The sequence below is a fragment of the Bradyrhizobium sp. 2TAF36 genome, assembly GCF_052114925.1.
GTDB classification, from domain to species: Bacteria; Pseudomonadota; Alphaproteobacteria; order Rhizobiales; family Xanthobacteraceae; genus Bradyrhizobium; species Bradyrhizobium barranii.
In genome coordinates this window covers 1-55,508 of sequence record NZ_JBFRFR010000015.1, presented here as the reverse complement: position 1 = coordinate 55,508, position 55,508 = coordinate 1, and the positions used below count along the sequence as shown (strand labels likewise).

At 64.2% G+C, this 55,508-nt stretch carries 59 protein-coding genes (1 of these 59 running past the window's edge); 45 read left to right on the top strand and 14 right to left on the bottom strand.

Translation table 11 applies throughout. From position 1 onward, the window contains the following. The 6 genes from AB4Z51_RS11080 to AB4Z51_RS11055 form a co-directional block, all read left to right on the top strand. On the top strand, nt 1-588 hold the 3' portion of the coding sequence (locus tag AB4Z51_RS11080) for an ABC transporter substrate-binding protein (protein ID WP_166094556.1). The gene continues 615 nt to the left of window position 1, outside the view; the window shows 588 of its 1,203 coding nt (coding positions 616-1,203); its start codon lies beyond the left edge, outside the window; its stop codon occupies nt 586-588. A 152-nt stretch (nt 589-740) separates the two neighbouring features. Beyond that, a complete protein-coding gene (locus tag AB4Z51_RS11075) occupies nt 741-2,630 on the top strand; it encodes an ABC transporter permease (RefSeq protein WP_441268336.1) in 1,890 nt (629 codons plus the stop codon). After that, on the top strand, nt 2,627-3,412 hold the full coding sequence (locus AB4Z51_RS11070; protein ID WP_063983951.1) for an ABC transporter ATP-binding protein: 786 nt from the start codon (nt 2,627-2,629) through the stop codon (nt 3,410-3,412). The genes AB4Z51_RS11075 and AB4Z51_RS11070 overlap by 4 nt, the downstream gene beginning before the upstream one ends. Further along, the gene (locus AB4Z51_RS11065) at nt 3,409-4,113 is read left to right on the top strand and encodes an ABC transporter ATP-binding protein (protein WP_085404805.1); all 705 of its coding nucleotides are present in this window, start codon (nt 3,409-3,411) and stop codon (nt 4,111-4,113) included. The genes AB4Z51_RS11070 and AB4Z51_RS11065 overlap by 4 nt, the downstream gene beginning before the upstream one ends. A gap of 14 nt (nt 4,114-4,127) precedes the next feature. Next, complete coding sequence (locus AB4Z51_RS11060; protein ID WP_063983949.1) at nt 4,128-4,583, top strand: MarR family winged helix-turn-helix transcriptional regulator; 456 nt, start codon at nt 4,128-4,130, stop codon at nt 4,581-4,583. 167 nt (nt 4,584-4,750) lie between these two features. Continuing rightward, nucleotides 4,751-5,140: a hypothetical protein gene (locus tag AB4Z51_RS11055; protein ID WP_441268335.1), complete on the top strand. Its 390-nt coding sequence runs from the start codon at nt 4,751-4,753 to the stop codon at nt 5,138-5,140. Between the two features lie 4 nt (nt 5,141-5,144). Here AB4Z51_RS11055 and AB4Z51_RS11050 read toward each other — a convergent pair whose 3' ends face one another. Then, on the bottom strand, nt 5,145-5,828 hold the full coding sequence (locus tag AB4Z51_RS11050) for a hypothetical protein (protein ID WP_441268334.1): 684 nt from the start codon (nt 5,826-5,828) through the stop codon (nt 5,145-5,147). Nucleotides 5,829-5,953: 125 nt separating this feature from the next. Further along, the gene (locus AB4Z51_RS11045; RefSeq protein ID WP_441497404.1) at nt 5,954-7,150 is read right to left on the bottom strand and encodes an amidohydrolase family protein; all 1,197 of its coding nucleotides are present in this window, start codon (nt 7,148-7,150) and stop codon (nt 5,954-5,956) included. A gap of 157 nt (nt 7,151-7,307) precedes the next feature. Between AB4Z51_RS11045 and AB4Z51_RS11040 the strand changes: the two genes are divergently transcribed. From AB4Z51_RS11040 to AB4Z51_RS11030, 3 genes are all read left to right on the top strand, one after another. Beyond that, nucleotides 7,308-8,081 carry a ferredoxin--NADP reductase gene (locus AB4Z51_RS11040; RefSeq protein ID WP_063983946.1) on the top strand — a complete coding sequence of 258 codons (774 nt, stop codon included), beginning with the start codon at nt 7,308-7,310 and terminating at the stop codon, nt 8,079-8,081. Between the two features lie 106 nt (nt 8,082-8,187). Further along, the gene (locus tag AB4Z51_RS11035; RefSeq protein ID WP_166352348.1) at nt 8,188-8,511 is read left to right on the top strand and encodes a hypothetical protein; all 324 of its coding nucleotides are present in this window, start codon (nt 8,188-8,190) and stop codon (nt 8,509-8,511) included. An 89-nt stretch (nt 8,512-8,600) separates the two neighbouring features. Next, nucleotides 8,601-9,908 (top strand): cytochrome P450 family protein, encoded by a 1,308-nt coding sequence (locus tag AB4Z51_RS11030; RefSeq protein ID WP_441268332.1) that lies wholly within the window; start codon nt 8,601-8,603, stop codon nt 9,906-9,908. Here the strand turns inward: AB4Z51_RS11030 and AB4Z51_RS11025 are convergent. From AB4Z51_RS11025 to AB4Z51_RS11015, 3 genes are all read right to left on the bottom strand, one after another. Then, on the bottom strand, nt 9,809-11,059 hold the full coding sequence (locus tag AB4Z51_RS11025; RefSeq protein WP_441268331.1) for a DUF763 domain-containing protein: 1,251 nt from the start codon (nt 11,057-11,059) through the stop codon (nt 9,809-9,811). The genes AB4Z51_RS11030 and AB4Z51_RS11025 overlap by 100 nt on opposite strands. 92 nt (nt 11,060-11,151) lie before the next feature. Beyond that, nucleotides 11,152-11,952: an ABC transporter substrate-binding protein gene (locus AB4Z51_RS11020; protein WP_441268330.1), complete on the bottom strand. Its 801-nt coding sequence runs from the start codon at nt 11,950-11,952 to the stop codon at nt 11,152-11,154. A gap of 10 nt (nt 11,953-11,962) precedes the next feature. Continuing rightward, nucleotides 11,963-12,940, bottom strand: coding sequence for a tripartite tricarboxylate transporter substrate binding protein (locus AB4Z51_RS11015; protein ID WP_441497403.1), 978 nt, complete (start codon nt 12,938-12,940; stop codon nt 11,963-11,965). A 110-nt stretch (nt 12,941-13,050) separates the two neighbouring features. On the opposite strand from AB4Z51_RS11015, the gene AB4Z51_RS11010 reads away from it, so the two are divergent. The 6 genes from AB4Z51_RS11010 to AB4Z51_RS10985 are packed head-to-tail and all read left to right on the top strand — an operon-like array spanning nt 13,051 to nt 17,936. After that, a complete protein-coding gene (locus AB4Z51_RS11010) occupies nt 13,051-13,761 on the top strand; it encodes a TetR/AcrR family transcriptional regulator (protein WP_166094647.1) in 711 nt (236 codons plus the stop codon). A gap of 30 nt (nt 13,762-13,791) precedes the next feature. Further along, nucleotides 13,792-14,676 (top strand): amidohydrolase family protein, encoded by an 885-nt coding sequence (locus AB4Z51_RS11005; RefSeq protein WP_441268328.1) that lies wholly within the window; start codon nt 13,792-13,794, stop codon nt 14,674-14,676. Between the two features lie 52 nt (nt 14,677-14,728). Then, on the top strand, nt 14,729-15,442 hold the full coding sequence (locus tag AB4Z51_RS11000) for a PIG-L deacetylase family protein (RefSeq protein WP_439034608.1): 714 nt from the start codon (nt 14,729-14,731) through the stop codon (nt 15,440-15,442). Then, nucleotides 15,439-16,122: a 4-carboxy-4-hydroxy-2-oxoadipate aldolase/oxaloacetate decarboxylase gene (locus AB4Z51_RS10995; RefSeq protein WP_441268327.1), complete on the top strand. Its 684-nt coding sequence runs from the start codon at nt 15,439-15,441 to the stop codon at nt 16,120-16,122. Before AB4Z51_RS11000 ends, AB4Z51_RS10995 begins: the two co-directional genes overlap by 4 nt. Before the next feature lie 27 nt (nt 16,123-16,149). Further along, nucleotides 16,150-17,019 carry a hypothetical protein gene (locus AB4Z51_RS10990; RefSeq protein ID WP_441497402.1) on the top strand — a complete coding sequence of 290 codons (870 nt, stop codon included), beginning with the start codon at nt 16,150-16,152 and terminating at the stop codon, nt 17,017-17,019. Beyond that, entirely contained in the window at nt 17,019-17,936 is a 918-nt protein-coding gene (locus AB4Z51_RS10985) for a DUF1932 domain-containing protein (protein WP_439034611.1), read from the top strand. The genes AB4Z51_RS10990 and AB4Z51_RS10985 overlap by 1 nt, the downstream gene beginning before the upstream one ends. Before the next feature lie 19 nt (nt 17,937-17,955). Here AB4Z51_RS10985 and AB4Z51_RS10980 read toward each other — a convergent pair whose 3' ends face one another. From AB4Z51_RS10980 to AB4Z51_RS10970, 3 genes are all read right to left on the bottom strand, one after another. Next, complete coding sequence (locus tag AB4Z51_RS10980) at nt 17,956-18,267, bottom strand: hypothetical protein (RefSeq protein ID WP_247307230.1); 312 nt, start codon at nt 18,265-18,267, stop codon at nt 17,956-17,958. A gap of 153 nt (nt 18,268-18,420) precedes the next feature. Then, nucleotides 18,421-19,626, bottom strand: a complete 1,206-nt coding sequence (locus AB4Z51_RS10975) for an amidohydrolase family protein (protein ID WP_441497401.1) — start codon at nt 19,624-19,626, stop codon at nt 18,421-18,423. A 73-nt stretch (nt 19,627-19,699) separates the two neighbouring features. Next, entirely contained in the window at nt 19,700-20,938 is a 1,239-nt protein-coding gene (locus AB4Z51_RS10970; protein WP_439034613.1) for an amidohydrolase family protein, read from the bottom strand. Between the two features lie 148 nt (nt 20,939-21,086). Between AB4Z51_RS10970 and AB4Z51_RS10965 the strand changes: the two genes are divergently transcribed. Next, nucleotides 21,087-21,503 carry a nuclear transport factor 2 family protein gene (locus tag AB4Z51_RS10965; RefSeq protein WP_439034614.1) on the top strand — a complete coding sequence of 139 codons (417 nt, stop codon included), beginning with the start codon at nt 21,087-21,089 and terminating at the stop codon, nt 21,501-21,503. Here AB4Z51_RS10965 and AB4Z51_RS10960 read toward each other — a convergent pair. Further along, a complete protein-coding gene (locus AB4Z51_RS10960; protein WP_354237887.1) occupies nt 21,500-22,258 on the bottom strand; it encodes a GntR family transcriptional regulator in 759 nt (252 codons plus the stop codon). The genes AB4Z51_RS10965 and AB4Z51_RS10960 overlap by 4 nt on opposite strands. A 198-nt stretch (nt 22,259-22,456) precedes the next feature. Here AB4Z51_RS10960 and AB4Z51_RS10955 point away from each other — a divergent pair, with 198 nt between their 5' ends. The 5 genes from AB4Z51_RS10955 (at nt 22,457) to AB4Z51_RS10935 (ending at nt 27,670) form a co-directional block, all read left to right on the top strand. Continuing rightward, on the top strand, nt 22,457-23,314 hold the full coding sequence (locus tag AB4Z51_RS10955; protein WP_039157079.1) for an ABC transporter ATP-binding protein: 858 nt from the start codon (nt 22,457-22,459) through the stop codon (nt 23,312-23,314). Further along, on the top strand, nt 23,314-24,090 hold the full coding sequence (locus tag AB4Z51_RS10950) for an ABC transporter permease (RefSeq protein WP_441497400.1): 777 nt from the start codon (nt 23,314-23,316) through the stop codon (nt 24,088-24,090). The genes AB4Z51_RS10955 and AB4Z51_RS10950 overlap by 1 nt, the downstream gene beginning before the upstream one ends. Nucleotides 24,091-24,130: 40 nt before the next feature. Beyond that, nucleotides 24,131-25,156 (top strand): ABC transporter substrate-binding protein, encoded by a 1,026-nt coding sequence (locus AB4Z51_RS10945; protein WP_441497399.1) that lies wholly within the window; start codon nt 24,131-24,133, stop codon nt 25,154-25,156. Between the two features lie 16 nt (nt 25,157-25,172). Further along, nucleotides 25,173-26,612, top strand: coding sequence for an amidohydrolase family protein (locus AB4Z51_RS10940; RefSeq protein ID WP_441497398.1), 1,440 nt, complete (start codon nt 25,173-25,175; stop codon nt 26,610-26,612). Nucleotides 26,613-26,761: 149 nt separating this feature from the next. After that, nucleotides 26,762-27,670 (top strand): amino acid ABC transporter substrate-binding protein, encoded by a 909-nt coding sequence (locus AB4Z51_RS10935; protein ID WP_439034618.1) that lies wholly within the window; start codon nt 26,762-26,764, stop codon nt 27,668-27,670. Nucleotides 27,671-27,680: 10 nt separating this feature from the next. On the opposite strand, the gene AB4Z51_RS10930 is transcribed toward AB4Z51_RS10935, so the two are convergent. After that, the gene (locus AB4Z51_RS10930; RefSeq protein WP_439034619.1) at nt 27,681-28,907 is read right to left on the bottom strand and encodes an MFS transporter; all 1,227 of its coding nucleotides are present in this window, start codon (nt 28,905-28,907) and stop codon (nt 27,681-27,683) included. 91 nt (nt 28,908-28,998) lie between these two features. On the opposite strand from AB4Z51_RS10930, the gene AB4Z51_RS10925 reads away from it, so the two are divergent. The 4 genes from AB4Z51_RS10925 to AB4Z51_RS10910 are packed head-to-tail and all read left to right on the top strand — an operon-like array spanning nt 28,999 to nt 32,591. Next, nucleotides 28,999-29,472: a MarR family winged helix-turn-helix transcriptional regulator gene (locus AB4Z51_RS10925; RefSeq protein WP_028146632.1), complete on the top strand. Its 474-nt coding sequence runs from the start codon at nt 28,999-29,001 to the stop codon at nt 29,470-29,472. 1 nt (nt 29,473) lies between these two features. Then, nucleotides 29,474-31,525: an FUSC family protein gene (locus AB4Z51_RS10920; protein ID WP_441497397.1), complete on the top strand. Its 2,052-nt coding sequence runs from the start codon at nt 29,474-29,476 to the stop codon at nt 31,523-31,525. After that, nucleotides 31,522-31,728: a DUF1656 domain-containing protein gene (locus AB4Z51_RS10915; RefSeq protein ID WP_028146630.1), complete on the top strand. Its 207-nt coding sequence runs from the start codon at nt 31,522-31,524 to the stop codon at nt 31,726-31,728. The genes AB4Z51_RS10920 and AB4Z51_RS10915 overlap by 4 nt, the downstream gene beginning before the upstream one ends. Beyond that, nucleotides 31,725-32,591 carry an efflux RND transporter periplasmic adaptor subunit gene (locus AB4Z51_RS10910; protein ID WP_439034622.1) on the top strand — a complete coding sequence of 289 codons (867 nt, stop codon included), beginning with the start codon at nt 31,725-31,727 and terminating at the stop codon, nt 32,589-32,591. The genes AB4Z51_RS10915 and AB4Z51_RS10910 overlap by 4 nt, the downstream gene beginning before the upstream one ends. Nucleotides 32,592-33,251: 660 nt before the next feature. On the opposite strand, the gene AB4Z51_RS10905 is transcribed toward AB4Z51_RS10910, so the two are convergent. Then, entirely contained in the window at nt 33,252-34,463 is a 1,212-nt protein-coding gene (locus tag AB4Z51_RS10905) for an acyl-CoA dehydrogenase family protein (protein ID WP_441268321.1), read from the bottom strand. A 568-nt stretch (nt 34,464-35,031) separates the two neighbouring features. Here AB4Z51_RS10905 and AB4Z51_RS10900 point away from each other — a divergent pair. The 4 genes from AB4Z51_RS10900 to AB4Z51_RS10885 are packed head-to-tail and all read left to right on the top strand — an operon-like array spanning nt 35,032 to nt 37,697. Next, a complete protein-coding gene (locus tag AB4Z51_RS10900; protein ID WP_441268320.1) occupies nt 35,032-35,760 on the top strand; it encodes an outer membrane protein in 729 nt (242 codons plus the stop codon). A gap of 51 nt (nt 35,761-35,811) precedes the next feature. Then, a complete protein-coding gene (locus tag AB4Z51_RS10895; protein WP_441497396.1) occupies nt 35,812-36,321 on the top strand; it encodes a porin in 510 nt (169 codons plus the stop codon). 52 nt (nt 36,322-36,373) lie between these two features. Further along, nucleotides 36,374-37,132, top strand: a complete 759-nt coding sequence (locus tag AB4Z51_RS10890; RefSeq protein ID WP_071915031.1) for an outer membrane protein — start codon at nt 36,374-36,376, stop codon at nt 37,130-37,132. A gap of 31 nt (nt 37,133-37,163) precedes the next feature. Beyond that, nucleotides 37,164-37,697 (top strand): porin, encoded by a 534-nt coding sequence (locus AB4Z51_RS10885; protein WP_063983914.1) that lies wholly within the window; start codon nt 37,164-37,166, stop codon nt 37,695-37,697. Nucleotides 37,698-37,779: 82 nt separating this feature from the next. Here the strand turns inward: AB4Z51_RS10885 and AB4Z51_RS10880 are convergent, their stop codons facing one another. After that, nucleotides 37,780-38,898, bottom strand: a complete 1,119-nt coding sequence (locus AB4Z51_RS10880; RefSeq protein WP_441268319.1) for a glycoside hydrolase family 172 protein — start codon at nt 38,896-38,898, stop codon at nt 37,780-37,782. A gap of 92 nt (nt 38,899-38,990) precedes the next feature. Next, nucleotides 38,991-40,580 carry a long-chain fatty acid--CoA ligase gene (locus AB4Z51_RS10875; protein WP_441497395.1) on the bottom strand — a complete coding sequence of 530 codons (1,590 nt, stop codon included), beginning with the start codon at nt 40,578-40,580 and terminating at the stop codon, nt 38,991-38,993. Nucleotides 40,581-40,743: 163 nt separating this feature from the next. Here AB4Z51_RS10875 and AB4Z51_RS10870 point away from each other — a divergent pair, with 163 nt between their 5' ends. The 16 genes from AB4Z51_RS10870 to AB4Z51_RS10795 all read left to right on the top strand — a co-directional run bounded on the left by AB4Z51_RS10870 (nt 40,744) and on the right by AB4Z51_RS10795 (nt 53,708). Further along, a complete protein-coding gene (locus tag AB4Z51_RS10870; protein ID WP_441268317.1) occupies nt 40,744-42,606 on the top strand; it encodes a flavin-containing monooxygenase in 1,863 nt (620 codons plus the stop codon). After that, complete coding sequence (locus AB4Z51_RS10865; protein ID WP_441497394.1) at nt 42,603-43,409, top strand: shikimate dehydrogenase family protein; 807 nt, start codon at nt 42,603-42,605, stop codon at nt 43,407-43,409. The genes AB4Z51_RS10870 and AB4Z51_RS10865 overlap by 4 nt, the downstream gene beginning before the upstream one ends. Nucleotides 43,410-43,528: 119 nt before the next feature. Then, nucleotides 43,529-44,362, top strand: a complete 834-nt coding sequence (locus AB4Z51_RS10860) for a lytic murein transglycosylase (protein WP_063983910.1) — start codon at nt 43,529-43,531, stop codon at nt 44,360-44,362. Nucleotides 44,363-44,467: 105 nt separating this feature from the next. After that, nucleotides 44,468-44,689, top strand: coding sequence for a hypothetical protein (locus AB4Z51_RS10855; protein ID WP_028146622.1), 222 nt, complete (start codon nt 44,468-44,470; stop codon nt 44,687-44,689). Between the two features lie 12 nt (nt 44,690-44,701). Then, nucleotides 44,702-45,124: a hypothetical protein gene (locus AB4Z51_RS10850; protein WP_063983909.1), complete on the top strand. Its 423-nt coding sequence runs from the start codon at nt 44,702-44,704 to the stop codon at nt 45,122-45,124. 387 nt (nt 45,125-45,511) lie between these two features. After that, the gene (locus tag AB4Z51_RS10845; RefSeq protein WP_014496047.1) at nt 45,512-45,958 is read left to right on the top strand and encodes a MaoC family dehydratase; all 447 of its coding nucleotides are present in this window, start codon (nt 45,512-45,514) and stop codon (nt 45,956-45,958) included. Between the two features lie 100 nt (nt 45,959-46,058). Continuing rightward, on the top strand, nt 46,059-46,571 hold the full coding sequence (locus tag AB4Z51_RS10840; RefSeq protein WP_354237903.1) for a hypothetical protein: 513 nt from the start codon (nt 46,059-46,061) through the stop codon (nt 46,569-46,571). A 289-nt stretch (nt 46,572-46,860) separates the two neighbouring features. After that, a complete protein-coding gene (locus AB4Z51_RS10835; protein ID WP_441268846.1) occupies nt 46,861-48,018 on the top strand; it encodes a helix-turn-helix transcriptional regulator in 1,158 nt (385 codons plus the stop codon). Between the two features lie 228 nt (nt 48,019-48,246). Continuing rightward, nucleotides 48,247-49,221, top strand: a complete 975-nt coding sequence (locus AB4Z51_RS10830; protein ID WP_441268315.1) for an AraC family transcriptional regulator — start codon at nt 48,247-48,249, stop codon at nt 49,219-49,221. A gap of 135 nt (nt 49,222-49,356) precedes the next feature. Next, nucleotides 49,357-49,605 carry a DUF6894 family protein gene (locus AB4Z51_RS10825; RefSeq protein WP_441268314.1) on the top strand — a complete coding sequence of 83 codons (249 nt, stop codon included), beginning with the start codon at nt 49,357-49,359 and terminating at the stop codon, nt 49,603-49,605. A 73-nt stretch (nt 49,606-49,678) separates the two neighbouring features. Beyond that, nucleotides 49,679-49,807: a hypothetical protein gene (locus AB4Z51_RS10820; RefSeq protein ID WP_441268313.1), complete on the top strand. Its 129-nt coding sequence runs from the start codon at nt 49,679-49,681 to the stop codon at nt 49,805-49,807. Nucleotides 49,808-49,951: 144 nt separating this feature from the next. Then, a complete protein-coding gene (locus tag AB4Z51_RS10815; RefSeq protein WP_441268312.1) occupies nt 49,952-51,070 on the top strand; it encodes a helix-turn-helix transcriptional regulator in 1,119 nt (372 codons plus the stop codon). 108 nt (nt 51,071-51,178) lie between these two features. Next, the gene (locus AB4Z51_RS10810; protein ID WP_247307270.1) at nt 51,179-52,297 is read left to right on the top strand and encodes a helix-turn-helix transcriptional regulator; all 1,119 of its coding nucleotides are present in this window, start codon (nt 51,179-51,181) and stop codon (nt 52,295-52,297) included. Nucleotides 52,298-52,528: 231 nt separating this feature from the next. After that, the gene (locus AB4Z51_RS10805; protein ID WP_441268310.1) at nt 52,529-52,786 is read left to right on the top strand and encodes a hypothetical protein; all 258 of its coding nucleotides are present in this window, start codon (nt 52,529-52,531) and stop codon (nt 52,784-52,786) included. Then, nucleotides 52,725-52,964, top strand: a complete 240-nt coding sequence (locus tag AB4Z51_RS10800; RefSeq protein WP_441497393.1) for a hypothetical protein — start codon at nt 52,725-52,727, stop codon at nt 52,962-52,964. Before AB4Z51_RS10805 ends, AB4Z51_RS10800 begins: the two co-directional genes overlap by 62 nt. Before the next feature lie 15 nt (nt 52,965-52,979). After that, nucleotides 52,980-53,708 (top strand): sulfite exporter TauE/SafE family protein, encoded by a 729-nt coding sequence (locus tag AB4Z51_RS10795; RefSeq protein ID WP_063983902.1) that lies wholly within the window; start codon nt 52,980-52,982, stop codon nt 53,706-53,708. Here AB4Z51_RS10795 and AB4Z51_RS10790 read toward each other — a convergent pair. Then, on the bottom strand, nt 53,705-55,508 hold a 1,804-nt coding region (locus tag AB4Z51_RS10790), incomplete at its 5' end, for an efflux RND transporter permease subunit (RefSeq protein WP_441497392.1). The two genes, AB4Z51_RS10795 and AB4Z51_RS10790, sit on opposite strands and share 4 nt — an antisense overlap.

Sequence of the window (55,508 nt, the reverse complement as noted above, 5' to 3'; positions counted from 1 at the left end):
AAGATCGACGCGGGTCCGGTGGTGCAGGCGGTTGCCGCAGCCAATCCCGAAGCGATCCTCAACGTCACCTTCGGCGCCGACCTCGTGAAGCTCGTGCGTGAAGGCAACACCCGCGGCCTGTTCAAGGGGCGCGAGGTCGTCTCGTTCCTGACCGGCGAGCCCGAATATCTCGATCCGCTCAAGGACGAGACGCCGGAGGGCTGGATCGTCACCGGCTATCCCTGGTACTCGATCAAGACGCCCGAGCATGACGCGTTCCTGAAGGCCTACCAGGCCAAGTACAACGATTATCCGCGCCTGGGCTCGATCGTCGGTTACCAGACCATCAAGGCGGCCGCTGCGATCCTTGCGAAGGCCGGCTCGACCGATCCGGAGAAACTGATCGCCGCGGCGGAGGGGCTGTCGATGCCGTCGCCGTTCGGCGAGATCACCTTCCGCAAGATCGATCACCAGTCGACGCTCGGGGCCTATGTCGGCAAGACCGCGCTGAAGGACGGCAAGGGCGTGATGGTGGATTCTTCTTACAAGAAGGGCTCGGACTATCTGCCGAGCGACGCCGAAGTCGATAAGCTGCGTCCGAAGGATTGATGCGAAGAGAGACCGGGGCCTCATGGTTCGAGACGCGCGGCGTTGCCGCGCTCCTCACCATGAGGGTCCCGGACCTCATCCTGAGGAGGCGCGTAGCACCGTCTCGAAGGATGAAGCCCCATACTGAGACTTATTCTTAACCCGGACCGCCGATGGCCTTTTATGTCGTACAGTTTCTGACCGGTCTCGCCAGCGCAGCGTCGCTGTTTCTGGTGGCCTCGGGCCTGTCGATCATCTTCGGCGTGACGCGGATCGTGAATTTCGCGCATGGCGCCTTCTACATGATCGGCGCCTACATCGCCTTCACGCTCACCGAGCGGCTTTCGGGAGCGTTCGGCTTCTGGGGCGCGATCGTCATCGCCGCGTTTGCCGTGGCCTTGATCGGCGTCATCGTCGAGATGGTGCTGCTGCGCCGCATCTATCATGCCCCCGAGCTGTTCCAGCTGCTTGCGACCTTCGGCCTGACCTTGATGGTCGAGGATCTCGTCGTGCTGATCTGGGGCCCCGACGATCTCGTCGGCCGCCGCGCGCCGGGCTTCAAGGGCGCCATCGATTTCTTCGGCCAGAACATCCCGAGCTACGATTTGTTCCTGATCGTGCTCAGCCCGGTCGTACTCGGCATTCTCTGGCTGCTGTTCCAGCGCACGCGCTGGGGCGTGCTGGTGCGCGCGGCGACGCAGGACCGCGACATGGTCGCAGCGCTCGGCGTCAACCAGAAATGGCTGTTCACATCCGTGTTTGCGGTCGGCGTCTTCCTCGCCGCACTCGGCGGCGCGCTCCAGATCCCGCGCGATGCCGTGCATCACGCCATGGATCTGCGTATCATCGTCGAGGTCTTCGTCGTGGTCGTGATCGGCGGCCTCGGCAGCATCGTCGGCGCCTTCGTTGCGGCGGTGCTGGTTTCCGAGCTCAACGCCTTCGGCATCCTGATCTTCCCGAAGATCTCCATCATCCTGGTCTTCCTGGTGATGGCGGTGGTGCTGATCGTCCGGCCTTGGGGCCTGTTCGGCAAGCCCGAGGCGGCCGCGCGCAAGACACCGGGCCTCACCGTCAATCCCTGGCGGCCGCTGACGTCGAACGAGCGGCTCGCGGCGCTCGCCGCGCTCGTCATCGCGGCGACGTTGCCGCTGTTCGCCGGCAATTATGTTCTCACAGTCGGTTCGGAGATTGCGATCTTCGTGATCTTCGCCGTCAGCCTGCATTTCCTGATGTCGGTCGGTGGGCTCGCGTCCTTCGGGCATGCCGCTTATTTTGGTCTCGGCGCCTACGGCGTCGCCTTCCTCGCCAAGATGGCCGGGCTGCCGATGGTCGTGTGCCTGCTGCTCGGGCCGCTGCTGGGCTGCATGGGCGCTGCCGTGTTCGGTTTCTTCGCGGTGCAGCTTTCCGGCGTCTATTTCGCGATGCTGACGCTTGCGTTTGCGCAGATCGTCTGGTCGATCGCGTTCCAGTGGGTGAGTGTAACGGGCGGCGACAACGGCATACTCGGCGTCTGGCCGTCAAGCTGGGCGGCGAGCCCGGGGCATTTCTATTGGTTGGCGCTCGGCGTTGCGGCACTCGTGACGGTCGCGCTTCGGGCCATGGTATTCTCGCCGTTCGGCTACGCACTCAGGGCCACGCGCGACTCGCCTCTGCGCAGCGAGGCGGTCGGCATTAATGCCAAGCGCATCCAGTGGACGGCGTTCGTGATCGCAGGCACGACCGCCGGCATCGGTGGCGCGCTGTTTGCCTACCTCAAGGGCAGCGTCTTCCCCGACAATCTCGGGATCTCGCTGTCGGTCGACGCACTCGTCATGGTGCTGCTCGGCGGCGTCGAGACGGTGTCGGGCGCGGTGATCGGCGCTATCGTCTACAAGGCGCTCAACATCTGGCTGGTCAGCCAGACCGACCTGTCAAAACTTGTGCTCGGTGGCTTCATCGTGCTGATCGTCGTCGTCTTCCCCAAGGGCATCGTCGGCACGCTGGAGATGCTGGCGCAGCGGCGCAGGAAGACATCGCCGCCGGGATCTCCCTTGCTTGCCAAGCCGATCGAGTCCGTCGAATGAGCGTCGCACCCCCACTTCTCGCGGTTGAAGGCCTGTCCAAATCCTATGGCGGCATCCACGCCGTGCGCGGCGTCTCGTTCTCGCTGCGATCAGGCGAAATTTTGGCCCTGATCGGTCCGAACGGCGCCGGCAAGAGCACCTGCTTCGACATGCTCAACGGCCAGAACAAGCCTGATACCGGCCATGTCCGTCTGCTCGGCGAGGAGACCACCGGCAAGAAGCCGCGCGAGATCTGGCGGCTCGGTGTCGGGCGCACCTTCCAGATCACCGCGACCTTCGCGACGATGACCGTGCGCGAGAACGTGCAGGTCGCGCTGATCTCGCACGGCAAGCAGCTGTTCAATCTCTTCGGCTCGGCCCCGAATTTCGACCGCGGAGAGGCGGGCCGGCTGCTCGAGCTCGTCGGCATGGGCGGCTACGCCGATCGTCCTTGCGGCGAGCTCGCCTATGGCGACCTCAAGCGGCTCGAGCTTGCGGTGGCGCTTGCCAACGAGCCCAAGCTGCTGCTGATGGACGAGCCGACCGCCGGCATGGCGCCGCGCGAGCGCGTCGACCTGATGCGGCTGACCGCGCAGATCGCGCGGGAAAAATCGATCGGCGTGCTCTTCACCGAGCACGACATGGACGTGGTGTTCGAACATGCCGACCGCATTATCGTACTCAACCGCGGCACGCTGATCGCCGAAGGCTCGCCGGCCGAGGTGCGCGGCAATCCGCAGGTGCAGGCCGTCTATCTCGGCGAGGGCCTGCTTTACGATGCCGGGCATGGAGCCTCCGCATGAAGCTCACGGTGCAAGACCTCAACAGCCATTACGGCCCGGCGCATATCCTGTTCGACATCGGTTTCGAGGTCGGCGAGGGCGAGGTGGTGGCGTTGCTCGGCCGCAACGGCGCCGGCAAGTCGACGACCTTCCGTTCGATCGTCGGGCTCGTTGCCCAGCGCTCGGGGCGCATCATGTTCGAGGGCAAGGATGTCTCGGCGCGCCCGACGCATGAGATCGTGCGCGACGGGCTTGGTTACGTGCCCGAGGAGCGGCGCATCTTCACTGATTTGACGGTGGAGGAGAATCTCGAGGTCGGCCGGCAGCCGAAGCGTCCGAACGCCCCGCACTGGACCCGCGAAAAGCTGTTCGCGCTGTTTCCAAATTTGGGTGAGATGAAGAACCGACCGGGCGGCCGCATGAGCGGTGGCGAGCAGCAGATGCTCACCATCGCGCGCACGCTGATGGGCAATCCGTCGCTGGTGCTGCTGGACGAGCCCTCGGAAGGCCTGTCGCCGAAGATCGTGGAGCAGATGGTCGATGCCATCCTGACCATGAAGAAGGAAGGCGTCAGCATCGTCGTGTCCGAGCAGAATTTGCACTTTGCGCGGCTGATCTCCGATCGCGCCTATATCATCGAGCGTGGCCGCATCTGCTTCGGCGGCACCATGGCCGAGCTCGACGCGCGTCCGGATGTCCGCGACGCGCATCTGTCGTTGTGAGGGGCGGGGAGCGGATGGCGAGAAGCGTTGCGGCGAAGAAAAGCGTCAAACCGGCAAAATCATCTTACGTGCTCGACGAGCAGGTCGGCTTCATCCTGCGTCAGGTCTGGCAGCGCCACAGCTCGATCTTTTCGCGCGACATCGGCACCAATCTCACGCCCACGCAGTGGGCGGCATTATCGAAGCTGGCCGAGACCGGGCCATGCTCGCAGAACCAGCTCGGGCGGCTGACGGCGATGGATGTCGCGACCATCAAGGGCGTGATCGATCGCCTGACCGCACGAGGCCTGACCGAGACCAGCCAGGATCCCGAGGACGGACGGCGGCTTCTGGTCAGCCTGACGCGCGCCGGTCAGCAGCTTGCGGAGAAGGTCGCGCCGAGTGCGCTCGCGATCACCAGGGAAACGCTTGCGCCGCTCGACGCCAGGGAGCGCGAGATGCTGATGGCGCTGTTGAACAAGCTGCGGTGAGCAAGGTGCCGTAGGGTGGGCAAAGGCGTGTAAGCGCCGTGCCCACCATCTCTGTGGCTTGGCGAAGAACGGTGGGCACGCTTACGCTTTGCCCACCCTACGGCAGTTGAACAAGCTGCGGGGACTGGCGACTAACCTCGATGAAGGGTTTGTCGAGGTCTTCCGATATGAGAGCGGCGACGCGGTTTGCAATGGTTTTGAGCCTTGGTGCGGCGCTGGCGGGCGAATGCGCCCCTGCCTGGGCGTCGCAGCCCTATGAGGGCTTCTGGGCGTCGACCAAAAAGGATTGCCGCGATCAGGACAGCGCCAACCGGATGAGCATCGAAGGCGGCAACCGCCTCTATTGGTACGAGACGCGCTGCCGCGCCAGCGAGATCACCGCAGACGGCAAGCAAAGCTGGAAGATGCGGCTTGCCTGCGAAGGCGAGGGCGAAAAGTTTCGCTCCAATCCCCGGGTTTCGGTTGCGGCGGATGGCCGGCTGGTGATCGAGAATGGCCCGGTCGGCCAGGCCAAGCGCCAGACCTACGTGCGCTGTGAGATCGCAAAGAAGCGCTGATCCCTTACGTCTTCCCCGGCCATTTGGCGCGGTAGCGGATTTCGCTGCCATCGGCGAGCCGCCGCCACGTGCCGAATTCCGGCGTATGCGGCGCCCGGGCCGTCAAGTCGATCGGATAGATCCGGCTCGGCTGGCCCTGGATGTTGACGGCGAGCTGCCGGTGCGAGGTTCTAAAGGCAAGCTCGACTTCGCCTGCGATGACGGGTTGGTCGCCATCACGATAGAAGGCGGAGGGGGTCACTTCACCCGGCATGGTGTTGAGGTCGGTCTGCAATTCGATTGCGATGCCCTGCGGTGACGCCGGCACCACGACGCCGGCCGGAAAGCGAACCTCGAACACGAGCAGTGGATTGCTGGCGTTCGGATTGAGCCAGGGCGTGGCGGTCGTATACGCGTAGACGGCGTAAGTGACACCGGCGGCGAGGCAGAGCAGGACGACGACGCCGAGTGACTTCAGGCTGTTGCGTGCGAGGCCGCCGCTATTGTCGTCCTTGGGTGTCGCCAGCTTGGTGGCGAGCACCAGGCCGATCACTGCGCCGATGGGGGCGATGGCGAACAGGGCGACCAGCCCCGTCGTGATCGGGTCTGCACGATCGCCGAAGCCGGTCAGCTCGAGCAGCCCGATCGTGGCGATGAAGCCTGCCGCCGCACCGGCGATGCCGGCGGCAATCCGCAGCGAACTTTTCATGTCTCCCTCGATGGTCCAGCAATGAACTGCCGCCGCCGAGGGCTGCCTGCGTTAGACGCGGCAGGCAGCAGACTTGTTCAATGCCTTCGAGGGGCGATGCCGAGCGGCGAGCTGCTCCGGCTGCGTCACTTCGCCACCACGTCCGGCACCCGGCCGGCCGGCGGCGTGTTACGGCTGCGCTGGGTGCGCACGATGCCGTCGATGATGGTCATGCCGATGMCGGGGAGGTCGCCGAGCTGGACGCTCTCCAGGATGGTCTTGCCGGGCGAGTGCTGGGCCTTGTCCATGATGACGAAATCGGCGGAGCGGCCGACCTCGATCAGGCCGCAATCGAGCTGACGCATTCGCGCGGTGTTGCCGGTCGCAAGGCAGAACGCGATCTCGGCCGGGAGGTCACCGAGCGAGGACAGCATCGAGACCATGCGCAGAATGCCGAGCGGCTGCACGCCGGAGCCGGCCGGCGCGTCGGTGCCGAGGATCACCCTGTGCAGATCGTTCATTTCGCGCGCGATGCGCAGCGTGAACAGGGCCGAGCGCTCATTGCCGTTGTGAACGATCTCGAGGCCGCGCTTGCAGCCCTCGCAGATGCAGCGGATCTGGTCGTCGGGAAGCGCGGTGTGGCCGCCATTGATGTGGCCGACCACGTCGGTGTCGGCCTCCAGCACCACGTCCTTGTCGATCAGGCCGGAGCCTGGGATCGAGGGGCCGCCGGTGTGGATCGTGCTCTGGATACCGTATTTGCGGGCCCAGCCGACCATCTTGCGCGCCGTTGGGCCGTCCTTGACGCCGCCGAGGCCGACCTCGCCGAGCAGCTTGACGCCGGCGGCGGCCAACTCCTTGAAATCCTCCTCGACCATCTCGCATTCGATCACCGGCGCGCCGGCGTGAACCTTCACGCCGCCCGGGCGCAGATTCCAGAATGCGCGCTGCGCGAAGATCGCCATCGCCTTCAGCCCGACGACGTCGCGCGGGCGGCCGGGCATGTGAACCTCGCCGGCGGAGATCATCGTGGTGACGCCGCCATGCAAATTGCTGTCGATCCAGCCGATCTGGTTCTGGCGCGGCGTCCAGTCGCCCGCCACAGGGTGGACGTGGCTGTCGATCAGGCCGGGCGCGACCGTGGTGCCGTTGGCCTCGACGATGGTGGTCGCGCCTTCGGTGTTGAGGTCCTTGAAGCGGCCGATCGCAGTGATCTTGCCGTTCTCGGCGATGATGGTGTCGCCGTCCAGGATCGGCTTTTCCAGGGCGCCGGACAGGATCAGGCCGATATTCCGGATCACGAGCTTCGAGGGTCCGGTGGCCTGGGGTGCGTCATGCGCCATGGAAGGGGCTCCTTGTTCCTAACTGCAACGCTCGCGATCTTGGGCAGCCTTGACCCCGGGAGCAAGCAGGATTATTCATTAGTACACGAATGATCGTGTACAAACGACGCATAGCTGCCCGCCTCGGAACCGCATTGGAAGCGACAGGGAAGGTGAGATGAGCAATTTCAATCAGGAAAGCGTTTTGAGCGTCCACCACTGGACCGACACGCTGTTCTCTTTCAAGACCACCCGCAGCCCGACCTTCCGTTTCCGCAACGGCGAATTCACCATGATCGGGCTCAAGGTCGGCGAGAAGCCGCTGTTGCGGGCCTACAGCGTCGCCAGCGCCAATTACGAGGACACGCTGGAGTTCTTCTCGATCAAGGTGCCGGACGGTCCGCTGACCTCGCGCCTCCAGCATCTGAAGGAAGGCGACGAGATCATCGTCAGCCGCAAGGCCACCGGCACGCTGGTGATCGACAATCTCGAAGAGGGCCGCAACCTCTACCTCATCGGCACCGGCACGGGCCTCGCGCCGTTCCTGAGCGTGATCAAGGACCCCGAGACCTATGAGCGGTTCGAGAAGGTCGTGCTGCTGCACGGCTGCCGGCATGTGAAGGAGCTCGCCTATGGCGAGATGATCACCGAGACGCTGCCAAAGGACGAACTGATCGGCGAGTACATCCGCGATCAGCTGATCTATTATCCGACCGTGACCCGCGATCCCTTCCGCAACCGCGGCCGCATCACCGACCTCATCACGTCCGGCAAGCTGTTCGCCGATATCGGCCTGCCGCCGCTGGAAGCCGCCCATGACCGGGTCATGATCTGCGGCAGCCCGGCATTGGTCGCTGATACCCGCGTGCTGCTGGGCGAGCGTGGCCTCATTGAGGGCAATCACGGCGAGCCGGCCCAATTCGTGGTCGAAAAGGCCTTTGCCGAGCGCTGATCGCGGATTTTTCGCGCAATAAGACCGTATTTTCGCCGTTCGGCGGGCGTTGCGGCGCCGATTCCGTGCGCGATACACTGTGGGAGCGAATCAGCGGAGTTCCCACATGGTTGCGGACAGCGACAGCAACATCGCCTGGCACCGGGTCCAGTTGAAGAAGAACCGCGCCGAGTTGAAGGCGCTGGAGACCGCGCGCTTCACGATGGGCGAGATCGCGTCTTCGAAACGGAATGGGGAGACCCAGAAGACGATTGCGGAACTCAAGCGCAAGATCTCGCTATCCGAGCGCGTCATCGCCGATCACGACAAGCGCACGCGCCGCCCCCTCGGCACCGATCTGCAAAGCCTCGCCAACGGTAGCTGGAGCCATTGGGACGCCTACACCAATCAGCAGCGCAAGACCGGCCAACGCTCGCCGGGGCGCGGATAGGCTCGCTTCTTCTCGCGCGGTTCCGGCCCTTGCGCGTCGCCGCGTACACACCATCTGGTTGAGGCGCCACCAACCAATACGGTGATCCCATGACACCGCGCCTCGATTTCACCAGCGAGGCCTTTTTCCGCGATCCGCCCAAGGCGATCGCGGCGCTGCGCGCGTCCGGCCCCGTGATCGCGACGCGATTTCCTCTGGTCGGCGATGTCTGGGTCACCACGACCCATGACGCCACGGCGCAGGTCCTGAAGGACGGCACCACCTTCACGCTGCGCAAGGGGGACGGCAAAGTCGCTGGCCTGCGCTGGTGGATGCCAAAACTGGTCACCACCATCGCCAACAACATGCTGACGATGGACGAGCCTGATCACACGAGGCTGCGCGGCATCGTGGACGAGGCTTTTCGCCGCCGCGCGATCGTGGCGATGGAGCCACGCATTCGCGCCATCGCCGACGGCCTGGCGAACGACCTGTTTGCCGATGGCGGCCCCGCCGACCTCGTCCAGCGTTACGCCCGCATCCTGCCGGTGTCGGTGATCTGCGAATTGCTGGGCCTGCCTGCGGCCGATCGTCCGCGATTCATCGCCTGGGCCAACAAGATGTCGTCGCTGACGAATGTCGTCAGCTTCTTCCGCCTGCTGCTCGCGTTTCGCAAGATGCGCGCCTATCTCGAACGGCAGTTGCAGGTCGCGCGCGTGCAGGGCGGCGAGGGCCTGATTGCCGAGCTGGTTCAGGTCGAGCGTGAGGGCGGCCAGATCACGCCGGACGAAATGGTGTCGATGGTGTTCCTGCTGCTTGCGGCAGGATCGGAGACCACGACGCATCTGATCAGCGGCTCGGTCTACGAGCTCCTCAGAAATCCGGGCTTGCGCGATTGGCTGGAGCAAGACCGGAGCCGCGTCGGGCTCGCTGTCGAGGAGTTTTTGCGCTTCGTGTCACCGGTGCAGTTTTCCAAGCCGCGCTATGTGCGGCGGGATATCGAGCTTGCGGGCGTGCCGCTGAAAAAGGGCGATCGCGTCATGGTCATGCTCGCCGCGGCGAACATGGATCCGGCGGTGCATGACCAGCCCGAGCGGCCCGACCTCGCGCGCAAGCCGAACCGCCACATCTCGTTCGGAACGGGAATTCACTTCTGTCTCGGCCATCAGCTCGCACGGATCGAGGCGGCCTGTGCGCTGGAGGCGCTGTTTGCGCGATGGCCGAAGCTCGGTCTCGCCGTCGATCCCGCGCAGATTCACTGGCGCAAGCGGCCGGGCATGCGTGCCATCGCGGAGTTGCCGGTCGTCGCGGTGGACAGTCAGCCCGTCGATTTCCGTGACGCCACGACATCGCGCTCCCAGCCGAACACGGATCGGCCGTCGAGATCGGGCGAGGCTTCACGCTCTCCGGCGATGTAGGCCTCGACCGACGGACCGCTGGCAGTCCGCTCCAGCCGCCGCGCCTGGTCGTCGAGCCGCCTGATCGCCTGCATCTCCTCTTCGCGTCCGAGCTTGGCGTTCTGGATCGCGCCCTTCAGCACGCGGATGGTCTCGTCATAGACCTTGATCGGGACGGGGTAGGGATGCCGGTCCTTGCCGCCATGGGCGAGCGAGAAGCGCGCGGGATCGTTGAAGCGATAAGGCGCGCCATGCACGACCTCGGCGACCATCGCCAGCGAGCGCACGGTGCGCGCGCCGACGCCGGGCGTCAGCAGCAATTCCGGAAAATCGACCGGGCCGCGTTCGGCCGCGGCGGCCAGCGTGCCGTGCAGGCGGCGTGCGAACACGTCCTTGGGCCTGACATCATGATGCGCGGGCATGATCAGATGCGGCAGCATCGCCTGCGCCGGCTCGGGCGCAGTGCCGGTGAGCCGCTCGAATTCAGTGAGGATGCGATCGGGGCCGAGGCCGCTCAACAGTTCGAGCTGCGCGGCGCGCGAGACATCGGCGCGGTGATCGGTGAGATTGACGATCTCGCCCTGCTGCGGGCCGTCGATCGCGCTGTGCGGCGTGTCGACAAAACTCTTCAGCGCCTCGGAATGCCAGTGATAGCGGCGGGCCTGGCGCTTGTCGCCATTCATGCCCTGCTGCACCACGGTCCACTTGCCGTCGGCGGTGACGAAGAAGCCGTGGAGATAGAGATCAAAACCATCCTGCACAGCCGCGCTGTCGACTTTTGCCACCAGGCGGCTGGCGCGCGTGAGTTTTGCGCCGTCGAAGCCGACGCGATCGCCCAGCTGCAACAGCTCGTCAGGCGTCTTGCGCGAATGCTGGCCGCGGCCGCCGCAGACATAGATGCCGAGCTCATCCTGGAGCGGTCCGAGCCCGCGCTTCAGGGCGCCGATCACGGAGGTGGTTATGCCGGAGGAGTGCCAGTCCATTCCCATCACGGCGCCGAACGACTGGAACCAGAACGGATGCGAGAGCCGCTGGAGGAAGGCGTCGCGGCCGTAGTGAAGTACGATCGCCTGCGTGACGATCGCGCCCAGCGACGACATGCGGGTGGCGAGCCAGGGTGGAACCCGGCCGGTGTGAAGGGGAAGATCGGCGCTGCCGGTTCGGCGAGTCATGATCGACGCAAATTAGCGCAATCCGGGGACGGTTGCATTGAGGGAATACTGTATTGGGCAGGGCGGGAGGACACCTCACCCCAGTCCGCGAGCTACTCGCGCGTCGCCTTGGACGCGCCGCGCAGGCCAGCCTGCTGCTGGATCGTGTCCAGCGCGCCGGACGACTGCTCGTCCGTCACGAAGCGGTTGAGCAGGGGAAGGGCGTCCTCGCGCCCCTTGGGGATCGCGATGGCCATATGCTCGGCGCCCCAATTGCCGTCGAGGATTTTCGCGCCCGGCATCTGGTCGGACATCTCGAACAGCGTCGGTTTGTTGGTGGCGTAGAGGTCGATCTCGCCGCGGCCGAACATCGCGATGGCGACCTTGACGCTTTCGGCGGGAACGATGGTCGCGCTCCTGAACTTCGCCGGCAATGTCCGTTCCGAGGTCGAGCCCTTGGTGACGCCGATCTTCACACCCGGTCTGTCGATGTCCTCGATCCTGCCGATCGGCGAGTTCGCCGGGACGAGATAGCCGAGCTCGATTGCCAGCACGGGCTGGCTGAAGCTGACCTCGTTGGCGCGGGCCGGCGTGGCGTTGGTCACGGTGAAGTCGACCTGGCCGTCACGGATCGCGGTGACGATGTCGGCGACGCGCTGAAACCTGACATAGTCGACGGCAACGCCGAGCCGTTTGGCCAGCTCGCCGCCGAGATCGTAGGCGAGGCCATGCGGCTTGCCGGCTGCATCCGTCACCATCGAGGTCGGGCTGCCCGGATAGATGCCGACACGCAACGTGCCGCTCGGCGCCAGCAGCCTGGCTTCGCCATCGGCGCGCGCGGGCGCGCCGAGCAGGCCGGTCATTGCAAATGCGAGCAGGGCGGTGCGCGCAAATCGCCGGGAAGAGGTCCTCATGTGGCGAGCCTCACTGCGCGCGGATGTCGGCGGCCTTCAGCACCGGCTCCCATTTGGTCGCCTCGGCGTGCATGTAGGCGTCAAAGTCCTTGGCGGAGGAGCCGACCGGCGCCGCGCCGATCTTGCCCAGCGTCGACAGCACGTTCGCGTCCTGCAGCGCCGCCTTCAGATCGGTCTCGAGCTTCGCCACGATCTCCGGCGGCATCTTGGCAGGTCCAAGAACGCCCCACCAGACCGAGACGTCGTAGCCGGGGACGCCTGATTCCGCGATAGTCGGCACATTCGGCAGCGCCTTGGAGCGTTCGGCCGAGGTCACCGCGAGCGTGCGCACCGGGCCGCCTTCGAGCTGGYCGATCGCTTCCGCCAGCGGATTGATGCTGAGCGGAATCTCGCCAGCGATCACGGCGGTCAGCGCCGGTGCACCGCCTTTGTAGGGGATCGCGACGATCTTGCTGCCGGACATGTATTTGAGCAGCTCGCCGGCGAGATGCGCGGAGGTGCCGTTGCCGGACATGCCGTAGGAGAGCTTGTCGGGTTCCTTCTTTGCGGCGGCGAGGAGATCGCCGAGCGTCTTGTAAGGGCTGTCCTTGGCGACGACGATCGCAAGCGGCGAGGAGGCGACCTCGGTGATCGCGGTGAAGTCCCTGAACGTGTCGTAGGGCACGCTCGGATAGATGAACTGGTTGAGCGGATGGCCGCTCGCGACCAGGATCAGCGTGTAGCCGTCGGGGGCGGCCTGCGTCAGCGCCTGCGAGGCGACGATGCCGCCGGCGCCGGGGCGGTTGTCGATCACCGGCTGCTGGCCCCAGGTCTTCGCCAGCGCCTGGCCGAGCGTACGCGCAAGCACGTCGACGGCGCCGCCCGCCGCATAGGGCACAAGGATATGGACCGGCTTGCTCGRGTAATTGTCGGCGGCCTGCGCGGTGCCGCCCAGCAGCAGGCCGGCACCCAGCATCAAACCGCCGATTGTCTTGTTCAAACCCAGCATTTTCCAGCACTCCTTGCGGGCTTTCGCATCCTGCCTCGGTGTTCCCGTCCGGACGCCGCCCATGGTTCTTGTTGACGAGACCTGATCTTTTGTACGATAGTACAAATCACATGGTACGCAAGCCCACCAGCAAGGAAACGGCCCGCAAGCCGAACATGCGCGAGGCGATCCTCGCCGCGGCCGAGGAGCTGTTCGCCACCAACGGCTTCAATGCCGTCTCGGTGCGCGACATCGCGCAGGCCGCCGGCGCCAATCCCGGCAGCGTCACCTATCATTTCAAGACCAAGGACGGCCTGCTGCTGGAGATCTACCAGCGCCATTGCGGGCCGATGAATTTGCGCCGTTCCGAGCTGCTCGCCGCAGCCAAGCGCGTGCGCGACCTCCAGGACCGGCTGGAGGCGATCGTGCGCGCCTATGTGGTGCCGGCCTTCACCTCGGGCAGCGATCTCGCCGGGGGCGGGGCGCGCTTCACGCGGCTGCGCGCCGTGATGTCCGCCGAAGGCAACGAGGTCGTGCGAAAAATCATCGCGCAGACCTTTGACGACACCAGCCATGCCTTCATCGACGCAGTCCACGAGAGCCTGCCGCATATTCCGCGCACCGACATCGTCTGGCGCAGCCACTTCCTGCTCGGCGCACTCTATTACTCGCTGGTGACGCCGGATCGCGTCTCGCGCCTGTCGCGCGGCGAGGCCGACGGCAGCGATGCCGCCAGCGCCATCGAGCAGTTGGTGCAGGCCACCGTCGCCGCCTTCCAGGCGCCGGCGCTCGATCAGGCCGCGCCGGTACGGCGGCGGCCGGTCGTCAGCAGCAAGACTTGAAAGAAGCGATCTCGCTCGGCGGTTCACCTGATGACAACGATTTACACGCCGACCATTCCGCCGCCAGATCCGAACACGCGCACGCCGAAGTTCAAGCTGCCAAAGCTGTCCTGTGACGCGCATTGCCACATCTTCGGGCCCGGCGCGAAATACCCTTACGCGCCTGACCGTTCCTACACGCCGCCGGATGCGCCGCTCGAGGACTTTCGTGCGCTGCATGCCAAGCTCGGCGTCGAGCGGGCCGTCATCGTCAATGCCAGCGTGCACGGCACCGACAACACGGTCGCGCTCGATGCGATCGCGCAGAGCAATGGCGCCTATCGCGCGGTCGCCAATATCGACGACACCATCACCGAGCGTGGCCTCCAGGTGCTGCACGAGGGCGGCTTCCGCGGCTGCCGCTTCAATTTCGTGCGCCATCTCGGCGGCGTCCCAGACAAGGGCGTATTCAACCGCGTCATCGCGATGGTCGCGCCGCTCGGCTGGCACATCGATCTGCATTTCGATGCGATCGATCTGCCCGAATATGCCGACATGCTGGCCAAGCTGCCGCTGAGCTACACCATCGACCATATGGGACGGGTGAAGGCGTCCGAGGGGCTCGACCAGCTTCCGTTCAAGATCCTGATCGAGATGATGCAGCGCGACGAGAAATGCTGGGTGAAGATCTGCGGCTCGGAGCGGGTGTCCTCGGCCGGACCGCCGTTCACGGACGCGGTGCCGTTCGCGCGCAAGATCGTCGAGACCGCGCCCGACCGTGTCATCTGGGGCACCGACTGGCCGCATCCCAACGTCAAGGTGATGCCGAATGACGGCGACCTCGTCGACCTGATCCCGCTGTTCGCGCCGGAGCTGGAATTCCAGCAGAAGATCCTGGTCGACAATCCCGCGCGTCTGTTTGGGTTCGACACATGACGGTGCTCGCGATCGATACGTTGCTTATCAAGGAAAGAGGGGAGTTCGTCCCATGAAAACAGGTCTCGTGATCACCGCCCATCCCGGCGATTTCGTCTGGCGCGCCGGCGGCGCCATCGCGCTGCATGCGAAGAAGGGTTATCGCATGAAGATCGTCTGCATGTCCTTTGGCGAGCGCGGCGAGAGCCAGTTCGCCTGGAAGGAAAAAGGCGCGACGCTGGAATCGGTCAAGGCCGGCCGCAAGGACGAGGCGGAGCGGGCGGCGAATCTACTCGGCGCCGAGATCGAGTTCTTCGACTGCGGCGACTATCCGCTGAAGCTCACCGAGGCGCATTTCGACCGCATGGTCGACATCTACCGCGAGCTCAATCCGAGCTTCGTGCTGACGCACGCGCTGGAAGACCCCTACAATTTCGACCATCCCAACGCGGCGCATTTCGCGCAGGAGACTCGTGTCGTGGCGCAGGCGATGGGCCACAAGCCCGGCGCGCAGTACAAATACTCGGCGCCCCCGGTGTTCCTGTTCGAGCCGCACCAGCCTGAGCAGTGCAACTACAAGCCGGACCTGCTCCTCAAGATCGACGAGGTCTGGAAGGAGAAGTACGAGGCGTTCCAGATCCTCGCCGCGCAAAAACATCTCTGGGGCTATTACGAGCGCGTTGCGCTCAACCGCGGCATCCAGGGCAGCCGCAACGCCGGCGTGCCCATGACCTATGGCGAGGCCTATCAGCGCCTGTTCCCGACGGTCGCGGAGGAGCTGGCATGAAGCCCGTCGTCGTTCGCAACATTGAGCGCGCCGATCCCGCAGGGATGGCAGAGTACGGCGTTTCGACCGTGCACGAGGCGTACGGCCGCATCGGGCTGATGAAGCCTTACTTGCGGCCCGTCTGGGCAGGGGCGTCGATTGCTGGCCCCGCCGTCACCGTGCTGGCACAACCCGGCGACAACTGGATGATCCATGTCGCCGTCGAGCAGTGCAGGAAGGGTGACATCCTCGTCGTCGGCTGCACCACTGATAACACCGACGGCATGTTCGGCGAGCTGCTCGCGACGTCGCTGCAGGCGCGCGGCGTGCAGGGGCTGATCATCGACGCCGGCTGCCGCGACGTCAAAGCGCTGCACGAGATGAATTTTCCGGTGTGGTCGCGCGCCGTCTCGGCCAAGGGCACGGTCAAGGCGACGCTCGGCTCGGTCAACATTCCAGTGGTCTGTGCCGGGGTCAACGTCGATCCCGGCGACATCATCGTGGCCGATGACGACGGGGTCGTGGTGGTGCCCAAGCGCTATGCCGCTGAAGTCGCCGAAAAGGCGAAGAAGCGCAACGCGGACGAGGGCGGCAAGCGCAAGCGGCTGACCTCGGGTGAGCTCGGCCTCGACATGTACAACATGCGCGAGGCGCTGGCGAAAGCCGGGCTCGTCTATGTCGACAATCCCGAGGACGTCTAAGCGGGACCAGAGAAGCGGAGCGGGCGGATGGATCGTCTCAAGTTGAAGGCCGTGCTCGGCAGTCACCCTCACGTGCAGGCGGTGAAGAGCGGCGAGCTCCGCTCCGACCTGTTCGACCTCGATTTCATCGCGTACACGCCGACCAACACGGCGTTCAAGCCGATGGTGCGCGAGCAGGCTTTCGACGTCTGCGAGATGGCGATCGTCACCTATCTGATGGCGAAGGCGCATGGCAAGCCGCTGGTGCTACTGCCTGCCAYCATGCTCGGCCGCTTTCAGCATTCCTACGCGCTCTACAACCCTGCAAGGGGAGCGCTCGGCCCCTCCGATCTCGAAGGCAAGCGCGTCGGCATCCGCTCGTTCACGACCACGACCGGCGCATGGATCAGGGGCATTCTCGCCAACGATTACGGCGTCAATCTCGACAAGATCCGCTGGGTAACCTTCGAGGATCCGCACGTTGCCGAATATATCGACACCACCGAGCGTGCGCCGAACGACAAGAAGATCCTGCAGATACTGATCGATGGCGAGCTCGACGCCGTCCTCGGCGAGACCTCTGATCATCCCACGTTGAAGCCGCTATTCTCCGATCCTGCCGCAGAGGCTGCCAAATGGTACACCCGTCGTGGTGTCGTCCCGGTCAATCATCTCGTGGTCGTGACCGAGCGGCTTGCAAGATCGCGCCCCGATGTGGTTGCGGGCGTCTATGATCTCCTGAAGCGGAACAAGGCGCAGGTGGGACCCGCGGCGACGCCCGACCTCGTTCCGTTCGGGATCGAGGCGAACAGAAAACCGTTGGAGCTGATCGTCGACTACGCATTCCAGCAGGCGCTGATCCCGCGCCGCTATGCGGTCGAGGAGCTGTTCGACGAGACGACACGAGGATTGAATTGATGGCAGGTGATCCCAGGCGCTGGCAGATCGGGCTCGTCGGCTACGGCGAGGTCGGCAGGATCCTGGCTGAGGATTTGCGGCAGCAGGATATCAAGGTGGCCGCTTACGACATCAAGCTCGGAGGCGAGCACGGCGCTCCGTTGAAGGAGCATGCGACGAAGTTCGGCGTGACGCTGGCGGTGTCTCACGCCGAGCTGACCGCGAAATCCGATTTCATCATCTCCGCGGTCACGGCGAGCCAGGCCGTGCCCGTTGCAAAAGCCTGCGCTGGCGCAATCAACCAGGGCACCTGGTTCCTCGATTTCAACTCGGCCTCGCCGGGTGCCAAGCAGCGCGCCGCCGCTCTGATCGACGGCGCTGACGGACGCTATGTCGAGGGGGCCGTGATGACCTCGGTGCCGCCTTATCGCATCAAGGTGCCGCTGCTGCTCGGCGGCCCCGGCGCGAGGGAGCTCGAGCCGCTGCTGAATGCAATCGGGTTCGAGGCCAAGGTTGCGAGCGACAAGCTCGGCGTGTCGTCGGCCGTGAAGATGTGCCGCAGCATCATGATCAAGGGCCTTGAGGCCATGGTCATCGAGAGCTTCACCACCGCGCGCGCCTATGGCGTCGAGGATGCGGTGCTGGCCTCGCTCGCGGAGACGTTTCCGGCGATCGACTGGGAGAAGCAGGGCGCCTATTGCTTCCAGCGCGTGATCGAGCACGGCCGTCGCCGTGCCGAGGAGGTGCGTGAAGTCGCGGAGACCGTGCGCGAGGCGGGGCTGACACCGTGGTCGGCGCAGGGCACCGCCGAGCGGCAGGCGTGGGTCGCCGATCTCGCTGATGACGGCCTGTTCGGCATCAAGGGGACGAAGGAATTTGCCCGCAGCGCCGATTGGCGCACCGAGGCGGATCGCATTCTGGCGAAGATCAAGCGCTGAGATCCAGCGCGCATTCAGCTCAAGACTCTGCTGCCGCCGCGTAGTCCGAGAGTTCGTCGCGCGCGAGCTCGATCAGGCTGATCAGGCTCGTGGCTTCGCGGACGACTTCCGTGGTGCGCTCGGTGCGGAACTCGGTGAGAATCGTGCGAATGCATTTGTCGGCCGTATCGAGCGTCAACAGGGCGCGGGCCATGTCGTCCTGCGTGCGGATTGCCGATATGTCGATGCCCGACAGGACTTCGCCGATGCCGGTCAGTCGCTTGATGGCCATCTCGGCGGGCGTGTTGGCCCGAATGGAATGGTAATCGATGCTGCTGAATGCGCTGAACATTCCATACTTCCCCAAGAGAACGCAGATGTCAGTGCGGGTCTTAGTATGATCTCCTTGGCCCGTCGTGCAATGCGCGTATTTACGGTCAGGGATTCTACCGGATTGGGGAGTGAGGAAAGCTAGCGGTATAATCGAACGGAAAAGATCCGATCATTAGCCGCGCTTCCCGACAATCTTACCGTCGCATGCAACGAGCTTGCCTTCCTTGTACACGGAGCGCCCTTGCGGCACTCCGACAACGGCTTCAGGAATATGCTCGGCATTCAGTGTCACGAAATCGGCCTTGGCGCCGACGCGCAGGCCATAGCCTTCGAGCCGCAGCGCCTTTGCGCCGGATACGGTGACGACATCGAACGCGACGCGCAGTTCTTCGTCGATATTGAAGCCCGAGCGATAGCCGAGCGTCGTGGCCCGGCGCAGCATGTCGCCGTCGCCATAGGGCCACCAGGAATCGCGGATGTTGTCGTTGCCGCTGAACACGGTGACGCCGGCATTGCGCAGGGCCAGGATCGGCGGGAAGGGCCGGGCGCCCGGCGCATTGGTCATGATCGCGACGCCCGAGCGGGCGAGGGTGTCGGCGATCTTCTTGAGCTGATCCATGGGGATGTCGCCGAGCCCGTAAGCATGGCTGACGGCAACGCGTCCCTCCATACCGAGCGCGCGGGTGCGCGCTGCGATCTGCTCGATTTCGAACGCGCCCAGCGTGCCCATGTCATGCAGATGGATGTCGACGTCGACGCCGTGCTTGCCGGCCACGCCGAACACGACGTCGAGATGCTTCTCGATATCGCGATCGAAGCTCGCGGGATCGAGCCCGCCGACGAGGTCGGCGCCGAGCCCGATGGCCTCGTCCAGCAATTGCGGCCTGCCCGGGCTCATCAGGATGCCGCTCTGGGGGAAGGCGACGAGCTGGATGTCGATCAGGCCCTTGTATTCCTCGCGCACGCGCAAAATCGTCTCGAGCGATTTCAGGCCGACCGAGCCGTCGACCATGACGTGGCTGCGCATCTGCGTGGTGCCGTGGCCGATGCAGAGGTCGAGCTGGTTGCGTGCGCGCACATCCATYGGCGCTGATACGGCCATGTTCTGGGCCTGGAAGGCAACGCGCTCATGCACGTCGAACCCGTTGGTGCATGGCTTGTGCGGGCGCCAGGCGTCGCCATAGAAGCTGGTGTCGAGATGGATGTGGCCTTCGACGAAGCCGGGAACGACGAGGACGTTGCCGAGGTCGATGGTCTCGTTTGCGGCGGGAGGCTCATCGACGGACGTGATCGCGGCGATGCGGCCGTCCGCGACGGCGATGTGATGCCGGGCTCCGCCGTCGAAGCGCGCGTTCAGGAAGATCGTGTCGAAGGCCATCCGGTTGCTCCGTTGGTCGATTGTGATGATCATCGCGCAAGCTGCGGGTAGGGCGCAAGGCGCGGAAAGTCGGTCAGCCCGGCCCGAACAAAGTGGGCCGCTGCCGCTCAAACGTCTGCCGGCCAGCCTTGAAGCCCATCACGATGTCCGGCAACTCGGCGATGGCGAAGCGGCTGTCCTGGGTATCGAGCACGACGAGGTCGGCGGGGTTGCCGACCTTGATGCCGTAATCACTGAGGTTCATCAGCCGCGCCGGCAGTTCGGTCACGAGATCGAGGCAGGTATCGAAGTCGCTGACCGAGGCGTGCGCGACGTTGGCGTAGAAATTTGCCATCCGCAGCAGCGAGGCGTCGCCGAACGGCGTGAACGGGTTGAGCACGTTGTTGGTGGCGACCGAGCACAGCACGCCGTCGCCGGCGAGCTTGTGCGCAAGCGTCAGCCCGCGCGGCACGTTGTGGGTGGCTTCGCGGCCCATCAGATAGAGATCGGTTGCGGGCAGGACGGTGACGGCAACGCCTGATGTCGCCAGTTGCGCGGTGGCCGCCTTCATCCGCTCCGGCGGCAGCGCCGAGAGTTTTGTGGCATGACCGATCGCCACGCGTCCCCCGTAGTTGCGCCGCTCGGTCTGCCGGCAGACTTCGTCGAGGTGCCACCAGGAGGGATCGAGATCGAAATCGAGATGGAGGTCGACGTCGACGTCGAATTCCTGCGCGAGATTAAAGATGCGCTCGAGGTGCGCGTTCGGGTCGGTGTCCATGTAGGGACAGCCGCCGATCGCTTCGCCGCCGTCGCGCAGCGCCTGCACCAGCAGCTCTTCGCTGCCGGGGTCGTTGGTCAGGCCTTCCTGCGGGAAGACACAGAGCGACAGGTCGATGGCCCAAGCATAGTCGCGCTTCAGCGCCTTGACCGCCTCGAAGCCGCGCAAGGCGATGCGGGGGTCGATCTCGACATGGGTCCGCATGCGCGTCGTGCCATGCACGATGGCGCGTTCGAGCACTTTTGCGCCGCGCGCGTAGACGTCCTCGACCGTAAAGTCCTTCTTCATCCCGGCCACGGCGCGGATCGCGTCCGAGACGCTGCCGTGATTGTGCCCGCAGCGGCCGAGCAGRCAGGCCTTGTCGAGATGGATGTGGGTGTCGACGAACCCAGGCAGGGCGAGGCGCCCGCCGACATCGACCTCGACGGCCTCGCAGGCAAGCTGCGGCTCGATCGCGGCGATGCGTCCGCCCTTCACGCCGATATCGACGGGTGCGGCGGATGATCGCAACAGCGTGTTGCGGAAGATCAGGTCGAAGGCGGGTTGGGCGGTCATGGCGTCGGATTCAGCTGTGGTAGCCTAGCGGAAGCTTTGGAAGCTGGCAGCTCCAGATTGTGTGCAGTTATGCCACCAAATTGTTCAAAAAATGTGCATGCACTTTGGGGCGTGAACTGTAGAATGCCGGCACCTCGGAGAGCCCGCCATGTCCGCCCCCGCAAAAGCCGAACGCCCGATGACCGACGCCGAGATCGTGGAGGCCTATCTCACCGCCTCGATGATACCCGATCCCGATGCGGCTGCGGCCTATATGAAGCCGGGCACGGTGATCACGTTTACCGGCGGGCGCGAGTTCGATCATCCGCGCGGCCCGACCGGCTTCAACGCAAAACGCTATAGCTGGGTCAAGAAGAAGATGGACCGGTTCGACGTCTGTCCGGGCGCGGACGAGACCGTGGTCTACAGCGTTGGCACGCTCTATGGCGAGTGGATGGACGGCACGCCGTTCGAGGGCAATCGCTATGTCGATCGCTTCGTCGTGCGGGGCGGGCAGATCGTGAAGATGGACGTCTGGAACGACAGCGCCGAGCGGATCCTGGTCCAGCGCGGGATTGAGGCCTAACCCCTGCGGGCCACTTTCGGCAGCTTGACGACGCGGTCGCTCGTCACTTCATCCGCATAAGGCGCGAGAATATCGAGCAGGTCGCGGCCACGTTGCGGGGTGGGGGCCACCAATGCACGATTGGCCACGGAATCCAGATGATGATGCATCAATTGCATCACCTTGGCTTCGTCGCCCTTGGCGAGCGATGCGATGATGGCGCGGTGCTCGTTGATCGCGCATTCGGTGGAATGCGGTCGGCTGTAGAGCGACAGCGTCAGGCAGCAGCGATAGGCGACCTCGCTGACATAGCGCACCAGGATCGGGCTGTTGGTCATGTGCGCGAGCAGGATGTGGAATTCGGTGGCGAGCCGGATCGAAACCGCGTCCGTGCCACCGCGCGCGCGGTCCTCGGCATCGACATGGGCATTCAGCTCGGCGATCTGGCTCTTGCTCAGCTTGCCCGCGAGCTGGCGGACCACAAGGCCCTCGAGCTGGATGCGGATGTCGAAGGCATCGCGCGCCTCCTGCCAGCTCGGCGTTGCCACCACCGCGATCCGGTTGCGGCGGAGCTCGACGAGACCTTCGGCAGCAAGCTGCCCCAGCGCGTGGCGCGCAATGGTGCGGCTGACGCCGAAACGTTCGCCGAGCGCATCCTCGGGCAGCTTTGCACCGGGTTCCAGCGCCTGCTCGATGATCGCGCGCCTGAGCGCGCGGCAGATCACGCTGACCTTGTCCGATGATTCAGAGGTCTTGCTGGTGGTGCGCGCCGCCATTGGCGAATCCTTGCGGGGAGAGTCGAAACCTCTCTTTAGCACAGGCTTAGTCCAATCCAGCGCTCCAATTGCATGCAGTTTTGCGGCCGTATTGCCTAAATCGAATCCGGCCATCCGGCGGGGAGTTTGGCCAAATCATTGATTTTGCGAGGACGACCGACTGGCACCTAGCTTGCATACACTTTGGCTGTGATGCGCATGCAACCCAACGCTCAATTTGACGGCCAGCCCGTTCCCGAAGGCTCCGGCCCTGTCGCCATCGAGCTGTCCGAGGCCTCCGTGACCTTCGGGCGCGGCGACCGCGCCGTGCCGGCTCTGTCGAAGACGACGTTGCGGATCGCCGACGGTGAGTTTGTCGCACTGGTCGGCCCATCCGGATGCGGCAAATCGACCATTTTGCGCCTCGTCTCTGGCCTGGTGCAGCCGACCAGCGGCGTCGTCATTGTCGGCGGCCGCGAGGTCGCGGCGCGGGCGCTGCGGGTCGGCATGGCCTTTCAGAACCCGACCATGCTGCCGTGGATGACGATCGAGCGGAACATCATGTTGCCGCTGAAGATCGTCGAGCCGTTCCGCTCGAACTTCCGCAAGCTGCGCAAGACCGAGTTTCGCGACAAGGCCAACGCCCTGCTGGAGCAGGTCGGGCTTAGGGGATTCGGCAGTCGTTATCCCTGGCAACTCTCCGGCGGCATGCTCCAGCGCGCCAATCTCTGCCGCGCGCTGATCCACGAGCCGCGCATGTTGCTGCTGGATGAGCCGTTCGGCGCGCTCGACCAGTTCACCCGCGAGGAGCTGTGGGCGATCCTCCAGAACCTCTGGATGACGCACAAGCCGACGGTGCTGCTGGTGACGCATGATTTGCGYGAGGCCGGCTTCCTCGCCAGCCGCATCTGCGTGATGAGCGCGCGTCCCGGCCGCATCCTCGACGACAGCCGAGTTGAATTCGCGCGGCCGCGCACCGTCGCAATGACCTTCGAGCCGGATTTCGTCGCGCTGAACCAGAAGCTGCGCGCCTTCATCGAGGATGCGCGCAGTGCGGCCCAACAGGGGACAGGCTGATGTTCGGGATCGATGTCAGGCAGAAGGCGTGGTCTGCGGGGCTGATCGTGCTGTTCTTCGTCGCCTGGGAGCTGTTCTGCCTGATGACGGGCATGTCGGACCTGGTGCTGCCGCGGCCGTCGCAGGTTTTTGTCACGCTGTTCCAGCGCTTCCCGGTGCTGTGGCCGCACATCGTGCAGACGCTCGCGACCACCATGTTCGGCTTCGTCCTCGGCGTTGCGCTGGGTATAGCCCTCGGCGCCATCATCGGCGTCTCCAGGACGGCCTATGACACCTGCTATCCACTGCTGATCGGCTTCTCCTCGATCCCCAAGGTCGCGGTGGTGCCGATCTTCGTGCTGTGGTTCGGCTCCGGCACGGTGCCGGCGGTGCTGACCGCGCTGTCGATCTGTTTCTTCCCGATTGTCGTCAATATCGCCACGGGCCTTGCGACCACCGAGCCCGAGCTCGAAGACGTATTGAAGGCGCTCGGCGCCAGCAAGTTCGACATCCTCTGGAATGTCGGTCTGCCCAGGACCATGCCGTTTTTCTTCGCCTCGCTGAAGGTCGCGATCTCCTACGCTTTCGTCGGCGCCGTGCTGTCGGAGACGGTCGCCTCCAACCGCGGCATCGGCAACGTCATGATGACCGCGTCCTCGAATTTCAACGTGCCGCTGGTGTTCGCCGGCCTGTTCGTGCTCGCCGGACTTGGCGTCGCGCTCTACGCGGTGTTCTCGTTGATCGAAGGGCGCGTCACCGGCTGGGCCACGCGCAAGAACGACGTGATCGCCACCTGAATTCTTGAACCGTCATGCAACGAAGCTTGAGGAGGTCTTGATGTTGAGAAAAGTAACAGTCGCGCTGCTGGGATTGGCTCTGTCCGCGGGCGCTGCCACGGCCGAGGAAACCACGATCAAGTTCACGCTGGGCTGGAAGACGCAAGGCAGCGATGCCGCATTCTTCTACGCCAAGGACAACGGCTACTTCAAAGAGGAAGGCCTCAACGTCGTCATCGACCAGGGCGAAGGCTCCGGCGCGACCGTCACGCGCGTGATGTCGGGGGCCTATGACGCCGGCTTCGGCGACGTCAACRCCATCATTCAGAACGCCTCGACCAAGCCGCAGGAGGCGCCCGTCATGGTCTACATGATGTGGAACCAGCCGCCGTTCGCGATCGTCGCCAAGAAAACCAGCGGCATCAACACCATCAAGGATTTTGAAGGCCACACGCTGGGCGGCGCGCAGGGTACGCCGACGACGCGGCTGTTGCCGGTGTTCACCCGCAAGAACGGGCTCGACGGCGAGAAGATTAAGATCTCCAATATGGCCCCGAACCTCCAGGAGCCGATGCTGATCAAGGGCGACATCGACGCCGCGCTCGTGTTCAACATCACCAGCTACTTCAACCTCGTGCTCAACCGCCAGGACCCCGACAAGGATTTCAAATGGTTCTCGTTCGGTGAGTACGGCCTCGACCTCTACTCCAACGGCGTGATGGTCTCGAAAAAGCTGATCGCGTCGAACCCGAAGGCGGTGGCCGGGCTCGTGCGCGCCATCAACAAGGGCGCAATCGCGGTGGCCAAGGACCAGAACGCCGGCATGAAGGCGGCGCTGAACTACGACAATCTGATCGACGTCGCCGTCGAGAAGCGCCGGCTGCAATATTCCTTCGACAAGCTGATCGTCTCGCCCGAGATGAAGGAGATCGGCATCGGCGACATCAAGGATGACCGCATGACGCGCGCCATCGGCATCGTGGTCGAGGGCTATCAACTCGCCCGCGCGCCGACGCCCGCAGAGGTGTTCTCGCGCGAATTCCTGCCGCCGCGTGCGGAGCGGGAGCTGGTGTATACTGCCAACTAAATTTGGAGAGACGGTCATGGCCACGGAGATTGCGGCAACCAGCCTGTTCCGTGGCCCTGATCTCGGTGTGACCGACAATGTCGTGCTGCGGCACGATAACGGTATCATCACCGACATTCTTGAAGGAGCGGGGCCTGCTGGCGGGCCTCGCTCCTTCGTCATTCCTGCCTTCGTCAACGCCCATGACCATGCGCGCGCGACCGCGTCGTCCTTCGGGGCGATCGGCATGCCCCTCGAAAGCTGGATCCTGCGCACCGCGCTCGGCACGCCCATCGATCCCTATCTGACCGCGGCCTCCGCACTGGCACGTTCCGCCAGGGTTGGTTGCGCTGCGATGATGGTGCACTACACCCGCCCAAGCGGGACGATGCCGTTGCTCGATGAAGCCAAGGCGATTGCGAGGGCGGCATCCGATGTCGGCATCCGCGTGGCATTTGCCCTCGCGGTGCGGGACCGGAATCCGATCGTTTATGGCGATGCCGAGCCGATTCTCTCCGGCCTCCCCAGTGATGACCGCAAGACCATCGAAGACCTCTTCGTTCGCGCGCCGATGTCTCCGAAGGCCTATATCGAGCTGACCGATGCGATTGCCGCCGCCATCTCCGGCCCGATGGTCGACGTGCAGCTTGGACCCGCCGGCGTGCAATGGTGTTCGAAGCCGCTGCTGGAGGCGGTGGCGGAGAACTCGGCGCAGACGGGCCGCCGCATCCACATGCATCTGCTGGAGACCACGTACCAGCGCGCCTGGGCCGATCTGAATTTTCCGGACATGGTGCGCTGGCTGCGCGATATCGGCTTCCTCTCGGAGCGGCTGACGCTGGCGCACTGCATCCACGCCCGTCCCGATGAGCTGGAGATGATCGCAGCCTCCGGCGCGCGCATCGTCACCAATTTCAGCTCGAACATGCATCTGCGCTCGGGACTCGCCCCGATCGCCGCCGCACACACATGTGGCTGCGCCATCGCGGTCGGCGTTGACGGGTTGGCGCTGGACGAGGACGACGACATCCTGCGCGAGATGCGGCTGGTGCAGATGGCCCACGGCGGCMTCGGCTTCAAGGCGACCTGGATGCCGGCCGAGCTGTTCGCGCTTGCTGTCCGCAATGGGCGCCGTGCCACCGGCGCGCCTAGGAGCGGCGAGCTCGTCGCAGGCAATCCCGCCGATTTCGTCGTGATCGACCTCGACCGGCTGGACCGAGATCAGATCATGCCCGTTGACCCCATGGCGCTTCTGTTCGCGCGGGGCAATGCGTCGCTGGTGAAGGAGGTCGTCGTCGCCGGCAAGACGATCGCGAAGGACAGGGCCTGCATGGGCGTTGACCTACCGGCCATCGAGCAGGAATTGCGGGCGATGTACCGCGTCAATGTCGGCAAGCTCTCGAATTTCCAGCGGATGTGGCCGCCGCTGTCGGAGCGGGTTTCCGGCTGGTTCGAGCAGCAGCTCACCTGCGAATAGGGCGGGGCGTCACGCCCCCCTTAGGTCCGGCCGATATAAAACCGCGATAGCTGATAGGCGGAACCTCGTCTGGCGGTTGGTCCGGCTCTGGGCTATCACACGCGCGGCTGCGCGCCGGCGCAGCCCTTGATCCCCTTGAGGAGCCCCCGATGCGTCTTCCCACCGTTATGCTGGCCCTGACATGTCTTGCGGGCGCAGCTTCAGCCGAGGACCTGTCGGGCACGCTCCAGAAGGTCAAGGAGACCAAGAAGATCACGCTCGGCTATCAGGAAGCGTCCGTTCCCTTCAGCTATCTCGACGGCAACCAGAAGCCGATCGGTTTCGCGATGGATATCTGCCTCAAGATCGTGGATGCCGTGAAGAAGCAGCTCGGCATGCCCGACATCGCCGTCGACACCCTCGCCGTGACGTCGTCGAACCGGATTCCGCTGATGGTCAACGGCACCCTCGATCTGCACTGCTCGGCGACGACAAACAACGCCGACCGCCAGAAGCAGGTCGCCTTCACCAACACGCATTTCCTCAGCGCGACGCGGTTTGCGGCCAAGAAGGCCGCGAAGATCAACACGATCGACGATCTCAAGGGCAAGGCCGTCACGGCGGTGGCAGGCTCGGTCAATCTGAATCAGCTTGCCAAGGTCAACACCGAGCGAAATCTCGGCATCAGGATAATGCCGGCCGTGGATCAAGCCGAAGCGTTCCTGCTGCTGGAAACCGACCGCGCTCAGGCTTACGCGCTCGACGACGTCCAGCTTGCGGTCGCGATTGCGCGCTCGAAGGAGCCGGCGCTGTTCATGATCAGCGAAGAGACGTTTTCGAAGGCCGAGCCCTTCGGGATCATGCTGCGGCGGGAAGACGCGCCGTTCAAGGCGCTCGCCGACCGCGCCACCGCCGAGCTCTACGCGAGCCCGGAGATCGAGGTGCTCTACAAGCGCTGGCTGGAATCGCCGACGCCGCCGAACGGCCTCAACTACAATGTCCCGATGTCGGCGGCCCTGCGCAACGCCTTCAAGAAGCCGAGCTCGAGCTTCGATCCCGACGTCTACGTGGTGAACTGAGGCGAGGGCGCTAGCGCGTCCGCGGTGCATCCAGCAGCTGGCCAGCCAGCGCCGCGCCGATCGCCGCGATGGCGGCCATAGCAAGCGCCCACGGAACGAACAGCCGATGACCGATCAGCGCGCCGCTCAGGAGCGGCGCGCTGATATTCGCACCCGACATCAGCGACTGGTTCAGGCCCATAATCATGCCCTGACGATTGATCGCGGTCGAGCGCGACAGCTCGGCCGTCAGCGTGCTGCGCGCGAACATGGTGCCGACGATGATCAGTGTCAGGTTGATCGCGAGCAGGCCGACATTGTCGCGGGCCGCAAGTCCGGCAAATCCGAGACCCATGCAAGCGAACGCGGCCATCACGATGCTGCGGTCTGACGCGATGATGCTCACACGCGTGATGAGCAGACCCTGAACCACCATGTTGATGAAGCCGGCATAGGCGAACATCCAGCCGAGCTCGCGCGCACCGAAGGGATGTCCGTCCCAGGAGAACCGCGCCGACAGGAACAGGCCGATCTGCGACAGGAACATCGAGTTGACGAAGAAGAACACGATGAGCAGGCCGAGCAGCCGCCAGGCATAGCGCATGCCGAGCAGGCTGCGGGTCAGCGTCGGCTCGGGCACGCGATGCTGGTAGAGCGGCTCGGACGCCGGGTGATCAGGCGGGAGCAGGGCGATCGTCGCAACGATGCTGATCAGCGAGAGCGCGGCCGCGGCCCACACCGGCGCGGTCTGGCCGTAGTGCACGAGGAAGCTCGAGAGAGCAGGGCCGAGCAGCAGCCCGGTCCCGATCGCACCGCTGGTCATGCCGAGTGCCTGCTTGCGTGTTGCCGGCGCGCTGTGCTCGGCGGCATAGGCGTGAGCGACCGAGATGTTGCCTGATGTCAGGCCGTCGATGATGCGCGCCAGGAACACCAGCGTCAGGTTGCCCGCCAATGCGAGCAGGATGAAGCCGATGAAAGTCCCGATCTGGCTGACGACCAGAACCTTCCGCCGGCCGTAGTGATCTGAGAGCATGCCGACCACGGGGCCGGCAACGAGCTGACAGACGGCATAAGCCGAGATCAGCGCGCCGAGCAGGAACGGCGTCGCGCCGAGCCGCTGCGAATAGAACGGCAGCAACGGCAGGATGATTCCCATGCCCGTGGCGTCCACAGCGACGACCACGAAAGTCGGRACCAGCGTCAGCGTGCTCTCGCCCGCTATTGTCTCCCTTGCCTCGGTCGCGGAACCCGGTCCCATCCAGCGTTGTCCTCGTTCGCATTTGCGTGATCGATTGCGATACGTCGGATTATATAGTTGCAAGCTAATAGTTCGCGTCCTATCAAATTGCATGGCTCCCTCGCAGGCGCATATCCACGGCGAGATCGGCCGGCTCATCGCACGTCTGGCCCGCATCTGGCGCCGTGAGTCGGATCAGGCGCTGTCCGATCACGGCCTGTCCTATGCGACCGCGATTCCGCTGCTGGTGCTGTCGCGGCAGGGCGAGAACGTGCGACAGGGCGTGCTCGCCGACGAGCTCGGCATCGAGGGGCCGTCGCTGGTCCGGTTGATCGATCTGCTCGAGGCCGAAGGGCTGGTTGAACGTCGCGAGGATCCGAGCGACCGCCGTGCCAAAACGTTACATCTGACCAAAGCGGGCGAGGCGAAGGTCGAAGAGACCAACCGGGTGCTGCGCCGGGTACGGGCGAGCCTGCTCAAGGATATCGGCGCGGACGAACTTGCGATAACCTTCGAAACTCTTCAGCGCATCGAGCAGCGGGCCAGTCGCCTGCAGGACACCAAGACCGGTCCAGAGACGAAATAGCATGCGCGCAGACGAGCCGTTCCTGGTCCGCCACGCGGACGTCATTTTTGCGTTGAAGACGTTTGCCGCGTCGATGCTGGCGCTCGTCATCGCATTCGCCATGGACTTGCCGCGGCCCTATTGGGCGATGGCGACCGTCTACATCACCTCGCAGCCGCTGGCGGGCGCGACCAGCTCAAAAGCGTTCTTCCGCGTCATGGGCACGCTGGTCGGCGCCGCCATGACGGTGGCGCTGGTGCCGAACCTGATCGATGCGCCGGAATTGCTTTGCCTCGCGATCGCGCTCTGGGTCGGACTCTGCCTCTATCTGTCGCTGCTCGATGGCACGCCGCGCAGCTACGTCTTCATGCTGGCGGGATACACGGTCGCATTGATCGGGTTTCCCTCGGTCTCGGAGCCCGGCGCCATCTTCGATACCGCCATTGCGCGGGTGGAGGAGATTTCCCTCGGCATCATCTGCGCGAGCCTCGTCTCCACCATCGTCTTTCCCCGCAGCGTCGCGCCAGCCGTCGCCAATCGCGTCGACGCCTGGCTGTCGGATGCGCAGCGCCTGAGCCAGGCGGTGCTGCTTCGCCAGGGAACGAGTGAAACGCGCCGTGGCAGGCGACTCAAGCTTGCGACCGACATCGTCGAGATCGACACGCTTTCCACTCATCTTGCGTATGACCGGCTGACCGATCGCAATGCGGTGACTGGCCTCGGCGAGATCCGGCTGCGCATGCTGATGCTGTTGCCGGTGATCGCCTCGCTGGAGGATCGGCTGGCAGCGCTGGGGGAGGAGGCGTTGCGCCGGCAGCCCGAGCTGAAGCGGCTGCTGGAGGATCTTGCGCAATGGATTGCGAGCGATGTCGGCGCGCGGCAACCTGCCGAGCCGATCCGCGCCGCGATCGCAGAGCGACAGGCGGTGCTCGATGACAGCGCCTCATGGGAGCGGATCATCACCACGAGCCTGCTGTTGCGGCTGCGCGAGCTGGTCGACCTCTCGCGCGACTGCCGCGTGCTCAGCGAGGCCATCGCCGAGAGCCGCAATGTTTCGACGCTCGACCTGGCCTTCCGTTCCGAGGCCGGCGCCGCGCCGGTGCGCCATCGCGACCGCGGCCTTGCCTTGTGGTCGGCGGTCGGCGCGGCCACCGCCATCCTGATCTGCTGCGCGTTCTGGATCGGGACCGGCTGGCCGGACGGCGCCTCGGCGCCGATGATGGCGGCGGTCGCGTGCTCCTTCTTTGCCGCGCAGGACGAGCCCGCACGTTTCATCCGCAGTTTCGGCCTGTGGTCGCTGGTCGCCATCGTGGTCGTCGCGATCTATCTGTTCGCGCTGGTGCCCGCGATCTCCAATATTGAGGTTCTGATCGTCGCGCTGGCGCCGACCTTTCTGCTCTACGGCTTCCTGATCGGACGGCCGGCAACGGCGGGAACAGGCATGGCGCTCGCGGCCAACACGGCCACGCTGCTGGCGCTGCAATCGACCTACAGCGCCGACTTCGCATCCTATGCCAATTCTGCGGTCGCCTTCTTCGTCGGCGTCGTCATCGCCGAGCTCGTGACGCGGATCGCGCGCGGCGTGGGCGCGGAGTGGGTCGCCCATCGCCTGGTGCTGTCGAGCTGGAAGACGCTCGCGGTCGCTGCCGAGCGCCGCGGCAAGCATGATCGGGCAGAGTTTGCGGGCCTCATGCTGCATCGGCTCGGGCTGCTGGTGCAGCGCATCGCCTTCCTCACCGAGAGCGATCGCCACGATGCCGATAGCCTCGTGCAGCTTCGAATCGGGATCAATATCATCGACCTGCGCCGCGCCCGCTATGGGCTTGCCGCAACCACTATTGCCGTCATCGACGACATGCTTGATCAGCTCGCGATCGCTTGCCGCAACCATGCCGGTGGAGGAATGCCGACCGAGCTGTTGACCAGCGTCGATCGGGCGCTGGCCAAGGCGGTGACGGATTCCAATGACCGCGCGCGCGAAGACGCTCTGATCGGCCTCGTCGGCATCCGCCGCGGCCTGTTCCCGGACGCACCGGCCTACCGGCCGCGTACAGGCGCGAGTGTTGCCGCATGAGATACGTGATCGACATCTATGGCGTGCTCGTGCCGGCGCTGCTGCTGTGGATCATCGTCGCCTATGTCCTGAGCGCGATCCTGCGCCGGCTCATGCAGCGCTTCGACCTCTACCGGCTGGTCTGGCACCGTGCGCTGTTCGATTTCGCGATTTTCGTCTGTCTTCTCGGCGGCGTCGTCTATCTCTCGGAGTTTTTGCCATGAAGGGGAATTTCGCCTGGTTTGGCCGCCTTGCGCTGACCGTTGTCGCCGTCGTCGCCGCGCTCGCGGTCGGCCGTGAACTTTGGGTCTATTACATGGAGCAGCCCTGGACCCGCGACGGTCGCGTCCGCGCCGATGTGGTGCAGGTCGCGCCTGACGTCTCCGGGTTCGTCACGGAGGTGCTGGTCAAGGACAACCAGAAAGTCCATCGCGGCGATGTGCTGTTCCGGATTGATCGCGAACGTTTCGCGCTGGCCTTGCGGCAAGCCGATGCATCCGTGGCGGGTCATCAGGCCACGCTCGACCAGGCCAATTCCGATTTGAAGCGCTACAGCGCGCTGACCACCGATGCGGTATCGCAGCAGAAGCAGGAGCAGGTGTTGGCCACCCAGCTCCAGGCCAAGGCGGCGTTCGATCAGGCCGTCGCCGACCGCGCGGTCGCCCAGCTCAACCTCGATCGCAGCGAGGTCCACGCCTCCGTGAACGGTGTCATCACCAATATGGATCTGCGTCCCGGTGCTTACGTCACGGCCGGCAAGGGCGTGATGGCGCTGGTCGACACGGATACGTTGCACGTGGAGGGTTATTTCGAAGAGACAAAGCTCGCGCGCATCCGCACCGGCGACAAGGTGCGGGTCCGCCTGATGGGCGAAACGGTCACGCTGTCGGGCCATGTCGAGAGCATCGCCGCCGGCATTGAGGACCGCGACCGCGCTGAGGGCGCGAACCTGCTTGCCAATGTCAACCCGACCTTCAGTTGGGTGCGGCTCGCCCAGCGCGTCCCCGTGCGCATCGCGTTGGACAATGTCCCCGACACCATCTCGCTCGTCGCCGGCCGCTCCGCGACGGTAGAGGTATTGGACTAACGCAACGAGCCCATGGATCGCGCCTGGCTTGGGGAAAACCGCCAACAGGCGTTTCAATGCCAAATCGCAGGGCTAATCCTGACGCGCTTGTGTGAGTCGGGGGACCGTATGGGCGTTTGGTTTTTAGTCCTGGCAGCCTGCGTCGTCGGTGCGTTGCTTCTTCTGGCATTCTGCCGATAGAGCCGACAGCGGACGCAAATGTTGCTGCGAAGCATCAGCCAGCCGTTGAATAGCGGTTCCAGACCGATGGTTTTTGACTGTGCATGGATGACCGCGTTCACTTCCGGGATCGGAGGCGGACATGAGCTGGTTGTTTGTGTTTCTCATTGCCGCGAGCGCAGTCGTTCTGATCGCCCATGCGATTGACGCGATGCGTTCCTGATACTGCCTGCGACTCGGTTTCGTCGGTAGCTAGGTAAGCGACGAAATTGTTCCGAGACGGGCGAGTGTCAATTTGAGGAACCTGGTCCTGCAGGCCAAGGTTGTCACAGCAGGAGGAATACGATCATGCTTGCGTTCTATCTGCCGATCATCATTTTCGGAGCGATGCTCGAAGCGATTTCGAAGCAAAATGTCTCTGCACCCATCCAGGAGCCGCCAAGCATCGATTAGACTTCGACGCTCAGGCGTTCCGCTCGGGACTGACGAACCAGCGTCTGCTCAGGCATTCGAGTATTTCTTCAGCTCGAACCGCGCGATCTGGTTTCGGTGCACCTCATCCGGCCCATCGGCAAGCCGCAGCAGGCGCGCGGTCGCGTAGGCCTGGGTCAGACCGAAATCGTTCGAGGTGCCGCCGCCGCCGTGCGCCTGGATGGCCCAGTCGATGATCTGGCAGGCCATGTTGGGCACGGCGACCTTGATCATCGCGATCTCGGCCTTCGCGACCTTGTTGCCGACGGTGTCCATCGCATAGGCGGCGTTGAGCGTCAGCAGCCGGGCTTGCTCGATCATGATGCGGGCTTCCGCGATTCGCTCCTGCGTCACGGTCTGCTCCGAGACCGGCTTGCCGAAGGCGACGCGGCTGCGCACGCGGCGGCACATCTTTTCCAGCGTACGCTCGGCAAGGCCGATCAGCCGCATGCAGTGATGGATGCGGCCGGGGCCGAGGCGGCCCTGTGCGATCTCGAAGCCGCGGCCTTCGCCCAGCAGCATGTTCTCCTTGGGCACGCGCACATTGGTGAAGACGACCTCGGAAGCGCGGTCGGGCACGCCGTAGAAGCCGAACACGGGCAGCGGACGCTTGACCTCGATGCCCGGCGTGTCCATCGGCACCAGGATCATGGATTGCTGCTTGTGGCGGTCGGGATTGTCCGGATCGGTCTTGCCCATGAAGATGCAGATCTTGCAGCGCGGGTCGGTCGCGTTGGTCGTGTACCATTTCCGCCCGTTGATGACGTAATGGTCGCCGTCGCGCACGATCGAGCTTTCGATGTTCGTCGCATCGGATGATGCGACCGCGGGCTCGGTCATGGCGAAACAGGAGCGGATTTCGCCAGCGAGCAGCGGCTTCAGCCAGCGCTCCTTGTCCTGCTCCGTGCCATAGCGCTCCAGCACCTCCATGTTGCCTGTGTCGGGCGCCGAGCAGTTGAACACTTCGGGCGCCAGATGCGTGCGCCCCATCACCTCGCAGAGCGGGGCATATTCGAGATTGGTGAGACCCGCGCCGTGGCCGGACTCCGGCAGGAACAAATTCCAGAGACCTTCGGCGCGCGCCAGCGGCTTCAGCTCCTCGACAACGGGATAGACCTTCCACGGTCCGAGCTCTTCCGCTTCGCGATAGAAGCGCTCCTCGTTCGGATAGATGTGCCGATCCATGAAACTTTCGAGCTTGCGCTTGAGCTCGACGACTTTGGGCGACATCGGGTAGAGCATCTGGACCTCCTGTAGATCAAGCAGCGCCTGCACGCGGGGCCGGCCTGCATCAGAATCGAGTCGGCGATAGCGGCGCTTGCCTCATCGCATTTTCATCGGCGCGGCTCTGCGCAAATCGCGTCAGGGCTCACCTGTTGCGTAGCGATATTGACGCCCATTCATGCGTTGTCTTGCGTTTGTGCACCGAATGAGAAGCGCGTGGGAAACAATCAGCAACTGTGACTTTGACGCGACTGGCAATCCGAAAGGTCGTGCCTAAGATCGGCCTCAATCAAAAGTGGGGGCAGCAGTCATGACAACACAAGGGGACTACGGAAGCACATCCTTACGGATCGCGCGCCCCTAGTTCGCCAGTCGATAGGACGCGGAGCGCATTGTCCTAGACTGCGCGCGGGTTCTTCCAACAACCGGTAGTCCGTCCCGTCGATCCGCAAGCTGCGCGGTCGCCGGTTTCGTTCGTTCAAAAGCAAGCAAGGGCTTGATCCAAACGTTGCGTCTCAAGGCACAATCTAAAATAGAGAAATATAAGAATATCAATCTTGAATTCGAAAAGGAAATGGACATCGACATGCACACGCAATCAGGACGTTCCGTAACTCACCGCATCAGACTCGCCGCCACCGTTGCAGCGGTGAGCGCGATTATCACTTCACCTGCTTTCGCCGGCGGTCCGCTGCCTGCACCCGTCGTCTCCTGGTCTGGATTCTACGCCGGTGTCCATGGCGGCTGGGGATGGGGGAAGTCGGAGTTTCGCGATCCCCTCAACAGCCCCGCCAACAATCCGTTCTCTGCCTACTACAACGGACCGCTCGCGGGCGGGCAGCTCGGCTACAATTGGCAGCTGGGCAACTATGTCCTTGGTGCCGAGGTCGACGGCTCCTGGTCCTTCGTGAAGGGCAACACCAGCACCTCGCCCCTTCTCACGTCGAGCACCACCAACGGGGTCGGCTACACCGCCCTCGCGACCGCGACGGGCCGTGTCGGCTACGCATCGGGCCAATGGCTCGCCTATGCCAAGGGCGGTGCCGCCTATGCCCGCATGGAGCTTTCGTCGCGGTTCACCCCGGAGATCACCAACTACAACCGCGAGCTGTTCGGTGCCGTCGGCGGCGTCGGCCTGGAAGTGGCCTTCTTGCGCAACGTCTCCGCCAAGGTCGAATACAACGCGATCTTTCTCCCCACCGAAACGCTGCATTGGGTGAGCCAGGACACGACCTCCGAGATCAAGCATTTCGTCCAGGTGGTGAAGGCCGGCATCAACGTCCGTTTCAACGGCGACGGCGGCCTCCCGCGTTAATTCCCCGGCACATCGAAACAACATTCAACAGAAATCCTCGGAGACAACATCATGTCCACCATGTCCAAGATCGCCGCAGTCGTCACCGCCGGCCTCGGCGCCATGATCGCCGCACCAAGCCACGCCGCCGCTCCAGTCGAGTACGTCAAGGTCTGCTCCTTGTACGGCGCCGRCTTCTTCTACATTCCGGGCACCGACACCTGCACCAACGCCAACCAGATCGCGACGAACCAGTTCGATCTCGCGCGTGCGCAGACCCGCGCTTCGACCGGCACCGCGATGGCCGCGTCGCTCGTCGCGCCGTGGCTTCCGACCGGTACCAACTACGCAGTCTCGACCCACTGGGCGACCTATGACGGCCAGCACGCCGCGGGCTTCTCGGGCCTGATGCGGGTCTCCGGCAATTTCGTGTTCTCGGGCGGCTTCTCGCTCGGCCTCGACAAGGGAAGCCTCACGTCCCTCACCAACCGCACGCAGACGGAATTCGGCACGGCGATCCCGGCGCAATCGTGGAGTGACGTCCGTGGCCTCGGCCGCGCGGGGTTCATGTACGCCTGGTGATGCACGCGACGCTCGCTCCTAAAATTCATTCTGACATTTGAAAGACCATCCCATGACAATCTCTCTCTCGCGATCGGCGCGCCGCTTCCTCTCCTGCGTTGCTGCCGTCACGCCGCTTCTCGCGGCCATGCCGCTCACCGCCACATCCGCGAACGCGGCCGACATGACCGTGAAGGCTCCGGTCGTCGCTCCGGTGCCGCTCTGGAACGGCTTCTACATTGGTGCTCATGGCGGTTATGGCATGGGCAGCAGCCGGCTCGTCGACCCGAGCTTCGCATTCGCGCAAGATCGCTTCACGATGGACACAAAGGGCGCGCTCGCAGGTGCGCAGGTTGGCGCCAACTGGCAGTTCGACAACATCGTGGTCGGTGCCGAGCTCGATCTTTCCTGGGCGTCGATCAAGGGCAATCGTCCGTTCGATCCCGCGAACCCCATCTTGTCCGGGCTTTCAGTGTCGTACCAGGCGATGGCGACGGGCACCGGTCGCATCGGCTACGCGTTTGATAACGTACTGGCTTACGCCAAAGGCGGCGTTGCCTGGGCCAATGTCGCCTACCAGGCCTATGTCGGCACGGTTGCTCCGCTCGACGTGAACCACCAGCGGACCGGCTTGACCGGCGGCGTCGGCCTTGAATACGCGCTGACGAGCAATCTCTCGGCGCGACTGGAGTACGACTACCTTTATTTCGGTCCGGCCGCGATCGCGCTGAGCACACGGATCAGCACCCAGAACGTCGACCACGACCTTCATCTCGTGAAGCTCGGCGTGAACTACCGCTTCAACGGCGATGCCATCGTTGCTCGTTACTGAGCCGCGTCAACGTCACTGATTGGAGACAAACATGTGGAAGCAAATCAACGCGGCACGAGACGTCTTCCGACGTCACCTGCGCGCTATCCTTGCGACTGCCGCTCTGGTTCTGGCGATCCCGACGCCCGGCCATGCTGCGGTCGAGTACGAAAAGATCTGCTCGGTCTACGGTGCCAACTTCTTCTACATACCGGGTACTGACACCTGCGTGAACGCGGGGCAGACGGTGCAGAGCCAGTTCGATCTCGCACGCCAGATTACCCGTGCAGCGACGGGAACGGCCATGGCGACTTCGCTCGTCAATCCGTTCCTGCCCGACGGGACCAACTATGCGATCTCGACGCACTGGGCCGTCTTCGACGGGCAGCATGCCGCCGGTGTGGTCGGAATGATCAGGATCCAGGGAAACCTGTCACTGACCATGGGCATCGCGTTCGGTCTCGATCGCGGCAGCTTGACGTCCACGTCCAACCGGACCGCGACGGAGTTTGGCGTGGCGCTTCCGGCGCAGTCGTGGAGCGACGTGCGCGCCCTTGGACGGGTGGGGCTCCAGTATTCCTGGTAGCCGGCGCCGAACACGAAGGCGCCGCCCGGACGATCTTCACGACGTCCGGGCGGCGCAAATGCTGTGAGCGCAGGAAGGGCGGCTAGCCGATTTCGAGATAGTCCGGGCCGGGCAATGTCGGGAAGGGCGGGGTCGGCAGCGTCTGGTACCAGAACGCGACCGAGGCGATGTCGTCCTGCAATGGAAGATACTTCGCCTCCTTGACGCCCGGCAGCCAGCCCAGCGCCTGGATCGTCACGCGCAGATCGGAGCGGAAGCGCACGGGATCGGGGATGTGCCAGCGGTACAGGCCGAAGCGTTGCTGCGACTTGTAGACGCCATCGGGACGGATCACCTGCGGCAGGCCGGCATAGGGCGTGGTGAATTCCTGGTAGCGGGATTGTTGCGCCGGACCCTGGCCGGCATGCGCGACATAGGGGTCGAAATTATAGGCGCCGCAGAAATAATCCTCGGTGCCGGTGCCGCAGATGGTCGGGAATGCACCGTCGCCGTCGATGAAGAACTTGATCTCGCCTTCGCCCCACCAGCCATTGTTGTTGACGCCCCAGGCCATATAGGTGCCGACATAATGGCCCGCACCGCTGACGCCATCGAGGATGGTGTAGACCTCTTTGTACGGCAGCGGATTGGTACGCCGGAACTGCGCATGGAAATAGGCGCAGTCCTCGGGCACTTCAGTGAGCGTGTAGTTGATCTGGTAGTAGACGGTGAGCTGCTCCTCGCTGCGGTTCTCCAGCGTGAAGCGCGCGCGCTTGCGGAACGGCATTTCCCAGTAGCAGTTGAAGGCGCGGCCGGGATTGACGCAGACCGCGAGCGAGGACACCTGCGCGAACTCCTCCCATCCGCAGGCGAAGAAATCGCCGGCCGGGCATTCCACGCTTGGCAGCGTTTGGTCGTCCCAGTAGATGCGCAGGATCGAGTGACGAAGGCGCCCGCGCGCCAGCGTCATCCAGATCTGCTGGATCGCGCCCTGGCCCTGAATGTCACCGAGCGTAAAGGTAGCGCCGGGCTCGATGACGACATAGGGCGAGATCTTCCAGCCCTGGCCGAGATCGCGAGCCTGGCGTGCGGCGGGTCCGTCGACGGACATGCCGCCCTTGCCCTTCTCGCCGGTGAAATTCTCGGGGCTGATCGAGCGCGTCTGCGCATTCGACAGGCGCGACAGATTGCCGAGATGCAGGCCCAATCCGGAAAACGCCATGCTGTCCTCGATCCCTGGAGTTAGCGACACCTCGATATATCGCCGTCGAATCTACCAAAAGATGAAGACCGCGCACGCAGGGTGCGCGTACTTCAGGCGACGCGGTACTCCCTAAACTTCTCGCGCAGCGCGGATTTGAGCACCTTGCCGGTGCCGGTCATCGGAAATTCGTCCAGGAATTCGACCGCATCCGGCATCCACCAGCTCGCGATCTTCGGGCGCATGTGGTCGAGCAAGGTCTTGCCATCGACGGTCGCGCCCTTCTTGCGGACGACGAGGAGCAGCGGACGCTCCTGCCATTTCTCATGGTTGATCGCGACCACGGCGGCTTGCAGCACGTCGGGATGGGACAAGGCGACGTCCTCAAGCTGGATCGAGGAGATCCATTCGCCGCCGGACTTGATCACGTCCTTGGAGCGATCGGTCAGCGTGACGTGGCCCTGTGGATCGATTACGGCCATGTCACCGGTGATCAGCCAGCCGTCGCGGTCGAGACCCTCGTCGAGCTTCATATAGCCCGAGGCGACCCACGGCCCGCGTGCTCGCAGATGGCCGACGGTCTTGCCGTCGCGCGGCAGCTCGTTGCCGCCGTCGTCGACGATGCGCAAGGCTGTGCCGAAGCAGGCGCGGCCCGACACCTGGCGCCGGTCGAATTTCTCCTTGTCGCCGAGATGCTCGGAGCCGGGCCGCCCCCAGGCCTGGATGTAGTCGATGTCATAGTCGCGCTTGAGCTTCTCGACCATCGCACGCGGCGGCGCCGAGCCGGACGACAGTGTCGCGCGCAGCGTCGAGAATTTGTTGCCGGTGCGACCCAGCCAGTCGAGCAGGATCAGCCAGAAGCTCGGCACGCCGGCGGAGAGCGTCACCTTCTCGCCTTCGAGCAGCTCATAGAGCTTGTCGGGCTCATAGTTGCGGCCGGGCAGCACCAGCTTTGATCCCGTGTAAGGCGCGGTGAACGGCATGTTCCAGCCATTGCCGTGGAAGAGCGGCGCCATCGGCATCATGACTTCGCGCACGCCTTCGAGATGTCCCGGCAGGAAGTCGAAATTGCAGCAGGTCATGGTCTGCAGGATCGCGGCGCGGTGCGAGTAGATCACGCCCTTGGGGTTGCCCGTCGTGCCCGACGTGTAGCAGATGGTGGATGCGGATTTTTCGTCGAACTCCGGCCAGGCGAAACCGGCGTCGTTCTCGCTGGCGAGGAGATCCTCATAGCAATGCACGTTCGCGAGCTTGGTCTCCGGCATCCGCTCGCGCGAGGACATCACGACATAGGCCTCGATCGTCTTCAGCTGCGGCGCGATCGCCTCGACCAGCGGCAGCGTGGCGCGGTCGATGAACAGCAGCCGGTCCTCGGCGTGATTGATGATGTAGACGAGCTGCTCGGGAAACAGCCGCGGATTGATGGTGTGCAGCACATAGCCCATGCCCGGCGCGGCATAGAACATCTCGAAATGCCGGTGCGTATTCCAGGCCAGGGTGCCGACGCGGTCGCCTTGCTTCATGCCGAGCCGCTTCAGAGCCAGCGCCATGCGCTTGATGCGTGGATGGGCGTCGGCGTAGGTGTAGCGATGGATGTCGCCCTCGATCTCGCGCGCGACGATCTCGGCTTCGCCGTGATAGTCCGCGGCATACTGGATCAGGCCGCTGATCAGGAGCGGCATATCCATCATCAATCCCTGCATGGTCTCCTCCGCAGCCACGTCGTTGCGTGGCATATGTTGTGATTTGCGCGTGAGGTTAGCGGAACGTCACGGGACGATCACGCAAAAAGCGAGGGACGCGATTGCATGCGTCACTTTTTCGGGGCTAACTGATCCGAAGCAGCGTCCGCCGTGGAGGAAATCGATGTCAGCGGAAAGACACAAGACCGGTGCAGCCGGCGAATCTACGGTCGATATTTCCGCACTCCGTGCGCGCTATCGCGACGAGCGCGACCGGCGTTTGCGCGCCGAGGGCAAGGCGCAATATGTCGAGGCCGCAGGCGATTTCGGCCGCTATCTCGACGATCCCTGGGCCGATCCAGGATTTGCGCGCGCAGCTGTCAGCGAAGAGACCGAAGTTCTCATCGTCGGCGGCGGCTTCGGCGGCCTGCTCTGTGGCGCGCGTCTGCGCGAGGCTGGCATCGAGGATTTTCGTATCGTGGAAAAGGCCGCCGATTTCGGCGGCACCTGGTACTGGAATCGTTATCCCGGTGCGGCCTGCGATACCGAGAGCTACATCTATCTGCCGCTGCTGGAAGAGACCGGCTACATGCCGGTGCGCAAATATGCGCGCGCGCCCGAGATCTACGAACACTCCCGCCGCATCGGCCGTCATTTCGGCCTCTACGAGCGCGCGCTGTTTCAGACGATCATCTCGCGGATGGAATGGCAGGAGCAGGAGGGACGGTGGTTGGTCGAGACCGATCGTGGCGATCGTATCGGTGCACGCTTCGTCATCCTGGCCGGTGGCCCGCTGAGCCGTCCGAAGCTGCCTGGCATTCCCGGCATCGAGACCTTTAGGGGACACAGCTTCCACACCAGCCGCTGGGACTATGGCTACACCGGCGGCACGGCCGAAGGCGGTCTCACCGGTCTCGCCGACAAGCGCGTCGGCATCATCGGGACCGGCGCCACCGCCGTGCAATGCGTGCCGCATCTCGGCCGATCGGCGAAAGAGCTCTACGTCTTCCAGCGCACGCCATCGGCGATCGGCGTGCGCGATGATCGTCCGACGGACGCAAACTGGGCGCAGAACCTCAAGCCCGGCTGGCAGCGCGAGCGCATGGACAATTTCACTGCGGTGATCTCCGGCGAGCCGTTCGAACGGGATCTGGTGCAGGACGGCTGGACCGGCCTGCTGGGCGAGATCCTGCTTGCGCCGCGCCGCCAGCCGCAGCCGGTGACCTCGCTCGAAGAGGCGCTGAAGGTCATCGAGCAGGCCGACTATCGCAAGATGGAAGAGATCCGTGCGCGCGTCGATACCGTGGTGAAGGACGAAACCGCCGCGGCGGCGCTCAAGCCCTGGTACAAGGCGTTCTGCAAGCGGCCATGCTTCCACGACGAATATCTCGACACCTTCAATCGTCCCAACGTGCATCTGGTCGACACTAAAGGGCAGGGCGTCGAGCGGATCACCGAGAACGCCGTCGTGGTTGACGGCAAGGCCTATGAGCTCGACTGCCTGATCTATGCCAGCGGCTTCGAGGTCGGCACCGATTACGCCCGCCGCATGGGCTTCGAGGTTTACGGCCGTGACGGCGTGAGCCTGTCCGAGCGATGGCGCGATGGCGTCAAGACGCTGCATGGCTTTTACAGCCGTGGCTTCCCGAATTGCTTCCTGATCGTCACGGTGCAGGCCGGTCAGAGCGCCAATTTTCCGCACATCATCGACGAGCAGTCGCAGCACATCGCCTATGTGATCGCGGAGGCGCGCAAGCGCAAAGCGCGGACGCTGGAGCCGACGCTCGCTGCCGAGAACGCCTGGGTCGACGAAGTCGTCAAGGCCGCGCTCGGCCGCCAGACCTATCTGGCCGAATGCACGCCGGGCTATTACAACAACGAGGGCGTGTTCGATCCGATCGCGGCAAGAAACAGCCAGTACTGGCGCGGGCCGGTGGCGTTCCTGCGGCTGCTCGACAAATGGCGCAAGGAAGGCAATCTGGATGGCCTGGAATTGACTGAGGGGACCGAGGCGGGCGGCTCTCAGGTTCCGGCTTCAACGGCATGATCCCGGCTCTATCAGGCGCGACGCGGCTCTACGTCATCGTCGGCGATCCCATCGCACAGGTACGCTCGCCGGCAGGCGTAACAGCCGCCTTCGCCGCGCGCGGCCATGACGGCATTCTCGTGCCGGTCCAGGTCGCGCCAGCGGATTTGCCGGATTTCCTCTCGGTGGCAACGCGGCTGAAGAACCTCGACGGCATCGTCGTGACCATCCCGCACAAATTTGCCTGCTATCAGGCCTGCGCCAGTGCGACCGAGCGCGCACATTTCCTGCACACCGCGAACCTGATGCGCCGGCGCGCCGACCGCTCATGGCATGGCGACATGGTGGACGGCCTCGGCTTCGTTGGTGCGGCGCGGGCGAAGGGGATCGATCCCCGGGGCATGCGGGCGCTGCTCGTCGGCGCCGGCGGCGCAGGATCGGCGATCGCACTGGCGCTTGTCGAGGCCGGCGTGACCGATCTCGCGATTCACGACAGCGCGACCGAGCGCCGTGACGCACTGATCGGCCGGCTCAACGGGCGCGGCAGAACGCCTGTGCGGGTCGGCACCAGGGATCCCGCGGGCTTCGATTTCGTCGCCAATGYGACACCCGCCGGGATGAAGGAGGGCGATCCGCTGCCGGTCGATGTCGCGCGGCTTGCGCCGACGGCCTATTGCGGCTGCGTCATCACAAAGCCGGAAGTCTCGCCCTTCATCGCTGCGGCCCGCAGGATCGGCTGCGTGACCGGGACCGGTACGGACATGTACGAGCAGCACCAGGGCATCATGGTGGATTTCCTGCTCGGCCGCGACGGGGCAGGGTAGGCGGTCGCCCCGGTGTCAAGGCACAGGTTGCGCCGGATGGGGCTTGAGCGATCAGGGCCGACGTAGGATCATGGGCCGGCGCGAGCCGGTCGCGCACGTTTATGTGAGAGGACCAGGGAATGACCAAGGGCAGGACCGTTGCGACGGCCATGATCGGCGCTGCAGCGCTGCTTCTCTCGCTGGCGCCCATGTCCCTGATATCCATGGCCCACGCCGCCACATGCGGCAGCTCGCCGGCGGGCTTTGAGGCCTGGAAGCGCGAGTTCGGCGCGGAGGCGCAGGGCAAGGGCGTCGGCCAGACCGCGCTCTCGGCGCTGATGCAGACCAATTACGCCGGTGCCACGATTGCGGCCGACCGCGGCCAGCGCAGTTTTTCGCTGACGCTCGACCAGTTCCTCGCCAAGCGCGGCGCCACCACCATCGTGGCCAAGGGGCGGCAGCTCAAGCAGTCGCAGGCCGCCTTGTTCGCCTCGATCCAGCAGCGCTACGGCGTCCCGCCCGGGCCGCTGATCGCGATCTGGGGCATGGAGACCGGGTTCGGCAGCCAGCGCGGCAACCAGAACATGCTGTCGTCGATCGCGACCCTTGCCTATGACTGCCGCCGTCCCGAATTTTTTACCGACCAGCTCTATGCCGCCCTCAAGCTGATCGACCGCGGCACGCTGTCGGGGGCGACCCGCGGCTCCATGCACGGCGAGGTCGGCCAGACCCAGTTCATGCCCAAGAACATCCTGGCCTATGGCACCGGCAATCTCGAGGTTGCCGCCAATGCGCTGAACTCGACGGCGAATTTCCTGAAAGCTCATGGCTGGCGCGCAGGAGCCGGTTACCAGCCGGGCGAACCGAATTTTGCCGCTATCGAGGCTTGGAATGCTGCCGGCGTCTATCAGAAGGCAATCGCCCTGATGGGACGGCAGATCGACGAGGGAGGAGGGGCGGCCGCGTTGCGTTGAGGCCGCATGAAGGCTCGGCCGCGCACGAGAAAGTTCTTGCGTTGAGGAACTGACGGCACGAGGTTTGCTTTGATCGGGGGCAGGGCTGGCATGAGGAGACTCAATATGGCTACCCAGATCGTGATGGACCAGACTGGCGACACGCGCCACGAGTTTGATCCTGACAATGCCGAAGCGCTGGCGCGAGCCGAACGGCGCTTTCGTGAGCTGACCGGAGCGGGCTTCACCGCCGCCTATCGTACCGGACCCGGTGAAGTTACCCGCATCAAGTCATTCGATCCGACCGCGCACGAAACGCTGTTCTATCCCCGCCTGGTCGGCGGTTGATCTGAGCTGCTCATGATCGCGGCAATTTGGCTCCGTGCGCCGGCGCGTGCGCGTCTGCACGCGCTGCGCGAGCTCTATCGGCGCTTCTTCGGCGAGAACACGCCGGATGCCCGCGGCCGCCGGCTTTTGGCCGAATGGCTGTCGCCGGCGCAGCGCGCGCAATTCGAGCAGCATCGGTATTTCGATGTCATCGGCTGCGATACCGGCAAAAGGTACCGCATCCACTACGGCACGGCCGCCAATGTCCATGAGATCGACGATGAGGGGCGTGCGGCGATGGGATGGTGCTTCGTCCCGTCAGGCTTTCTCGTGCCCGGCGACGTGATGCTGGCGCAGAAGGTCGCGCTCGAGACCGACGAGAACGCGGCAATCGCGCTCGCCAACCGGTTTCCGCCGGCCACGCACTCGGAGCACTTTTACCGGCGCCCGTTCTAGCGGCCGGAGGGCGTACAGATCAGGAGTGCGTGGTGCGGTAGGCATCCAAAGCATGCGCCGCGAAGACAGCGACGCTGCAAAGCGCGAGCACGGCTGAGATCAGCTCGATCATAGCTCATCCTCCCGCAGCGGCTGGGAGACGAGATTTTGGCAGCAGGCATAATCCAAGATGAGGTCGAGGAAGAATTGCATGGTCGCCGTCCCTGTATGATTTTGATAACCAGATAACCGGCCATCTGTTTCAGGCGTGTTTCGTCGTTTTGGGAAACGGGTTTCGCGGGGAACCCGGGGCTGGTTTGTGCACCGCAGACCCGCTACATCCCGCGCTGCTTAGTCCTTCAGCCGCGCCTTTCCGGCGGGCGGCAAGTCATATTGCGAGGCAAAATCATGGCGCAGGTCGAGTGGTTCGACGATCTCACCATCGGAATGCGGTTCAAATCCCCCGAGGTGCAAGTCACCGAAGCCGACATCAAGCGCTTTGCAGCCGAGTTCGATCCGCAGCCGATGCATCTCGACCATGAGGCCGCCAAGCAGACCCTGTTCAACGGCCTGGCTGCATCAGGATGGCACACCGCCGCGATCGCCATGAACCTCGCGATCCAGGCCCGCCCGTTCGGCCCGCATCCGCTGATCGGCGCGGGCGTCGACGGTCTGCGCTGGACCATCCCGGTACGGCCCAATGACCGCCTGCATCTGGTCGGCGAGGTCATGAGCCTGACGCCGTCGAAGTCGAAGCCGCAGGGCATCGCGCTGGTGAAATGGACCATGTTCAACCAGAACGGCGAGGAGGTCTACACCTTCACCCCGATCGCCATCATCCCCAGGCGGGTGTAGGGCCGGCGACGTTCAGCATCGGCCGGGATCAGCCTCCTCGAGCCCTTGCGGGCCGCAGGCTGAGGTGGTCATCTCCACGTGGGGAACGCTGGAGGCTGACATGAGACGATTCCTTCTTGCCGCTTTGCTGAGCGCGGGCGCCTTGGGCGCAGCCGTCTCGAGCGCAGGGCCGGCGTTCGCGCAGCAATCCAGGGTCGGCGACTGGACCATCGAGAAGCGCGCGCAGGACACGCATTGCAATGCGAGCCGCGGCTACAAGGACAAGGAAGACGAGAACCGCAACTACGTCATCGTGATCACCTATTCCGAGAAGGCCATCGTGATCGTGATGATCTATGACGGTTGGGAGTGGGACAAGGTCGGCGAGATCCTCCGGGCCGACGTCGGCACCGATGACGCCGACATCATGAAGAAGGCGAAGTGGGAGGTCATGGACAAGACCACCGTGCGCGGCATCTTCGAATACGACCAGTCGATCATGGACCGGCTGTCGAAGGCCAGGCGTCTCTCGCTCGATTTCGAGGACGATGACGAGGACAGCATCGAGATGCAGATCCCGCGCGCCGGCGAGGCGCTGGCCGCGCTGAAGTTCTGCGAGGAGAACCGGAAGTAAAGTGCTGCGCCGCGCACAGTGCGCGCGATCGAGCAAGCAGCGCGAGGGCGCGTGACCCACAGCACACAGCCCGCGCGCTGTTCGCTTTTATCCTAGTCTTTGGCGAAAACGTCCAAGCCGCACCCTGCGGTTGACGTTACGCAAGGACGATGTTCGATATTTTAGCATCTCGCTGCACTGCTTTTTCCACGCCGAAGGCGACGATCGACCGCTCCGTCGGCTCTGCCAATGTCCAATGCGCAAGCTCCCTTCGTCACCGGGCCCGCACGCCGATCGCATCGTCCTTCCGATGACGATCCTCCAGGCAAACCGGTTCTCGTCTCTCGTCGGCGAGATCTACGATGCGGCGGTCGATCCTGCGCTGCGCAGCGGCGCGCTGGAACAGGTTTCACATTTCGTCGGCGGGTGCGCCGCGACCATCCTGTCCCGCGATGAGGCAAGGCTCTCGATCGAGATTCACCAGCATTTTGGCACCGAATCCCGCTTCCGCCAGCTCTATCGCGACAGATATGTCGAGCAGGATCCTCTGCTCGATCGTCATCTCGCTTTTGCGGCCGGGCACGCCATCGGCGTGACCGATATCATGCCGCACGCGGACTTCGTGGCGACGAGCTTCTATCGCGAGTGGGTCGAGCCGCAGGGCGCGATCGACCTCGCGACCGTCGCGCTCGAGAGATCGGACGCGCGTACCACGGTGTTGCAGGTGTTACGCCACCGATCCCGCGGAACCGTCGACGAGGCGATGCGCGAACGCATGCGGCTGCTCGCACCCCACATCCAGCGTTCCAGGATCATGGGCCGGCAGATCAGGGCGCGCTCGCATACCGTGGACGACCTTGCCGATGTGCTTGACGGCCTGAGCACGGCGATCTGCCTGCTCGATGCGGATGGCCGGGTCGTCCACGCCAACGCGGCGTGCCGGCAGCTGTTCGTCGATGCAAACCTGCTCGCGATGGTCGGCGACCGGATCGTGGTCCGTAACACCCAGGCCGACAAAATATTCCGCGGCCTGTTCGAAGTTGCCGCAGATGGTGAAACTCACCCGGCCGGTCGCCGCCGCATCGGGCTCGCGACGTCGGCGGACGGTCAGCACTATCTCGTCCAAGTCCTTCCATTGAAGCGGGAGCGCAGCCTGCCGAGAGACGTCGCGGCTACGGTGCTTCTCGTACAGAAGGCCGCGATGGTGCCATCGCTCGTGCCCGACGCCATTGCTGCGGCCTTCAGGCTGACGCGGTCCGAATTGCGCGTGCTGATGGCCATCGTCGAGGTCGGCGGCGTTCCCGATATCGCGGCAAAGCTCGGCATTGCCGAGACCACGGTGAAGACGCATCTCGGTCGCCTGTTCGAGAAGACCGGTGCCGGCAGGCAGGCCGACCTCGTGAAGATCGCGGCCGGCTTCACCGCGCCGTTTGTACCGCGAACGCGCCGCGACGACGACACCATGTGATTCATTTGACGGCGCGAGCCGCGCGGCGATGCAATCTCAATCCATTGTGATGAGCAGGATCGTCAGGTCCTCCGAACGTACGACGCGCGTCATTTGATACTTTCGTATATGGCGCCACTTGAATGAGAAGGGCAGCGTGCGCCACGGAACAATGCGCGCCGGCACCGGACGCGGGTGCGGGAGACGACAGCGCGTGAGCGAGCCTGCCTGTCGGTTGGAGAAATTGCAGTGAGCGGCAACGACGAATTTTCCATTCTCAATGTTTCGACGGACCACATTCCCGAAGACGAGCGTATGCCGCTGCTGCGCGAATTCTATTGCCGCGGCGTGCTCAAGGCGGAGGTCGAGCCGACGGACGAAAAACCGTTCGCCGCGAGCCTCACATCCCATGGCTTGCCGGACGTCCAGCTGGTGATCGGCGGGCTGGTCGGAGCTCGGGTCATCCGTACCAAGCAACTGGTCGTCGACGGCAACGACAGCCTTGGCCTGATGATCAACCGATCCGGCATCGTCGAAGTATCTGCGCGAGGACGAGATCTGAGGCTTCATCCCGGTGACGCGGTTCTGACGAGCGCGGAGGACGCGACGATCTACGAACGCCTCTCGCTTGGAAATTGTCTGTCGCTGCGCGTGCCGCGGCGGGTGCTGGCGCCCATGATCGTGGACATCGACGACACCGTGATGCGAATCATTCCGGAGCGCGCCACCGGACTTCGCCTGCTGGTCGACTACGCGACGTCTCTGGTGCGCGAGCGCGCGTTCGCGGTGCCCGCATTGCGCCAGCTCGCTGTTGCACATCTCCATGATCTGATGGCGCGTGTTCTCGGCGCGACGGATGAGGTTCACGAGCTGGCCGGGCGCCGAGGCGTCAGGGCCGCGCGGCTGCGGAAGGTGAAGTCCTTCATCGTCAACAATTGCTGGCAGCAGGACCTCTCGGTCGCGACCGTGGCGCAGGAATTCGGCGTGACCACACGCTATCTCCAGCGGCTGTTCGAAGCCGACGGCAAGACGTTCTCGTCCTTCCTGACCGGGCAGCGCCTCAAACGCGCCCATCGCATGCTGCGCGAGCCTGACTTCGCCGGGCAGCCGGTGAGCTCGATCGCCTACGACGTCGGCTTCGGCGATCTCTCTTATTTCAATCGTTGTTTCCGGCGGGCCTATGGCGCGACGCCCAGCGGCGTCAGGAGCGGCGAAGCGCTGTGACCGCGCGGTGCGCGGTTCGTGCGACCAGGCGGGTGCCTATCGCAGCGCGCCGCGTTCGGCCGACTACGTCTTCTAAGCGCGCGGAGTAGAACGATGACGCTGTGTTTCGGACGGCGCCGGCAGTTGGAGTTGTGAATGCGCCGCTTCTTCTTTGATCTCCTGGTCGACAATGTCGTGAAGATCGATCCGGGCGGCATGGTCTTCGAGCAGGCCAGGGCCACGTTCGTCGTGGCCGACGAGATGGCGAGACATCTGTTTGTCTGGCGTGACGATCTGCGCGATCGCGACGCCTGGATTCGCGTCAGGGATACCGGCGGACGAGAGGTCTATCGCGCGGCGGTCTGGTCGGAAAATTCCGAGAAGGTCGGCTGGGACCAGGCATGACGGTCCCGGCTTCACCTTCCAGGGCGGCAACGCCGACAACAGGTCGCGGCGCCAAGTACTCAACAATGCTGCGGTGGCCGGCTTCGGCTTCGACTACCGCACCACCCAAAACGTGTCCGTGTTCGGCGCGGTCGAGGGCATGATGATGTCCGACCAGAGCCGTACCGGCACGGCRAAAGGGGGCGTTCGCGTCGCGTTCTGAGTCGGCATCAGCCCTGGCGGCTTGAACGCGATGCCCGCCGGCCGGGCCCCATCCGCCCGGCCGGCGCCTCCTCCGATCGGAGGACGCCGCATGCTGTGGTTGTAGTATGCTTGGTGATATTGATCACTCAGGCCATTTCAAGCCATGCGCGGACTACGGAAGCTGCCCGAACTGGTCGAGTCCATCTATGACGCAGGGCTCGATCCCTCGCTGTGGAACAACGCCGTTGCCGGCATTCGCGATTTCGTCGGCGGGCAGGCCTGCGGGCTGTTTTCCAAGGATTCGATCAGCAAATTCGGCGTCACTCATTATTATTGCGGGGCCGACCCGCGCTACATCCAACTCTATTCAGAGACTTATTCGAAGTTCGACCCGCTGACGGTGCTGCCGCCGCATGGCGAGATCGTCAGCATCCCCGATCTCGTCAATTTCGCTGAATACCGGAAAGGGCGCTTTTACCAGGAGTGGATGCAGCCGCAGGGTTGCAGCGACGCGGCCAACGTCGTGCTCGAGACATCGCATGCGAGCTGCCCCGTGATGATGACGGTGCTGTCGGGCCGGCGCATGGTGGACCCAGCGATGATGCATCGGCTTTCGCTGATTGTGCCGCACGCCAGCCGCGCGCTGCTGATCAACCGCGCCATCACCTCGCAACTGACGCTGGCTACGGCGCTGGTGGATGTTCTGGACAATCTGGCGTCCGGTATCTTCCTGCTCGATGCCTTTTGCCGGGTGGTGCATGCGAATTCGGCTGGCCACGCCTTGTTTGTCGCCGCCGACGTGGTTCGGTCCGTTGCCGGGCAGCTAGTAACCAGCAGCGCGGAGGCCAATCAGACGCTGCGCGAGGCGCTTGCGACCCGCAGCGAAATTGCCCTGCTTGCCACACGGGGCCATGCGATCCTGCTGCTTTCGCCGAGCGGCGAGCGTTATGTCGCGCATATTCTGCCGCTGTCGTCCGTGCTGCGAAATGGCAGCGAGCAGGTGGTCGATGCCGCCGGTGCGCTGCTCCTGCGCAAGGTGTCGCCTGGCGGGCAGTCCTATGGCGAGCTGATCGCACGGACCTTCGGCCTCACGCCGGCCGAGCTGCGCGTGTTCCTGTCGATCGTGGAGGTCGGCGGCATCCCGGAAACGGCGGCAGCGCTCGGTATCGCAGAGACCACGGCGAAGACTCATCTGCATCGGGTGTTCGCCAAGACCGGCGTTTCGCGTCAGGCCGATCTCGTCAAGCTCGCGGCGGGATTCTCCAATCCGCTCGTCAACTGATCGGTCAATCGCTGTCGGGGTTGAACCTTTTGCTCCCACGATAGACTCAATTGTGCCGCCGGGCATGACGARCATTTCGCGATCTCCAAGTCACCATTGGCTGTTCTGATGTCCCGACCTCCCAAACAGTCCGAGTTGATCGAGAATATATATGACGCGGGTCTCCACCCTGAGTTGTGGAGTGATGTCGTCGTCAAGCTCAATGCGTTCATCGGCAGCCAGGCTTGCGGGCTGATTTCGAAGGATCCGGTCAGCAAGTCCGGCGCGACGCATTACTACTGCGGTGTCGATCCGCACTACATCCAGCTCTATGCCGAGACCTACGCCCAGTACGATCCGCTGGCACGGCTGCCTCGCTATGGCGAGGTTCGTAACATCCCCGATCTCGTGAATTTCGACGAATATCGCCGCGGGCGGTTCTATCAGGAATGGCTGCGGCCCCAGGGCTGCGTCGATGTCGCCAGCGTGGTTCTGGAACAGTCGAAGTCGCCGTGTCCGATGCTGATCACCGTGATTCCCGGCAAGGGGATGCTCGATGCCGAGCAGCGGGCGCGGATGCAATTCCTGGTTCCGCATGCGAGCCGGGCGCTGCTGATCAACCGGGCGATCGAGCGGAAGCAGCAGCGGGCGATCGCGCTCGCCGATGTCGTGGATCGGCTGAATGCCGGCGTCATCCTGCTCGATACGGCCTGCAACATCGTCCACAGCAATCCTGCCGCGGACACGTTGCTCGCCGCCGATGATGTCCTGCGGTCTGTCGCGGGCCGGCTGGCGGCACGATCTTCCGCGGCAAATTCGGCGCTGCGCGATATCTTCCGTGACGCAGGCGAGGTTGCCGTCGCGGCCGCCGCCGGACGAAAGATTCCGCTGATGTCGCATGACGGCTCCTACTACGTCGCGCACGTCATCGCGCTGCCGTCGTTGTTGCGTGAAGGCGCGGCGGAGCGCATGTCGGCGGTCGGCGCCCTGTTCATCTGGAAGGCGGAACTCGACGGCCGCTCATGTGCCGGCCTCATCGACCGCGCGTTCGAACTGACCCCTGCGGAGCTGAGGGTCATGCAATCGATCGTCGAGGTCGGCGGTGTGCCGGAGACGGCCGTGGCGCTCGGCATCGCGGAGACGACGGTGAAGACGCATCTGCATCGGGTGTTCGCGAAGACCGGCGTCTCGCGTCAGGCCGATCTCGTCAAGCTCGCGGCCGGCTTCTCCAATCCGGTTCTGCACTGACGCGCTTTCCGAAGGCGCAAGCGAGTCGCTCCGGCTCGCGATAGGTTCAAACAGCAGCATCATTAGAAAGTTATCGCGGGTCGTTCGATCGAATGACGCGATTCTCCGCGCTCTCTTCTACGAGAACTCACACGTTTTCTTGCTCGACGCGTTCGATCCTCGTGTGAAGCAACTCACAGCAAGCGGAAGTGAACCTCATCAATCTCTCGCACGAGTTGAGAGGAGATTGTCATGCGAAAGGCGTCACCAACTCCGGCCGGCAAGTTCCGCGACATCGTCGCGCGCATCGGCGCGGCATTCCGCGCGCAGCGCGAGATCGACGCGAAGCGCGCGTTGCGGCGCTACAGCCATTTGCTGGAGCAGTCGCATGAGACTTCGCGTTTGAATGAAATTATTCCCGTCTGCAATGAAGAGGATACTTTTGAAGATGCCAACAGAGTTGATCCGCGCGCGCGCGCGGCCGGCCGCACCACGTTCGAACGCGCGTAACGTCAACATTGTCGCCGCCGCGCTGACGGCGGCGCTCGTCACGCTTCAACTGGTCGGGCTGGCAATGCTGGAGCGTTCGCACGCGCAGCCGGTCTCTCGGCCTCTCCTGAATTCGCACGATGCGGAGCTCTGCACCGGGACTGCCGATGTCCCGGCGACGCAGACACCCTACGACTGAGCCGGAGAACGCATCGTGCCTGATATCACGACCAGCCTTCTCGTGAGCGTCGCCGTGTTCGCAGGCGCCTTCGTCTCGGGGCTCTCGGGCTTCGCGTTCTCGGCCGTGGCGGGCGCGATTCTGCTCCGCGTGTTTCAGCCGCTGGAGGCCGTGCCGCTGATGATGGCGTGTAGCATCGGCGTGCAGGCCACAAATCTGTGGGCGCTTCGGCGCAGCATCCGGTGGGAGGGCAGTCTGCTGCTGATCGTCGGCGGATTGATCGGCGTTCCCATCGCGGTGTCGCTGCTCCAATCCACGGACACGCATCTGCTCCGGCGCGGCTTCGGCATCATCGTCGCGCTCTATGCGGCCTACATGCTGCTGCGGCCGACGCTTGTGACGGCCGGTGAGGCAGTCGGCCGGCCCTGGGTCGCACTGATCGGGTTCGGGGGAGGGCTGGTCGGCGGCCTGACCGCGATGCCTGGCGCGATCCCCACGATCTGGTGCGACATGCGCGGCATGCCCAAGAGCGAGCAGCGCGGCCTGGTGCAGCCGTTCATCGCCGCGATGCAGGTCTTCGCGATCGCGCTGCTGGTCGGACACCAGGATCTATCGTCCAAGGTGTTCGTCGACCTCGCGATCAGCCTGCCTGCGCTGTTCGCAGGCTCAGCGCTCGGTGTGATCGCCTTTCACCGGGTCAACGAGACGGTCTTTCGCAAGACCGTGCTCGTTCTGTTGTTGCTCTCAGGGATTTCCCTGATCTAGTGGCCTGCGCCTTCGTGCTTGAGACCCTGGGCCGGCGCCGCGCTGGTGTCGCTGCTGTGATGCACCAGCGGCTTGTTGCCGGTGACGGTCCGGAGCAGCACATAGAACACCGGCGTCAGGAACAGGCCGAACACGGTGACGCCGATCATGCCGGAGAACACCGCGACGCCCATCGCGCGCCGCATCTCCGAGCCCGCGCCGGTCGAGAGCACCAGCGGCAAGACGCCCATGATGAACGCCATCGACGTCATCAGGATCGGACGCAGCCGCAAGCGGCTCGCCTCGATCGCGGCCCGGATCGGCGTGCGTCCGGCGAATTCGAGCTCGCGCGCAAATTCGACGATCAGGATGGCGTTCTTGGCGGAGAGGCCGACCAGCACGATCAATCCGATCTGGGTGAAGACGTTGTTGTCGCCCTTCGAGATCCAGACCCCGAACATCGCCGCCAGCAGGCCCATCGGCACGATCATGATGATCGAGAGCGGCAAGGTCAGGCTCTCGTAGAGCGCTGCCAGCACCAGGAACACCAGCAGGATCGCCAGCGGAAACACCCAGAGGCCGGAATTGCCGGCGATGAACTCCTGATAGGTCAGGTCGGTCCATTCGAAGGCAAAGCCGGGCGGCAATGTCTCCGCCGCGATCCGCGTCGCGACCTCCTGCGCCTGGCCCGACGAAAAGCCGGGCGCGGCGGCCGCGTTGATGTCGGATGACAAGAAGCCGTTGTATCTGATCGCGCGCTCCGGCCCCGCGCTCTGGCGGATCGTGAGCAGCGCCGACAGTGGCACCATGTCGCCGGAGGACGAGCGCACCTTCAACTGCCTGATGTCGTCGGCGCGGGCGCGGAACGGCGCGTCGGCCTGGACATAGACGGAGTAGGTGCGACCAAACTTGTTGAAGTCGTTGACGTAGTAGGAACCGAGGTAGATCTGCAGCGTGTTGAACACCTCGGTCACGGGCACGCCCAACTGAAGCGCCTTGGTGCGGTCGATGTCGGCAAAGAGCTGGGGCACGTTGACCTGGAAGCTCGAGAACACGCCGGCGATCTCCGGCGCCTTCTGCATCGCCGTCATGAACGCCTTGGTCGCCTCGTTCAGCGCTTCATAGCCGAGACCGGCGCGGTCCTCGATCTGCAGCTTGAAGCCGCCGATGGTGCCGAGGCCGTTGACCGGCGGCGGCGGGAACATGGCGATGAAGGCTTCCTGGATGCCGGAATATTTCTTGTTGAGGTCCGCCGCGATCGCGTTCCCGCTCAGGGCCGGACCCTTGCGCTCGTCGAACGGTTTCAGCGTCGAGAACACGATGCCGGCGTTGGATGAGTTGGTGAAGCCGGCGATCGACAGGCCCGGGAACGCGACCGAGCTCTCGACACCGGGCTGGGTCAGCGCGATGTCGCTCATCTTGCGGATCACCTCTTCGGTCCGATCGAGCGCCGCACCATCGGGCAGTCGTGAGAAGCCGACGAGATATTGCTTGTCCTGACCTGGCACGAAGCCACTCGGCACCTGCTGGAACAGGAAAGCGGTCACGCCAACCAGCACCACATAGAGGCCCATCACCGCGGCCTTGCCCGAGATCACTTTGGTGACGGTGYCGCTGTAGTTCTCCGACGAACGCGTGAAGGCCTTGTTGAAGCCACGGAAGAACCAGCCGAGGCTCTTTTCCATGATGATCGTCAGCCGGTCCTTCGGCTCGTTGTGGCCCTTGAGCAGCAGCGCCGACAGGGCCGGCGAGAGCGTCAGCGAGTTGACGGCGGAGATCACGGTCGAGATCGCGATGGTCAGCGCGAACTGCTTGTAGAAC

Coding starts and splice junctions, on each gene's coding strand:
- AB4Z51_RS10985 (WP_439034611.1), top strand. CDS start 17,019: ATGGCAGGTGATCCCAGGCGCTGGCAGATCGGGCTCGTCGGCTACGGC.
- AB4Z51_RS11005 (WP_441268328.1), top strand. CDS start 13,792: ATGACAACGATTTACACGCCGACCATTCCGCCGCCAGATCCGAACACG.
- AB4Z51_RS10840 (WP_354237903.1), top strand. CDS start 46,059: ATGAGACGATTCCTTCTTGCCGCTTTGCTGAGCGCGGGCGCCTTGGGC.
- AB4Z51_RS10810 (WP_247307270.1), top strand. CDS start 51,179: ATGTCCCGACCTCCCAAACAGTCCGAGTTGATCGAGAATATATATGAC.
- AB4Z51_RS11065 (WP_085404805.1), top strand. CDS start 3,409: ATGAAGCTCACGGTGCAAGACCTCAACAGCCATTACGGCCCGGCGCAT.
- AB4Z51_RS11010 (WP_166094647.1), top strand. CDS start 13,051: ATGGTACGCAAGCCCACCAGCAAGGAAACGGCCCGCAAGCCGAACATG.
- AB4Z51_RS10910 (WP_439034622.1), top strand. CDS start 31,725: ATGAAGGGGAATTTCGCCTGGTTTGGCCGCCTTGCGCTGACCGTTGTC.
- AB4Z51_RS11035 (WP_166352348.1), top strand. CDS start 8,188: ATGGTTGCGGACAGCGACAGCAACATCGCCTGGCACCGGGTCCAGTTG.
- AB4Z51_RS10925 (WP_028146632.1), top strand. CDS start 28,999: ATGGCTCCCTCGCAGGCGCATATCCACGGCGAGATCGGCCGGCTCATC.
- AB4Z51_RS10915 (WP_028146630.1), top strand. CDS start 31,522: ATGAGATACGTGATCGACATCTATGGCGTGCTCGTGCCGGCGCTGCTG.
- AB4Z51_RS10965 (WP_439034614.1), top strand. CDS start 21,087: ATGTCCGCCCCCGCAAAAGCCGAACGCCCGATGACCGACGCCGAGATC.
- AB4Z51_RS10835 (WP_441268846.1), top strand. CDS start 46,861: ATGACGATCCTCCAGGCAAACCGGTTCTCGTCTCTCGTCGGCGAGATC.
- AB4Z51_RS10875 (WP_441497395.1), bottom strand. CDS start 40,580: ATGCAGGGATTGATGATGGATATGCCGCTCCTGATCAGCGGCCTGATC.
- AB4Z51_RS10900 (WP_441268320.1), top strand. CDS start 35,032: ATGCACACGCAATCAGGACGTTCCGTAACTCACCGCATCAGACTCGCC.
- AB4Z51_RS10980 (WP_247307230.1), bottom strand. CDS start 18,267: ATGTTCAGCGCATTCAGCAGCATCGATTACCATTCCATTCGGGCCAAC.
- AB4Z51_RS11030 (WP_441268332.1), top strand. CDS start 8,601: ATGACACCGCGCCTCGATTTCACCAGCGAGGCCTTTTTCCGCGATCCG.
- AB4Z51_RS11055 (WP_441268335.1), top strand. CDS start 4,751: ATGAGAGCGGCGACGCGGTTTGCAATGGTTTTGAGCCTTGGTGCGGCG.
- AB4Z51_RS10905 (WP_441268321.1), bottom strand. CDS start 34,463: ATGCTCTACCCGATGTCGCCCAAAGTCGTCGAGCTCAAGCGCAAGCTC.
- AB4Z51_RS10920 (WP_441497397.1), top strand. CDS start 29,474: ATGCGCGCAGACGAGCCGTTCCTGGTCCGCCACGCGGACGTCATTTTT.
- AB4Z51_RS11060 (WP_063983949.1), top strand. CDS start 4,128: ATGGCGAGAAGCGTTGCGGCGAAGAAAAGCGTCAAACCGGCAAAATCA.
- AB4Z51_RS11040 (WP_063983946.1), top strand. CDS start 7,308: ATGAGCAATTTCAATCAGGAAAGCGTTTTGAGCGTCCACCACTGGACC.
- AB4Z51_RS10845 (WP_014496047.1), top strand. CDS start 45,512: ATGGCGCAGGTCGAGTGGTTCGACGATCTCACCATCGGAATGCGGTTC.
- AB4Z51_RS11000 (WP_439034608.1), top strand. CDS start 14,729: ATGAAAACAGGTCTCGTGATCACCGCCCATCCCGGCGATTTCGTCTGG.
- AB4Z51_RS11020 (WP_441268330.1), bottom strand. CDS start 11,952: ATGAGGACCTCTTCCCGGCGATTTGCGCGCACCGCCCTGCTCGCATTT.
- AB4Z51_RS10825 (WP_441268314.1), top strand. CDS start 49,357: ATGCGCCGCTTCTTCTTTGATCTCCTGGTCGACAATGTCGTGAAGATC.
- AB4Z51_RS10960 (WP_354237887.1), bottom strand. CDS start 22,258: ATGGCGGCGCGCACCACCAGCAAGACCTCTGAATCATCGGACAAGGTC.
- AB4Z51_RS10885 (WP_063983914.1), top strand. CDS start 37,164: ATGTGGAAGCAAATCAACGCGGCACGAGACGTCTTCCGACGTCACCTG.
- AB4Z51_RS11075 (WP_441268336.1), top strand. CDS start 741: ATGGCCTTTTATGTCGTACAGTTTCTGACCGGTCTCGCCAGCGCAGCG.
- AB4Z51_RS10935 (WP_439034618.1), top strand. CDS start 26,762: ATGCGTCTTCCCACCGTTATGCTGGCCCTGACATGTCTTGCGGGCGCA.
- AB4Z51_RS10850 (WP_063983909.1), top strand. CDS start 44,702: ATGATCGCGGCAATTTGGCTCCGTGCGCCGGCGCGTGCGCGTCTGCAC.
- AB4Z51_RS10815 (WP_441268312.1), top strand. CDS start 49,952: ATGCGCGGACTACGGAAGCTGCCCGAACTGGTCGAGTCCATCTATGAC.
- AB4Z51_RS11050 (WP_441268334.1), bottom strand. CDS start 5,828: ATGAAAAGTTCGCTGCGGATTGCCGCCGGCATCGCCGGTGCGGCGGCA.
- AB4Z51_RS11070 (WP_063983951.1), top strand. CDS start 2,627: ATGAGCGTCGCACCCCCACTTCTCGCGGTTGAAGGCCTGTCCAAATCC.
- AB4Z51_RS10805 (WP_441268310.1), top strand. CDS start 52,529: ATGCGAAAGGCGTCACCAACTCCGGCCGGCAAGTTCCGCGACATCGTC.
- AB4Z51_RS10995 (WP_441268327.1), top strand. CDS start 15,439: ATGAAGCCCGTCGTCGTTCGCAACATTGAGCGCGCCGATCCCGCAGGG.
- AB4Z51_RS10860 (WP_063983910.1), top strand. CDS start 43,529: ATGACCAAGGGCAGGACCGTTGCGACGGCCATGATCGGCGCTGCAGCG.
- AB4Z51_RS10800 (WP_441497393.1), top strand. CDS start 52,725: ATGCCAACAGAGTTGATCCGCGCGCGCGCGCGGCCGGCCGCACCACGT.
- AB4Z51_RS11025 (WP_441268331.1), bottom strand. CDS start 11,059: ATGACTCGCCGAACCGGCAGCGCCGATCTTCCCCTTCACACCGGCCGG.
- AB4Z51_RS10950 (WP_441497400.1), top strand. CDS start 23,314: ATGTTCGGGATCGATGTCAGGCAGAAGGCGTGGTCTGCGGGGCTGATC.
- AB4Z51_RS10890 (WP_071915031.1), top strand. CDS start 36,374: ATGACAATCTCTCTCTCGCGATCGGCGCGCCGCTTCCTCTCCTGCGTT.
- AB4Z51_RS10855 (WP_028146622.1), top strand. CDS start 44,468: ATGGCTACCCAGATCGTGATGGACCAGACTGGCGACACGCGCCACGAG.
- AB4Z51_RS10870 (WP_441268317.1), top strand. CDS start 40,744: ATGTCAGCGGAAAGACACAAGACCGGTGCAGCCGGCGAATCTACGGTC.
- AB4Z51_RS10880 (WP_441268319.1), bottom strand. CDS start 38,898: ATGGCGTTTTCCGGATTGGGCCTGCATCTCGGCAATCTGTCGCGCCTG.